We start from the raw sequence: 57671 nt of genomic DNA, 5'->3' as shown, positions 1-57671 counted from the left end.
GCTTATCCGCGATTAGTCACGTTGCGTTTGAATTTAAACGATCCCAACCCCATAATCCAGATTAATCAATGGTTGACTAATTATCCACCGCCAATTGTTGGGGCATCAAAAGATACTCCTGGAAAACCTTTTCCAGTTCCAGCATTTCAAATTGTCGGCGTGGAGCATCTCACCAAGCAACCAGTGGCGACACAGCGGTTATTTTTGCACTATCTCCGCTTAAGCGAACAATATTTCTCTACACAAGAATCTAGCCGATTCCTAGAATCTAACTTGCTATTGTGGATACCGCGTCCTTGGTTATCTGCTATCAAGCAATCAGCACCACAGTTTTGGCGTTGTCGTACTGGCGTATTTGTGTTTGCTGGAGAACCCACACCAGCAACTCAGAATTTGGCCTATCCAGAACGTTTTTCACGTTCAGGAAGCTTGGAAGGGAATATTGAGCAGTCGATTCTAGATGAATCAGCTAACCAAGCAGAACTCAGAACCACAGCCACTGAGTTCAAGTTTGAGAATAATTCTGATTTCCCAGTAGAGATACAAGAGAATCGGGTACACAAAACTGAGGAAGTTTCACCATCAACAGCGGATTTATTGAAGGCTACGCCACAACAACAGGAATCTACAAATCGGTCTGGTAGTGGGAGTAATAATCAATCGCTGTCATCTTTATCTTATATTAGCAGTGAGTTAACGGAGCTAGTAATAGCAACAATTAATACAAATTTTGCTCAAAATACAGAGGATTCCTTACAACCACAGCAGATTTTATTAGAGATTGAAGAATTACACGAAAATCTTGTTTCAGAGGAAATACTGGCAGAGGCTTATCATCGCTTGGGTACTTTATACCGTCTTCGCATTGAGCAAGGAGAGGCGACTTTAGAAAACCTGATGGTGGCAATTATTGCCTATCAGGAGGCAATTAGCTATGACGAAAGCTCACCCCAACTCCCAGATATCTTGAATGATTTGGGTACACTCTACTGGATGCTATACCGCACACCACCCAATTCTGAGGAGGGACAAACTTATATAGAGCAGGCAATAGAATTTTATGAGTTGGCGTTAAAGATAATTTCGCCTCAGACACATTCGGAAACTTACGCTCGTGTACAAAATAATTTGGGGACAGCCTATGGTGATTTAGCTCGTTTCTCTCACCCATCTGAAAATTGGCAGCAAGCAATTTTCGCTTACAGTGAAGCACTCAGCTACCGTACAGCGGATATGGATTCATTAAAGTATGCGGCTTGCCAAAATAATTTGGGTACTGCCTACTGGCATTTAGGGCAATACAACCAACCGATTGTGCATTTAAAGAAAGCGATCGCAGCTTACAATGAAGCACTTGCACACTACAACCCGGAAAAGGAACCGCTGAAGTATGGGATGATTCAAAACAATATCGGTACTGCGTGTTGGAATCTGGCACAATACGAACAACCTGCCCAAAATCTCCAGCTAGCCATAGATGTTTATAGCGAAGCTCTCAAGTATCGCACTCCAGCTAATGTTCCCAGTGCCTGCGCCGCTACACAAAATAATCTGGGTACTGCTTACTGGCATCTAGCAAACCTATCTGAGACTACTAAAGAGGCACGGCAAAAGTATCTGCAACTATGTATCAGCGCTTATGAAGAAGCTATAGCTTTGGCTCATTCCCTTAGTGGTACTTCTTTAAGTTTTGATTTGCTTGCCTCTCACAATAACCTGGGATTAGCACATTATCAGCTAGTAATAGATAAGTCTTTTAATGGCGACAAAGCGATACGCTCTCAACACTTAGAAGTAGCATTAGATAACCATTTGCAAGCATTAAACGGATTAAGTAAACAACCAGAGGCTTATCAAACAACCTTTGCTTATGTGGTGAAAACTATTCGTGCTTTTCATAATGAGTTGGGGATACAGGGGCAAAATCTGGCTTTATCTAAAGTTCCTAGCCAGTTATTACCAGAGATTTTGTCAAAATTATGAATCCCATTGCTCTCCATAATGCAGAGAATGTCAAAAAACTGTAACTTCATATCAGCTTGACAATTTATTGGGAAGTCAAGTAAGGTAGCGATGTTTACGACGGGCTGCGCCTGCGTAATTACTAGACTTCTTGCATAAATCCAAAAAAGAACCCTACTCCGCCTTTGACTTACGTCAAAGTCTTTACTCCTGCTGGGTGCAGTGTGTTAGGGAACTTTTTGCAAGAAGTTTACCGTTTACTAATTACAAACTAGTGAAATATATTTTAACAATCCATAATCTTAACTTAATAAATATAAAGTATTCATTAAATTATTTTGAAATACACATAAATTTTTTATAAAAAATACAATAAGACGTTGGCGGATTTTCCGTAAATTTACTAAGGTAGATTGAAGACCTACTTGAAAGAAGCTCCAGAATGATAATTAAAACCTAGAATTATGAAACTTAGTTTTGTTTTCGCTACTGCTATATCTAGTTTTTTTATGAGTTTGACCACAGGATTTAGTTTCTCTGGTCAAGCACAAGCTCTAACTTTTTCTGGCATCTCTAGTGCGACATGGGGAAATCCTACGCCAGGAAGCACCGATACTAATCCCATATATACAGGTGTGGGAAGTAATACATTTACTTGGGGTCAAGCTGATTTGCCGCCAGGACTTCCAAATAAACTAACCTCTAATGGAACTTCATTTTCTGCGGACATTAACTCTGTATTCAAAATAGCTGATTTAACTTACTTTAATGGAAAGGTACGCACTGATTCAAGCGTTGAATTTGTACCTTTAAATCTCAATGTATCTTTCAGCCCTCCTGTGGGAACCAGCCAAGTTTTTGACTTCAACTTGCGTTTAGTAAATACACTTAACGACCCAAAAGATCCTGAAAAGAGTGCAGACTTAGTATTTTTAGACACAAATTTGAGTAATCGCAGTTTCATCTTTGGAAGTAATAAATATACCCTTGAGTTAATCGGTTTTAATCCAGACAGTCGCCAGATAAGTATTAAAGCTCTTGAAGAAGCTACAACTACAACAGCTATTTATGCCAAAATCAAAACTATACCCGAACCTCCGCCAGTGGTGGGTCTATCCTTGCTAGGGATATACCTGATATCTCGTAAAAATTCTTGGAAAAGAAATACAGGGAATAGGGAATAGATATATACTGAGTTTTGTTCAAAAATTAAATAGGAGTGCTACATAACAATCCCATTTGATTTTTGAACTTATTTGCGTGGACAGGCAAGAAGTAACTGGAAAGAAAGCTCTTTAAGTTGTACGGAGTTTTTTCACGCAATCAAAAATTTTGGCTATAAAAATATAGAGACGCTATTTGTCGCGTCTCTACAAAGGTTTACGGTTTTTTGATTGCGATGAATTGCGTCTTTATGCAGGGTTAGGTTGGGTTCGGTTTTGAAGTAGCTGGATAATTGCAGCTTTTTCTAAGATTCCAATTAGGACGCCATTCTCACGAATCACGGGAAGCACAGATAGCTTTTGTTGTTCGAGTAACTGCATTACTTCCAGTAGAGGTTGATCTGATTGGACTGTGGTAGATTCAGTAATTGGTCGCATCACTTCTTTAACTTGAGTTTCTGACCACAGTGCTATGGGGATGGTTCTTAAATTATCAATTGTGATCGCACCTACTAATTGTCCATCATCATCAGTCACTAAGAACCGATGCCAGTTTTGTCCACTTATGACTCGCTCATCGGCAAACTCTCTCAGAGTAGAATTAGCAGATACAATCGGGCTGTCATAAGTTACAGCATCTTCGGCTGTCAAACCTGTGAGTTTTTCTTGGACTCTGGCAAATTGAGCCGAATTACCAGCATTTTGCAATAAGAAGAAGCCAATTAACAAATTCCAGAAGTTACCAGCGTTGCCAAATAATAGTAAGGGAACTACACCAGAAAGAATTGCTACCCAACCAAAGATTTGCCCAACTCGACTCGCAAAGGTTACACCTTTATAAGGATTACCTGTAATTTTCCAAACAAGAGCTTTCAGTATATTTCCGCCATCTAAGGGCAAGCCAGGAATCAGGTTAAACAGGGCTAATGCCAAGTTAACAGAAGCTAGAACGCCAAGAATTGCAGCTAACGGCCCTGATGCAGATGTAGTAACACCAATCGCTGTAACGATACCGCATAGTAGTAAGCTTACCATTGGGCCTGCGATCGCTACCCAAAAAGCTTCACCTGGGGTTTTCGATTCTTTTTCTAAGCTCGCCAAACCGCCAAATATAAACAGCGTGATGGATTTGACATCAATTCCCTGACCAAGCGCAACAAAACTGTGGCCTAATTCATGGGCGACGACAGAGGCAAATAACATCAGCGCTGTCATCAATCCTAGTAGCAAAGCTAATCCCGCAGACAATTGGGGAAATTGCGCCCCCAGTCCACTGCTATAGCTCCAAGTTACCAAACCTAGAACTAAAAACCATGACGGATGGATATAGAAGGGAATTCCGAAGAGATTACCAACGCGAATTGTGCCATTCATGTCGTTCACCTTTGATTTCAGCTTCAAGAGGTTTGCTTTCGTCCTTCTCGATGCCTCTAGTGTAACGAAAGGTTAAGAGATTTTAATCTTGGGGATGGTAGTGGTGTCCGTCTGTAAAGGTGCGGTTATTGCAAATAGTTGCGAATAATACCTCACTACTTCTCTATAGCTATATCAGGTAGACGGCTCCATTCATTCCAAGAGCCATCGTAATTCCGAACATTCGGATAGCCCAATAAATACTTTAAGACAAACCAGATATATCCAGAACGCCCACCGATAGTACAGTAGGGAAACACTTCCTTATCAGCCGTAATGCCCTTACTCGTATAAAGATTTTTCAATTCGTCGAATGATTTAAAAGTTCCATCCTCATTGAGAGTTAAGATATGCTCCAGATGCACTGCACCGGGAATATGTCCAGTGAGTTGACCTTCTTGTGGTGGCCGATCGAAAAACCACTCACCAGAGTATTCTTGCAGTGTTCGGACATCCAATAACACACGATTGCTTCTACCTATCGATGCCTGAACTTCATTTTGTAATGCTCGCACATCAGCATCAATACCTCTGGCACGGTAATCAGTAGAAGCAAACGTAGATAACTCAGTTGCTAGTGGACGACTTTCTGATTTCCATTTCTGGTAGCCGCCATTGAGAACTCGTACATTCTCATGTCCAAAGACTTTCAACAACCAGAAAATCCAAGCTCCCGTTCCCGGATAACTGCCATAAGCAATCACTGTGGTGTCATTGGTGATGCCTGAACGTGCCATTAGCTTTTCAAAAGCGATCGCATCCAAATTCATCTTCAAATCGGGCAAGAGTAAGTCTGTAAAGATGTTCCAGAAGACAGCACCAGGTATGTGAGCATTTTTGTACGGCTCTGGACTCATATCCACTTCAATAATGCGGATGTTTGGATCGTTAAGATGATTTGCAAGCCACTGGGTATCAACGATAACAGATGGATCGGCGTATTGAGACACTTTTATTTCTCCTGTAAGAACGCGAAAAGAATTGAAATTTGTGTTTTCTCAACGATTTAGTCTTGGTTGTAGTTGGGAAATACGATGTGCGATGTCCGATGCACTAAGGTTGTGGAAATAGAGAATAAGGAAAAGCCGATGAGTGGGTGGAACACTGCTAGAGGAAAATAAGTGTGTAAATGAATTGTGAGAAATTGCAGTCCCAGTAGCACTGGCATACTTGCTGTTAGGTTTCGGATTCTTCGAGGAAACGGAATCAAAAACACCCATATCAACAAAACTAGTGAGAGTCCGCCATATCCTCGCACGAGCCAAATATGTAGGTTCCACCAATCAGAGTTGTAAAAGTAAGCCAGTCCAACACTGAATATTTGGATTATTAAACAGAGATTGAAAAGGACTGCGGCGATCAAAAAACTGATTTGAATCCAGCGCCCGGATATCTGTGTGTCATCAATGCCAGAATTTACAGTCATGTAAAGTAATTCAAAAAACTAAACAAAGGATTTGACTTGGTGTGACTAAAGCTAAGATAAGTCTGGTTGCGATACTGCGCCTAGACCTCGAACGAGTACACTTTGCAAATCATGGTTGCCTTACAAGCTCTATTTCATGGAATTGCTCAAGCTCAAGATGAACAGACTTTGCGATCGCACATATCCGCACAAATGAGTGAGTATTTTTCAGCTACACGATGTGGGCTGTTTTTCTTTGCCCAAATTTCTTTAGTTGACAGCAAGATTCAAAAAGCACTGCAAATTGCATTATCGCCTCAACACAATCCAGTTGCACGCTACTTGCTAGAACGCCATGCCCCTGTTCATGAAGCTTTGGTAGTAGAACCTAAGACATGGAAATTGATTTGTCCTCGTGCCGATCACTGGCACGTCATGGCAGGGCCAATTGTCAGCAATGGTGAGTTAGTAGGTGTGGTAGGTTTGACGCGTCAGCAAGGAATGCCTGCATTTGATTCACAAAATCTTACAGATTTGAGTGCGCTTTGTCTGCATATTTCTACTTGGGTGGCAATGGCGCAATTGCAACAACCACTATTACAGACAAAGCGTTTAACGCCTCGTGAAATGCAAATTGCTTCCTTGGTGGCTCAAGGACAAACCAATGCAGAAATTAGTGCTGAACTTTGGATTACTGAAAACTCTGTCAAGCAAGCCTTAAAAAGGATGTTTCGCAAGCTTGAGGTTTCATCTCGCGCTCACATGGTTGCAAAGCTTTCCACAGTTTCAAAATAAATGACCTTTTATTGCCTGATTAATCCCGAATTTTTCTCCTCATCTCCCCCTGATAAGCATTTCTATGAAAATATAAAATTAAACGCGATCGGGGGGGATCTTCTAGCTTAGACATCCACTTGTGCTGGAATTTTCTCCATCTGCTGATAAGTTTTCTGCAACATCGGGGTAATTTGATCGGCGGGCATAGGACATCTCCAGAAGTAACCCTGACCTTCATCACATCCCAGCATTTTCAGGTAGTCAAGCTGTTCTCGGGTTTCCACACCCTCTGCCGTGATGTTCAACCGCAGGCTTTTTGCCAGGGCAATAATCGCATTCGTGACGGCAGCACTATCAGGATTGGACGTGACATCCTGTACAAATGACCGATCGATCTTGAGCATATTCACGGGAAAGCGCTTCAAGTAGTTAAGGGAAGAATAACCAGTACCGAAGTCATCTAGAGCCAAGCATATACCCAGTTCTCGTAATTGTTTTAAGGTTTTAACCGATCGCTCCATATCAGCCATCAAGAAGCTTTCGGTCACTTCCAATTCCAGGTGAGATACTTGGAGTCCAGTTTCCTCAAGAATTTGGCTGATGACCTCAACCAGATACGGTTGTTCAAACTGTCGAGCTGACAGATTTACAGATATCCGAATTGGGTTAAATCCAGCAAGCTGCCAAGCACGGTTTTGGGTACAAGCAGTTCGCAAGACCCATTCGCCAATTGGTACGATCGCACCATTGGCTTCTGCAATGGGAATAAACTTGTCTGGAGAAAGCAAACCTAATGTCGGATGCTGCCAGCGAACCAACGCTTCCATAGCTGTAATTTGTCCGCTGTGTAAATCAATTAGAGGTTGATAATAAACCAGCATTTCATTACGCTCAAGCGCCCCATGTAATTCATTTTCTAAAGTTATTCGCTCCTGTAACTGAGCATTAATTTCCGGTGAATAGAATTGGTATTGGCTACGCCCTTGTTGCTTTGCTTGGTACAGTGCTATATGAGCCTGTTGCAAAAGCTGATCTACGCTATACTCATTGATTCCATTAATTGTAATGCCGATGCTGGCGGTGAGATGAATCAAATTACCCTCTATGGAAAAGGGTTTGCTCAGGGTATTTAACACCATCTGAGATAGCTTAATTACACTTTCAAAAGAAACAATATCTATGCGGGAAATGGTAAATTCATCTCCACTCAAATGGGCAAGAATATCTGTTTGTGTCATGCAGAGTGATAACCTCTGAGCAACTGCTCTTAACAACAAATTTGTTGTTTCATGCTGCAAACCATGACTCATAGCAGTGAAATCATCAATACCCAGTAAAAAGACGGCTACAAAGCGCTGGTTATTTTCAGGTTGAAATAGAGTCTGATGGAGGCGATCGCGAAATAAATCACGATTGGGTAATCCAGTTAGATCGTCATAATTACTGATGTAATGAATTAACTCATCTAATTTGTGAAGAGTTTGTGAGGTATCTGCCATCAATGTACCGACTTCATCAGTAAATTCTGTGGGCAATTCAGGCAAGGTTTTGGTGTTTAGATAATTTTGCAATGCCGCAGATGTAAAAATAACCGGTTTGAGGAGGTGGTGTATTGCGTAGAGGGTGGCGGCTGTACCCGCTAAAGTAGCCAACAGAGCAATAAGCATAACTCGGATCGTCATCTCTAAGGAATAGGAGTTTGAGATAACGAAACTGAAAAGTAAGCTTAGAAGTGGTATGTGAGTACCCAAAAATGCCACCAACATGATCTTAGTGGTGTAACTTTTTTTGAGTAATGGAAAACTAGCTAGGAACGAGTATAGATTGAGCTTCATAAATTCTGTTCGATAGTTGGTAAATTAGTTCCGAGCTATTCTGGCAAAAGGGTATTTTTGATTTACAATTCAGTGCCATTAGCTCTCATGGAACCCAACCCTGATAAGGTTATATATTATGGTTCCCAATCTAGGTTTCTCTTTGATATGTTTACTATAAAGTTTATGTAAAAATTATCCATAAACAATCTCACAAGAAATACCTACATCAGGTTGATTTTTATTAGTTTGTCTTCAGGTGATGTCAGAGTAAAAAAAAATATATAAATTCGATTTTGTTAGTGAAAAATTATTTTTATAACTAACGACAGAGACGCAGAGAATGCAAAGAGAGTAAAGATATATTTTCACAAATATTTTAGGATTGCTATATTTTGTCAGGGCATAGCAAAACTGTGTCTCTATCGCATGGTTATTTACCTAAAAATTACTGTAAAGACGTAACAGATTATTTATTGCTAGAGCCTGAAAAAAGCAGATTTGTAACTTGCTCTAACACCTTTAATGCGATTAATGAACCTCGAATCAACCTAGTAGCGGCAAAGGGTTGTCGAAGCATGGCGATCGCTAACGGCAAAGGGTTTAGAGAGCCATCAGAGTTAATTGCTGGTGTGAGATCGGGGATATTATGCTGACAATCGTCGCTGACTACTCGCAGCATTGCCACGGACACTCCAGCCGCATTGAAAAATTCTAAAGCGGTAAATCCTTCCATATCAACAACATCAGCCGCCAAAGTCTCACCTAAATGACGTTTTTCGGGCGCAGACCAAATTAGGCGATCGCTTGTCAGTGAATTGACTAAGGATACTTTTTCTGATAGGCAAGAATGCAATTGTGTTGTAAAAGTGCGATCGCATTCTTGAAGTTGCGTCTGATAAACACAATCTTGATACAGCACAATATCACCAACTGTGTAACGATCGCTCAAGCTGCCACATATACCCATAATCAGCACTCTGGATTTTGGAGTCAGAAATTGTCCTTGTTGCAGGTATTTGAGTAAAGGCTTCATCCCAACAGGTATGGGTACTACTTTTGGGATGGAGCCAGTAACGCTGTTTAATCCGCGACACACAGCTTTATATTCTGCTCCTTGAGGTACCAGAATTGTGTTGATGGGCAAAAAATTAGGTTTAGTAGTAACCAAAACTCGCAAACCGAAGGTGATTGCTGTAGCATGACTAAATAATTGTGTCACCCACACGATAATTTTCCAAGATGGTAAAGCTTCATAACTCCAAATCCGCACGAGAACTCTTCAATATTTCCAAATTGGCGATTCAATTTTCGTGGCTGACGGTGAGTTTTTGGATTGCCGTAACGGTAGCTGGTGTTCTGGCTTTCAGTTCCCTAAAGTATGCTTTGTTTCCAGATATTACCTTTCCAGTGGTAGTTGTGAATGCTACAGCTCCCCTGACAACTGCCCTGGATACCGAGGCGAAGCTCACTAAACCCCTAGAAGAACGCCTCCGCTCTCTAGAAGGACTGGAGAATATTCGCTCATCAACCTATCCTAGTCAAACAGCTGTTGCCCTTTCTTTTGCCGTTGGGACAAATTTAGAAACATCGACCAAAAAGGTTGAAACTGCCCTCAAGCAGTTGACTCTACCTCAAGGAGGAACTTCTAAAATTATTCCTCTGAATTTAAACGAGTCAGCCGCCATTAGCTATGCCATAGAGAGTCCAACACGAAATCTCAAAGATTTGACAAAATTGGCGCAAGATGAGATTGTCGGTGCGATCGCTAAATTACCAGGAGTATTAAAAGTCTCACTACTAGGCGCTGCGACTGCAACTCCTCCAGTAAATCCAGCGAATGCGAGTGCAACGGTCCCCCAAGGTGGGGCGACATTAGTCCGGTTTAACGGTGAAGATGCACTCGCATTTCAGGTAATCAAACGCGGTAGTGCTAATACTTTGGAAGTCGTGAGTCATGTTGAGAAAGAAGTTCAAAGGCTACGCTCAACCCTTAAAGATGTCAAACTCACCTTAGCTGCCACCCAAGCAGAATATATCCGTCAAGCCACCCAGTCAACAATTGATGCTTTGCTGGAAGCAGTCTTGTTGTCTATCGTAGTGATTTTTCCTTTTTTGTGGAATTGGCGGGCAACTCTGATCTCTGCCTTGGCGATTCCCACGTCTTTGTTAGCGACGTTTATCGTTATGGCGATTTTTGGCTTCAACCTGGAAACAATCACCCTGCTGGCTTTAGCTTTGGTGATTGGTAGCATTGTTGATGATGCGATCGTGGATGTGGAAAACATCATGCGACACGTTGAAGATGGAGAAACTCCTCGCCAAGCAGCGCTTTTAGCGACAAATGAGATTGGGTTGACAGTTACCGCCGCCACTTTAACAGCAGTAGCAGTTTTTCTACCTATAGGTTTAATGGGTGGAGTAATCGGTCAATTCTTCAAGCCTTTTGGTATCACTGTTTCAGCGGCGATGCTTGCTTCTATGCTAGTTGCTCGGACTTTATCTCCAGTTCTGGCTATCTACTGGCTAAAACCTAAATCCTCGCTTTCCCCGCGTCGAGAAGCAAAAATCTGGGTAGCTTTTACTCAATTTTACAGAAATTTACTGAGTTGGTCTTTAAATCACCGGAAGATAGTTATCGGATTAGCTGCACTCAGTTTCATCGCAGGTATAGTGCTGATTCCACTAATTCCCAAAGGATTTATTCCCAAACTCGATCGCGGCGAATTTAATATTGCTTATACGGCTCCTTTGCCGAGTATTCCTAGTGGAGGAGAGGGGCAGGGGAGCAGGGGAGCAGGGGAGCAGGGGAGAAATTCTATTCCCCAGTCTCAAATTCCCAACCCCTTGAATGATTCTCTAGAGGTTGCGAAGAAATTAGAAAATGTAGTCAGAAAATCACCGGTAGTTGAAACGGTATTTACCACTGTTGGTTCTCGTGAGGGTGAGCCGAATAAAGGGATACTATATGTAAAGTTAAAGGGCGATGCCTACGGCAAGGACTTCGTCCAACGCAGAATCACAACTGCGGAACTACAGGATCAGTTGCGCTCCTCCTTACCTGTTCTTTCTGGGGTAACTACTAGTATTGAAGATATTCAATTTGTCGATTCTGGCGGCCAAAAACCCCTGCAAATAGCATTACAAGGTGATAATCTCCAAGCTTTGAGCAAAGCAGTCAAAGCCATTAAAGAAAGGATTCAAAGGCTACCAGGATTCGCTGATGTTACAGTTACAGGTGCAACGAATCCACAGGGCACGATTTTTCAGATCGAGCGTTTGAATAATCAGCGGGTGGCTTACATCAGTGCTAATCTTGGCAAGGATCTGTCTTTGGGTGATGCCACTGACAAAGTGGTAGCTGAAGCAAAGGCGGTGTTACCCTCTAATGTTTCTTTAAATTTAGGAGGAGACTCTGCCCGTCAAAATGAAGTATTTAGCAGTTTCGGCACTACTCTGGCTCTATCTGCCCTGTGCATTGTCATAGTATTAATTTTGTTATTCAAAACCTGGGTAGACCCTTTGGTGATTGGTGTATCTTTACCTTTAGCACTAGTGGGGGCCATGTTGGCGCTACTGATTACCAAGAGCGACTTTGGCATGATCTCATTGATCGGTTTCGTCTTTTTACTAGGGCTGGCAAATAAAAATGCTATTTTGCTTGTAGATTACATCAATCAGTTACGCAATGCTGGCTTAGACCGTACAGAGGCAATTCTCAACACCGGACTAGTGCGCCTCAGACCAATTATGATGACCACGGCCTCCACTATTTTAGGGATGCTACCGATCGCTTTAGGTTTTGGTGCTGGTTCTGAATTGCGATCGCCTATGGCTGTAGCGATCGCAGGTGGACTAGTAACTTCAACTATCCTCAGTTTGATTGTTGTGCCAGTAGTTTACACCATTTTGGATGATTGGTTTCCCCGGTTTAAAAAGAGGGGGAGCAGGGAAGCAGGGGAGCAGGGGGCAAGTTAATGCAGGTTTTTATCACTGGGGGAACGGGTTTTATTGGCGCTCATTTGGTACGGTTGCTCCTACAAGAAGGATATGCAGTCAAAGCACTGGTACGCTCAACCAGCAATTTGGAGAATCTACGCGGTTTAGAGGTGGAAATTGTCAAAGGTGATTTGAACGATCCAAATCTCTGGCAACAAATGGCAGGTTGTCAATGCCTATTTCATGTCGCAGCCCATTATTCCCTGTGGCAAACAGACCGTGAATTACTTCACCGTCACAATGTCCTGGGTACGCGCAATGTGTTGGCAGCAGCTCGCAAAGCTAACATTGAGCGCACCGTCTACACAAGTTCAGTGGCAGCGATTGGGGTAGGATCGTCAGGGGAAGTTGTCGATGAAACACATCAGAGTCCCTTAGAAAAGTTGGTGGGTGACTACAAAAAGTCTAAGTTTCTGGCTGAACAAGAAGCTATGCAAGCCGTTGCTACAGGTCAGGAAGTAGTTATTGTCAATCCCAGCAGTCCCATTGGCTCGTTGGATATCAAACCTACCCCGACGGGTGATATAATCTTGCGGTTTTTGCGACGGCAAATGCCTTTTTACTTGAATACTGGTCTAAATTTTATCGACGTGCGAGATGTCGCATGGGGGCATTTACTGGCTTTGCAGCGGGGTAAATCTGGCGATCGCTATATCTTAGGTCATCAAAACCTTAGTCTCAAGCAACTACTCGAACAACTCGCCGATATTACAGGTCTTAGCGCACCTCAACAAACAGTACCCGCTTGGTTGCCCCTGAGTGTTGCCTGGGTTGATGAAAAGATTCTCGCACCACTGGGTAAATCGCCCTCAGTACCATTAGATGGTGTTCGGATGGCGAAACAACCTATGTATTACAATGCTTCAAAGGCTGTACGAGAATTGGGTCTACCCCAATCTTCGCTCAACGCCGCACTCAAAGATGCTGTGGATTGGTTTGTTGCTCAAGGATATGTCAACCCCTTTGGGGAATTCAAAATTCAAAATTCAAAATTTAAGACCCCATAGATAAATCTTGGGGTTGAGAAAGTGGTGCATTTATCTTTAAAAGAGGAGCGATCGCAACAATGGCAGTTAATCTACAACAAGCTATGGATATTGGGAAGTATCTTGTTACACAGCGTTTGAAAGGACGCAAACGCTTTCCCTTAGTGTTGATGTTGGAACCTCTTTTTCGGTGTAATCTCGCTTGTACTGGTTGTGGTAAGATCCAACATCCAAAGGAAATATTAAAGCAAAATCTCACCCCAGAACAGTGTTTCGCCGCTGTGGAAGAGTGCGGCGCACCAGTTGTCTCCATTCCTGGGGGAGAACCTTTGCTGCACCCCCAGATTGATGAGATTGTCCAGGGATTAATTGAGCGCAAGAAATATATTTACTTGTGTACCAATGGTTTGTTATTAGAAAAGAGCCTGGATAAGTTTCAACCTTCTCCTTACCTAACTTTCAGCGTGCATTTAGATGGAATGCGGGAATTACACGATCAATGCGTAGATCGTAAAGGCGTTTTTGATATTGCTGTCAAAGCTATTCGCGCCGCTAAAGCTAAAGGCTTTCGTGTCACCACTAACACCACTATCTTTGAAGGTACTGAACCTAAAGATATGCAAGAGTTCTTTAACTTTCTGGAAACACTAAATACTGACGGGATGATGATTTCTCCCGGCTACAGTTACGAGTGGGCACCAGATCAAGATCATTTTCTCCACCGCGAACAAACCCGCGCCCTCTTCCGAGAAATTTTGGCTCCCTACAAAAGTGGTGAAAAAAACTGGAACTTCAATCACAATCCCTTGTTCCTAGATTTTCTCACGGGTGAGAAGGACTACGAATGTACACCTTGGGGTAGTCCTAGTTATAGCGTTCTCGGTTGGCAAAAACCTTGCTATCTGCTAAACGAAGGTTATTACTCTACCTTTAAGGAATTACTCGCACAAACTGATTGGAGTCAATACGGACAGAAGAGTGGTAATCCTAAGTGTGCCGATTGTATGGTTCATTGTGGCTACGAACCAACCGCTGCAATGGATGCAATGCAGCCGCAAAATATGGCGCGTGCCCTTGGCAGTGTGTTTGGTAGGAATTAGTAAGTAGTAAATACTACATATTAAAGGGTGCTATGCCTATGCACCCTTTAAGGATGCTTATTTGGAAATATTGCGATCGCTCCCTCAGCCAAATTCGCCGAAATTCCTCAGGGAAAATACTTATGCCATTTGTATTTTTCGTGGCATGCAAATGTATTATGAGATTCGTGGCACTGGCCAACGCCTACTTATTATCAGTGGTACTGGAGGAGATTTGCAGCGATCGCCCACTATTTTTGACTCACCACTAGCCCCGCAGTTTGAAATCCTAGCCTACGATCAGCGCTCGGCTCGTAAACTAAAATAGAGTCCAAAATATGAAGTTATGTAAATAAATTTCACAAACATAACAATAATTTGTAATAAATTATGATGCGGCAGCATTGTATAAAGAGAACTTGGAAGTAAAAAACAACATCTTAATCAGGTTTTCCAGTCGTTCATAGAAGTTTGAAGTTTTTTAACAAAAGTTTTAATCTGAAAGCCTGGAGATCGTAAACTTATTTCGTTGGATGTCTGTTTTAAACCTTTCGTAACTCGTCAGGCAGTGCTGACATCAAAAATGAACTGAACCATTCAGTTTTGAGTCCAATTATTCTTAACCAAGCAAATTAGGAGATTTAACGCAATGGTTTTAGATGCATTTGCAAAAGTAGTTTCCCAAGCTGATACACGCGGCGAATATCTCTCTGATGCACAATTGGATGCATTGAGCGAACTAGTAAAAGATGGTAACAAGCGTGCAGATGCTGTTAACCGTATTACCAGCAATGCGTCAGCTCTTGTTGCTGCTGCGGCTCGTGATTTGTGGGCAGAACAACCCCAATTGATCACTCCCGGTGGTAATGCTTACACCAGCCGTCGTGCAGCTGCTTGTATCAGAGACTTGGACATCATTCTTCGCTATATCACCTACGCTATCTTTGCTGGCGATTCCAGCGTGCTAGACGATCGTGCCCTCAATGGATTGCGGGAAACCTACTTGGCATTGGGAACTCCAGGAGCTTCAGTTGCTGTTGGTATTCAAAAGCTGAAACAAGCTTCTTTGGCAATTGTCAACGATACAAACAATATCACCAGAGGCGATTGCAGTGCTTTGGCATCTGAAATAGCTAGCTATTTCGATCGTGCTGCTGCTGCTGTAGCTTAAGCAAAGCTTGCATTGCTGATGTTGACTAAATAATTGTCCATAGGACAAAACGAAATTTCAACCATAACGTTTGTAAAAGGGAAATACCAAAATGACAAAAACACCTCTAACTGAAGCAATCGCATCGGCTGATTCTCAAGGACGCTACCTCAGCAGCACCGAAATTCAAGTTGCTTTTGGTCGCTTCCGCCAAGCTCCTGCTAGCTTACAAGCAGCAAAAGCATTGAGCGCTAATGCTCAACGCTTGACCGAAGGTGCTGCTCAAGCAGTGTATAACAAGTTCCCTTACACCACTCAACAACAAGGCCCTAACTTCGCGTCTGATGCGCGCGGTAAAGGCAAGTGTGTACGTGATGTCGGCTACTACTTGCGGATTATCACATACGCTTTAGTTGTTGGTGGCACAGGCCCCTTGGATGATTTCTTGATTTCTGGCTTGGCTGAAATCAACCGGACTTTTGATCTGTCTCCTAGCTGGTACATTGAAGCTCTCAAGTACATCAAAGCTAACCACGGCCTCAGCGGCGACCCAGCTGTTGAAGCAAATTCCTACATCGACTACGTAATCAATACTCTAAGCTAGAGTGTTTCTTTAGCCCGGAGAGGAAATCAGCTCTTATGACAAGTGAGTTCTATGAGTTGTTTACCTCTCCGGGCAGTTTTTTAAGAAAAGCTAGCTGAAAACCCTGGAGAAAGAGGAACGTAGTTCTGTATTTTTTGCTTTAGAACAGGGATGAAAGCTGCCGAGGTAGCACGGTATTTGCTACAACTTTGGGAAAGTTCACAACCCAGTGCCTCTTTTTAGCTACCGTCAATTGGCACAATATTTTTGTCAGTACAAGATTTAAAAACCTACCCTCTGACTAGGGGAAAGTATACGCCCGAAATAACGTAAGGAGATATCACTACGCCCTTGTGGCAAATGTGGTGAGGCAGCGAGCGCAATCTTCTCCCTTCTCTTACGAGACGCTACGTGTTTGCGGAGTGTTGCGTAGGGAAGGAAAAACGCTAGCGCAACGTTAGCAAGTCCGCGTCCCCTATTGAGGAAGCAAGCTATGCGTAGTGTCTGGCAAAGAGAGAACGTCTGGAGGTTTCTTCCCCATGAGGGACTGCCAAACCGATAGGGTGAGCCTGGGAACCTGTGGAAACAGGATATTAAGGCAGCTATGTCTTAAAAATCGCCTTACTTTAGGTAAGGTGAGTGTCAAATTTCAAAAAGACTGTTAAAAGACTAGAAAAAATTTTCTAAAAAGTTTTCAGTTTTGCAGTTAAAACTGAGGAGGTTTTAAAGATGGCAGCTTTGGGACAAGCAGCAAGATTAGGGATTGGAGCGTTTGAAAATTCAGCACCAGTAGAACTACGCCCTGATAGAACAGAAGCCGATGTAGCAGTGGTTATCCGGGCGGCTTACCGTCAGGTTTTGGGTAACGCATATCTACTAGAAGGAGATCGTCTAGAGAGTGCAGAATCACTGTTGCAGCAAGGTGCAATCACCGTTAGGGGATTTGTGCTAGCCATTGCTCAATCAGAACTCTATCGGGATAAGTTTTTCCACTCCAACTCCCAAACTCGGTTTATCGAGTTGAATTATAAGCATTTATTGGGGCGTGCCCCAGAAGATGAGTCAGAGATTTCGTACCATGTTGAGCTTTACAACTCACAAGGTTACGAAGCTGAGATTAATTCCTACATTGACTCATTAGAATATCAAGAGAGTTTTGGCGAAAATATTGTCCCCTACTATAAAGGCTTTAGAAGTCAAGTAGGACAGAAAAACGTTGGCTATAGCCGATTGTTCCAACTGTATCGGGGTTATGCCAATAGCGATCGCGCTCAAGGACAAAAACAAGGACGGCTAACTTGGGAAGTGGCTAAGAATCTAGCTTCACCCATTTATCCAGTCTCTGCCGGAGCTTTAACTGGCCTCTCTACAGGTGGTCGTGGCGAAACATACCGGATCAGAGTGCTACAAGCAGCTTCCCCAAACTCAACTGTAGTAAGGCGCGGTACTGCGGAATTGATCGTACCCTACGAGCAACTTTCTAGTAAATTGCAGCAGTTGAATCGCAAGGGCAGTAAGGTTATTAGCATTACAGCCGTATAAATAGAGACTGGGGATTGGGGACTGGGGACTGGGGACTAGGAATTGGGACTAAGAGGATAAAGGGGATAACCAATACCTAATACCCAGTACCCAATCCCCGATCCCTAATCCCCGGTCCCCAATTATTAATTACAAAGGGAAAATTACCAATGGCTATTACAACAGCAGCTTCCCGTTTGGGAACAGAACCTTTTAGCGATCAGTCTCCTGTGGAATTGCGTCCGAATGCAACCAAAGAAGACATTGAGAGAGTAATTTCTGCCGTCTATCGTCAGGTGTTGGGCAATAACTACATATTGGCATCTGACCGCCTGACAAGTGCTGAATCTATCCTGCGCGATGGCAAAAATACAGTGCAAGAGTTTGTGCGTCAAGTAGCTAAATCAGAACTGTACAAAACCAAATTTTTCTACGACAACTTCCAAACTCGCGTCATTGAACTAAACTACAAACATTTGTTGGGTCGTGCCCCTTATGATGAGTCTGATGTCGTCTATCACTTAGACTTGTATCAAACCAAGGGATATGAAGCCGACATTGATTCTTATATTGATTCGCCAGAGTATCAATCTAGCTTTGGTGAAAATATAGTGCCTTACTATCGTGGCTTTAGTACCCAAACAGGACAGAAAACTGTCGGATTTAGCCGGATATTCCAACTTTATCGCGGCTATGCCAGCAGCGATACCTCCCAACTCAAAGGCAAATCTTCTCGCCTTGCTAGCGAACTAGGTCGCAATAGCGCATCCGTGGTTGTTCCTCCCTCTGGTGCTTCCTCAGGCTTTTCATACGTTGCTTCTGAAAAAGGCGTTACCCCCAACAGTACTTTTGGTGGTGCGGGAACCTTTGGTAAAGAAGGCAGACTTTACCGCATTGAAGTAGCAGGTGTTTTTGGAGCTGGTTATCCTAGCACACGCCGCGTCAATCAAGCCGTGGTTATACCTTATGAAGAACTATCTAGTTACTTCCAGAGAGTGGTAAAACAAGGTGGTAAAATAGCTAGTGTGAAGCCTCTTTAGTGCCATTTGTCAATAGTCATTAGTCATTAGTCATTATTAAAGGCAAAAGACTAATGACAATTTAAAATAGGGAATTAATTTTATGGTTGGATCAACTAGTAGTAGAACGAGTAGTCGCTACTTTCGGTATGAAGTAGTAGGTCTGCGCCAAAGCGAAGAAACTGAAAAAACCAACTATCCCATTCGTTCTAGTGCAACTGTGTTTTTCACAGTACCTGAGAACCGGATGAATCAAGAAATGCAGCGGATTACTCGCTTGGGTGGCAAAATAGTCAGCATTCAGCCATTGAACGCTGAAGCTAAAACAGATAGCGAACAAAGCGATCCTCCTTCTTCATAATGAATTCTAGTCCGCAGAAATTTGAAGATTTATCACCGACAAGTAACTCTGGCGATGGTGAATCTTTAACAGTAGAGCAAGCGATCGCTAATCTTGAGAGTGCAGATTTAGGTCTGCGATTTTATGCTGCTTGGTGGTTGGGTAGGTTTCGGATATGTGAAGCAGCTGCGGTTACACGATTGATTAAAGCGTTAGAGGATGAAGCCGACAGAACACCAGAGGGCGGATATCCTCTGCGACGGAACGCAGCTAGGGCTTTAGGGAAACTAGGCGATCGCCAAGCAGTCTCACCTTTAATTGCGTGTTTAGACTGCTCAGATTTTTATGTCCGGGAAGCAGCGGCACAATCCTTAGAAATGCTGGGCGATCCGGTTTGCATTCCCGCCCTGATTGAGTTATTACAAGTAGGTTTGCAAGGAGAGCAGCTGATATCACAGCCTGATTTATCTCAACCCTACGAAGCCATTTTAGAAGCCTTGGGAGCCTTGAGGGCGACTGAGTGCGTCCCCTTGGTAAAACCATTTTTAGAGCATCCAATAGAATTAGTGCAATATGCTGCCGCACGAGCGATGTATCAATTAACCCAAGAACCAGTTTATGGAGAACGGTTAGTAAAAGCTCTGGCAGGAGAAAAATTGCAATTGCGTCGAGCAGTGTTAGCAGACTTGGGAGCAATTGGCTATCTACCCGCAGCAGATGCGATCGCCGAAACTCTTGCGGAAAATAGTCTAAAGCTAATTTCTCTTAAAGGATTACTAGAACATCAAGTTAAGCACACAGCAACAAGCACTTTGTCAGATGGTGCGATTAAAGTGATAAATTTGATGGACTCGCTATTGTAGTTATAATTTCCCAGGCATTAGTCGTTATTAATACGCTTAAATCAATTGTTTATCACACATAAACCCCTAACATAACTACGAGATAAGGGCTAGGGGGTTTATGTCTGATGTCAACTACGGAGGACTTAAGCTACAATTGGCAGATCCCTAATGACTGATGGCAAATTATTATGAATAACAGTGACCTTGCCCAAATATTAATTCGTGCTGTGGAAGAAGCAGACTCCTCCGATCGCTTATTAGACGCAGTTCAGGAGTTAGCGGCAGCTGGCATAGAGGAATCTGTTCCCACTCTGATTGCAGCTTTGGGCTACAACAATCCAGGGGCAGCAGTGGCGGCAGTAGATGGACTAATTGCGATCGGAGAAGCCGCAGTACCGTCACTATTGGAACTAATTGATGACTACAACTACAGTGCTAGAGCTTGGGCTATCCGTGCCTTAGCGGGAATTGGCGATGTTCGGGCGCTCGATACCTTGTTAGAGGCAGCAAAAACTGATTTTTCCTTAAGTGTGCGGCGAGCAGCTGCCAGAGGATTAGGCACTTTGCGCTTGCATCAACTACCTGCTGAGAAAGTGGAATCTGTTCAGACTCAAGTATTAGAGGCGCTATTACTAATTTCTCAAGATCCAGAGTGGATAGTGCGCTATGCAGCAGTGACGAGTTTAGAAACACTAGCCATCGCCATAGCAGTCACTTTACCCGATCGAGCATCGCGGATTACAAATCAACTTCAGCAAATACTCGATAATGATGCCGATGTAGGAGTTCGCACCCGTGTAAAGTTTGCACAGGAAAAAATTCAACAGCAACAGCATCAAGAAATGTTTGCACCAAAAAGAAAGCTAGAAGATGCTGAAGTGTCTGAAATACCTCATCGTGGTGGTGGCAGACGGTAAATTACCAGACACCAACCGCCCTTGCGGTATGGTGTTAGGTCTCCCAATTCATCGGGGATAGCCTTCAGAACTCCTTGTTTTATTGGTCTTACATTCGCTTCTCCGATGGGGAGTCTTGGTTCCCAAGACCTTAGTTTTTCTAAAACTAACCAGGCGATAAAGACTGAATTTCTGCCTGGATATTGCCACGAGCAGATGGTTCGGCAAACTCTGACATTAAAGGCGTAAAATAAATACGCGATCGCTGTAAAAATCTTTCTAAAATTTTCTGACGACCTGTGATATAGTCTGCCTCTGCCACCCAGCCATATTCCTGACGAATAGCATGGGCGTATTCTTCATAATCAACTGAGTTAGTAGCCAAAATCGCTAAATCTGCATCAAGTAGGACTTGGCTATCATAGTCATTTACCGCAGCTTGGTGGTCTTTAGTGTTCAGAATCAGACGGGTGACGGTAGTTATGGTAGTTTCTGGAATACCTAAATTACTCAGCAACTCAAAAGCATAGTCTGCACTTCGTTCTTCGTTATCTTTGGCTTCAACGTCATACACTACATCGTGAAACCAGGCAGCTAGTTGAACAGCAGCTAGGTTGTTGGTATAGCCCTGCAAAACCTCAATTGTGCTGAGGACGCGATCGATGTGTTTCAGTGTATGGTAGTAGCGACCAGGGGTAGAATAAGCTTCAACCAAGAGATTAAAGGCTTTTTCAGCCGCTACCTGGTCAACGCCAAAGGGTTGGAGTGTGTGTTGCCAGTTATAAAATAAAATATCCATAAAGTTTTCTGTAGGCATAGAGGCAGTATACCCATTCTTAGTATTGGAAAAAACAAGTACATACTGTTAAAACAGCAGTAGAAGACTTCAAGTAGAACCTCACCTTCTAACTCCGCCAGGAGAAAGAGGGAAAAATTTTCCTCCCTTTACTTGCAGCAAAGGGTTAGGAGTGAGTTCACGCGAATATATTTACAAGTTATAAATCTAGTTATAAATCAATGAAACTTTGGACGCCCAATCAACATCTGGACAACGGAAGATTCATTATACAAAAAGTCCTTGGTGGCGGTGGCTTTGGTGTTACCTATAGCGCCATAGAACAGCATACAGGTAAATTAGTTGTTATCAAAACCCTCAACCATATTCAACAAAGTAAAGAAGACTTCCAGCAGCGACAGGTAAAATTTGTCAATGAAGCCTTGCGGTTAGCCCGATGCAGCCATACCCATATTGTCCAAGTCTATGAAGTTATCCAAGAAGATGGACTCTGGGGCATGGTGATGGAATATATTGATGGGGAAGATTTAGGTGTTTATGTTGAACAGCATGGACGATTGTCGGAAGATGAAGCCTTACGTTCCATTGACCAAGTAGGTCAGGCTTTAGAATATATCCACAAACAGGGATTTTTACATCGGGATGTCAAACCCAATAATATTATTTTGCGTTGTGGTAAATCAGAAGCAGTTTTAATTGATTTTGGGTTAGCCAGAGAATATACCATTGGACAAGTGGGAAGCATGACTAACGAGAGAACTAATGGTTATGCACCCATTGAACAGTATGAAAGACAGGGCAATTTTGGTCATTATACTGATGTTTATGCCTTAGCTGCGACCCTGTATAGTTTGCTCACAAACGAAGTACCTTTTCCTGCTAATTTTAGAGATAAGGGTATACCTTTACCACCACCAAAGCAATTATAATCCGCAAATTAGTGACAGGGTAAATGATGCGATTCTCAAGGGGATGGCGTTGCAACCCCAAGAGCGTCTACAGTCGGTGTTAGAGTTTCGAGAATTGCTGGGTATTGCTAGCACCCAACCACGCCCACAGGAAGGGCAACAGTTAATTTCAGATATCAAAAGTTTGGCGTTGGCATCCCCAGAGTTTCCGCAATTGGCGTCAGAGTCTAAAGCATGGCTGGGGATAGATAAAGAAAAATCAGAGGAAGGCATGACTGTAGTGTTGCCAAAGCAATTTAATCCTCAAATTAGCGACAGGGTAAAGGATTGGATTGTTAAACATATAGCATTGCCATCCCCAAAAGGTCTAAAATCGGTGCCGGAGTCTGGAGAAAAATTGCCTGAGATGAAGTTAATCTCTGCTGTGGGCATAGATTACACTCGATTGCGAGATTTACTAGCAGATGGAGAGTGGAAAGAAGCAAATGAAGAGGCGACGCGAGTTATGTTAGCAGTCTCTAAAAGAGAAAAGGAAGGCTGGTTTCGCCCTCAAGATATTGACAACTTTCCCTGTGAGGACATCCGTACCATTGACAAGTTGTGGGTAAAATACAGCGATGGACGCTTTGGTTTTTCGGTGCAAAAGCGCATTCATCAAAGTTTGGGCGGCACTAGAAATTACAACAAAAAAACTTGGGAAGCTTTCGCCGATCGCGTCGGTTGGAAAAAAGATGGAGAATGGATATTATACTCCAGACACCTGTGTACTTGGAATTTAAATGCACCCTATGGACACCTTCCCCTCCCTCATCATGGTTTTATGTGGGGTTGTGGGTGTTTTCTTTCTCATCAAGATTTGTAATCAGTATTTAACCGGATTTAATATCAGAGACTTTGCGGGATATGAGTGGTTCACCACTGTGATATCTGATACAGGTAAGTTATGATCGTGGGCATTAATTTTTTATTGTTAAGATGCCAGCTAAAATCATCCTTACCGTTATTCAAGGACAATTATTAGGACAGCAGTATATTTTTGATTGCCGCAGTAGCTGCATAATCGGTAGAAGTCCAGATTGTAATCCCCAGTTACCAGATGATGAAAATCATCGGGGTATCTCCCGGTATCACTGTCTACTGGATATTAATCCTCCTGATATTCGGGTGCGGGACTTTGGTAGTAAAAATGGCACTTACATTAACGGTAAAAATATCGGACAACGCCAACAAAATCAAACGGCTGAAGAAGCTGTAAAATTACACTTTCCAGAGTATGACTTACGAACAGGCGACGAAATCAACTTAGGTCACACCGTCTTTAAAGTTGGTATAGAAGTACACCAAGAGCAATTCAATCTACCAACCCTCATCCCTGACGATGTTACTGTCAAAAATAACCCAGTACAACAGGCTTATTTCTTAGACATCATCAAATACTTTCTGAATTTGGCTGAGAGTGGCGATCGCAACCTCAAAGCAATTAGCGGTTATAATCTTGTCAAACTTCTCAGCACTAGTGAATTCGGGGAAGTTTATTTAGCACAGCATAATCAGTCTGGCAAGTTCATAGCCTTAAAGGTCATGTTACCAACAGTGGCGGCGAATGACTTCGCTGTGCAGATGTTTCTCCGGGAGACGGAAAACACTAAGGCTTTGCAACATCCTCATGTAGTGCAACTGATGGATTGTGGCTTCTCGGAAATTATCTTCTTTTTTACAATGGAATATTGTGAGGGCGGTACTGTATGGGATTTTATGCAACAACTGGGTGGGCGCTTGTCTGTTGAGATTGCAGTACCGATTATTCTGCAAATTTTAGACGCTTTAGAATATGCCCACAATGTTGAACTGCCTTATGTCAAACTGGCTGATGGTAAGTTTGGCAAAGGTAAAGGTATAGTTCACCGCGACCTCAAACCGAGTAACATCTTCCTGACTAATATTGATGGAAAACTGGTGGCTAAAATCGGTGATTACGGCTTATCTAAAGCCTTTGACTTGGCTGGTTTAAGTGGTCAAACTTTGACTGGTACTCAAGCGGGTACTCCCGTTTTTATGCCGCGACAGCAGGTGCTTAACTTTAAATATGCCCAACCGGAGGTAGATATTTGGGCAGTTGCGGCTTGTCTCTACAATATGCTAACAGGTTGTTTCCCCCGCAACTTCACAGGCGATCCCTTTCTGGCAGTTTTACAGAATAATCCCATACCAATTCGCCAACGAGATGCAACAATTATGCAACCCCTAGCGCAGGTGATTGATTTGGCGTTGGTTGATAAGCCAGAAATTCACTTTAAAAGTGCAGCTGAATTTAAGCGGGCATTGTTAAGTGCATTGTCATGGTAGAGTTTACAGCATTTTATTATCTATTTAATCCACCTCTGTCGTAGGGTCTTGCACCCCTACAATGGAATATTTTTTAATTGCAAGTCCCTAGAATGCACGGCGTAACTATAAGCTGTTCCACATTTAAATTGCATAATTACGGCGGGCAAGATGCCCACCCCACAAGAGTTATATAAATTTTAGATATGCAAACTAGATGTGGTTTAGCTTATCATTCAAAATCAATCAAATCCTTACGGTATAGGAATTACGAATTCCGCATAATGGTGACAGCTAAATGAAAGCGTCAAAATAGAAGACATAGGCTTTGTACAAAAAGCCTTGCCTTGATTAACGGAGTTATTATCAGTGGTATTACAAGTACAAACAAGCACCTACGAAGCTAAAACCCAAGAAATTGCTAAACAACTTCTAGCCGCAACCCAGGAAAACCGTTCGTTTTTTTCTTCCCTGCGGGATCAAATGCGTTGGGATGATAAATTACTAGCTTGGGCGATGAGTAATCCTGGGTTGCGGGTGCAACTATTTCGCTTTATAGATACGCTACCTGCTTTGCACAGTAAATCAGAAATTGCCTCACATTTACAAGAATATTTAGGCGATGAATCTGTAGAATTACCGGCAGCTTTGAAGGGAATGCTAAACTTTGCTAATCCAGACTCCATGCCAGGACAAGTTGCTGCTACAACTGTTGGAACAGCGGTTGAGACTCTTGCCCATAAATATATTTCTGGGGAAAATATTAAACAAGTCATCAAAACAGTTGAACGACTGCGAAAAGAAAAAATGGCTTTCACCATCGATTTACTTGGTGAAGCGGTGATTACCGAAGCGGAAGCGCAGTCTTATCTAGAACGCTATCTAGAATTAATGCAACAATTGGTAGAAGCATCGAAGAATTGGGCAGCTATCCCGGCTATTGATGAGGCTGATGGCGAAGCAATCCCAAAAGTTCAGGTTTCTGTTAAATTAACGGCGTTTTATTCCCAATTTGATCCATTAGATGCTAAAGGTAGTGAGGAGAGAGTTAGCGATCGCATTCGTACTCTCTTACGTCGTGCTAAAGAATTAGGCACAGCTGTGCATTTTGATATGGAACAGTATGCCTATAAAGATATAACTCTCAGCATTCTGAAAAAACTGTTACTAGAAGAGGAGTTTCGGCAACGCACAGATATTGGCATGACAATTCAAGCATATCTGCGTGATAGCGAACAAGATACCGAAGACGTAATTTCCTGGTTGAAAGAACGTGGTTATCCTCTGACAATCCGCTTGGTGAAAGGCGCATATTGGGATCAAGAAACTATCAAAGCAGCCCAAAAGCATTGGAAACAGCCAGTTTATAACGATAAAGCCGCAACTGATGCTAACTTTGAAACTATCACTCAGTTGTTGTTAGAAAATCATCAATATGTCTATTCTGCCATTGGTAGCCATAATGTGCGATCGCACTCTCGCGCCATTGCCATAGCTGAAAGTTTAAATGTCCCTCGCCGTCGCTTTGAATTACAAGTCCTCTACGGCATGGGTGATAAAGTTGCAAAAGCTTTGGTTGACAAGGGTTATCGAGTTAGAGTTTACTGTCCCTACGGTGAATTATTGCCTGGGATGGCGTATTTAATTCGCCGGTTGTTGGAAAATACCGCTAATAGTTCTTTTTTACGGCAAAATCTCGAAAATCGACCGATTGAAGAGTTATTAGCGCCGCCGATTGTCAAAGAGGAGAAGAAATCTTTAATTTCTAACTCTCATTTCTTCGGTGCTGCTGATACTGATTACGCCCAGGAAGAGGTGAGAACCAAGGCGGCGCAAGCTTTTCAAAATGTTCGCCAACAGTTGGGTAAAACTTATTTACCGCTGATTAATGGCGAGTATGTTAATCCACCGGAATTTGTTGATTCTCTCAATCCTTCTAATTTCAGTGAGGTAATTGGTAAAGTTGGGTTGATTAGCGTTGAACAAGCGGAACAGGCAATGCAAGCTGCCAAAGCGGCGTTTCCTGGGTGGAAGAAAACACCAGCCAAACAACGCGCTGATATTTTGCGGAAAGCGGGTGATTTGATGGAACTCCGCCGCGCTGAACTTTCAGTTTGGATAGTTTTGGAAGTTGGGAAACCAGTTAAGGAAGCTGATGGAGAGGTTTCGGAAGCGATAGATTTTTGTCGGTACTACGCTGATGAGATTGAACGGTTAGATAAAGGTGTGAATTACGACATACCCGGCGAAACTAATCATTATATTTACCAGCCACGGGGAATTACTGTCGTGATTTCTCCCTGGAATTTCCCGCTAGCGATCGCTTGTGGAATGACAGTTGCAGCTTTGGTTTCAGGCAATTGCACTCTACTGAAACCTGCGGAAACATCTTCTGTGATTGCAGCGAAATTTACAGAAATCTTGGTAGACGCTGGTTTTCCCAAAGGTGTATTTCAATACGTACCTGGAAAGGGTTCGCAAGTTGGCGCTTATTTAGTAAATCATCCAGATACTCATGTAATTGCTTTTACTGGTTCTCAAGAAGTCGGCTGTAGAATTTACGCAGAAGCGGCAATCTTAAAACCTGGACAAAAGCACATGAAACGGGTGATTGCTGAAATGGGCGGCAAGAATGCGATTATTGTAGATGAAAGTGCTGATTTAGACCAAGCTGTTGTGGGGGTAGTACAGTCGGCATTTGGTTACAGCGGCCAAAAATGTTCTGCTGCTTCCAGGGTGATTGTGCTGGAACCAATTTATGAAGCCTTTGTGCAACGGTTGGTGGAAGCGACAAAATCCTTGAACATTGGAGAAGCAGAGTTACCGAGTACACAAGTTGGGCCAGTAATTGATGCTAATGCCCGCGATCGCATCCGCGAGTATATTGAGAAGGGTAAGGCAGAATCACAATTAGCTTTGGAATTACCAGCACCCGAACAAGGGTATTTTATCGGCCCAGTCATCTTTAGTGAAGTATCGCCAAATGCGGTAATTTCCCAGGAAGAGATTTTTGGCCCTGTGCTGGCGGTAATTCGGGTGAAAGATTTCCAGGAAGCGTTAGCAGTCGCCAACGGTACAAACTTCGCTTTAACTGGCGGACTTTATTCTAGAACGCCTTCTCACATTCAGCAGGCACAGACAGAGTTTGAAGTCGGTAATTTGTATATCAACCGCAATATTACCGGAGCGATCGTTGGACGGCAACCCTTTGGTGGATTCAAACTTTCTGGAGTAGGTTCTAAAGCTGGCGGCCCTGATTACTTACTGCAATTTTTAGAACCACGCGCGGTGACAGAAAATATTCAGCGTCAAGGTTTTGCACCAATTGAAGGAGCAGAGTGAACTACTCAGACTTGCCTACGGCTGAAGTCTGAGCTTCCCAATTCATCGGGAATAGCCATCAATTACTCCGTAGTTTTTTTTGGTCTGACATTCCCTCCAAGGGTAGAAGTCCTGGTTCCCAAGACCCAAATTTTTCTCTTGCAACATATACCTATTAGCTTGGTTTTCGCTTGCGGCATTGATGGTCAAGACAGTGTATATTTTACCAGAAAATTTTAGGGATTCGTTATACATCCAGAATTTGTTTTTACTGCGTAAAAAATCAATTCCAGATGTAATCCTCATCCCCCGTGGTCAGTGAGCTTGTCGAACTGCTCACAATCCCCACCTTATGAGTACATTGAAGGTGGGGACTTCCGCGACACGTTAAACTAAGAACTTGTGTGTACACCGTAGAGGGACAGGCTTGCACTTTCGTTCAAAGCAGCCAGAGGTGCATCAAACTCACATTAAACTACAATAGGTATTAACATCAAAGAGAGTTTAATGAGTAATTTAGTTATCAAAGTTGCTGAATTACCTAAAGATTTTCCAGCAATTAAAGCAATTAGAAAATCAGGTTTTCAAGAAGAAAAAGGGGTAGATCCCGCTTTAGAATTTGATGGCAAAGATGAAATATCCGATCATCTAATTGCTTATTTAAATGTGCAAGTTGTGGGTACTGCTAGAATCAGATATTTAGATGATAAAACTGCCAAAATAGAAAGGTTAGCTGTTTTATCGACAGTTAGAGGGCAAGGTATTGGTAAGAAAATTATGGAAAATGCCCTACAGATGATAGCTAACAAAAATATTCCAGAAGTAGTGATTCATGCTCAAGAAGATGTGAAAAATTTATATAAAAAGCTGGATTTTATAGAAGAAGGAGAAATATTTGAAGAAGCTAGTATTCTCCATGTGAAAATGAGAAAAATATTTTCACATCCAAGTTAAAAATATCTAGTATTTTCTTACTAAATGTTCAGATAAAAATGTATTTTCATAAGCAATTAACTAAAATATTTCATTAGAATTGACTCTAACTGGATTATGCAAATTGGCTTGACAAGGTAATCATTAACACTACCTGGCAGCATGACAATTTCCTCCTCTAAATGTTCGCTAAAGGTCATCATTACAATCGGTAAATGTTCCCGATAAGGCTCTTTTCTAAGGATATTCAACAAAGTCAAAACATGAACATCTTTTACTAACTGCAAATCAAAAAAAACTAAATCTGGTTGGAAGCTTTGTACCTGTTTCAAAAAGTCGTTACTATTATCTATCCACTTGACTTGGTAGCCAATTGTGTGGAGATAATCTTGCAACACTGTTGCTGTATTTTCCTCTTGTTCTACAAGCAAAATAGTTTTATTTGTGGGGATGACTGAAGAAGAAGAGGACGAGGTAAAATTTGCTTCCTCTTCTATCTCATCTATGTCATTTGTCTCATTTTCCCCATTTCCCAGATGCTCTGAATTTGGTAGAAACAGATTGAACTGACTGCCCTTTCCTAAAGTTGATGTCACGGTAACATCTCCACCATGTAAACGCGCTAATTTCCGCGTCAAGGCTAAACCCAAACCAGTGCCTTCATACTGCCGATTTAACCGGCTGTCAAGCTGTTTAAACGGTTCAAAGAGAAATTGAAACTGGCTTGAGTCTATACCAATGCCAGTATCTGAAACTGTAAACGTTATCCCTTGCGGTACTTTTTTGACTACCAGCGATACTTCACCGGCTGGGGTGAATTTAATGGCATTGGTCAGCAAGTTGAGTAGCATTTGCTTGATGCGCCGCTCATCAGCAATACAAATATCCGCTTCTTGGTCAATTTTATGTGTGAGTTGCAATCCCTTTTCTGAGGCGCGATCGCGCACTGTCCAGATGGCATAATTACATATATCTGCCACTGACAACGATGATAGTAACAGTTCTTCTTTACCTGCTTCTACCTTAGATAAGTCAAGGATATCGTTAATCACTGCCAGCAGGTGTTCACCACTACTATATATACAACTTACATATTCGTTCTGCTTTTCATTCAGAGAGCCAACTATTTCTTGTTGCAATAACTGTGACAAACCCATAATCGCATTGAGAGGCGTCCGCAACTCATGGCTCATGGTTGCTAAAAATTCAGTTTTTGCTCGACTGGCAGCTTCTGCTGCTTCTTGAGAAGCGCGTAGTTTCAACTCTGTTTGCTTACGTTCAGTAATATCCTCAATCATCGCTAGAAAAAACTCAGGTTCACCATTGCTGCCTGGTATAACAGAAACAGAGATATGAGTCCAAACTAAGCTACCATTTTGATGCTGGCAGCGTCTTTCTATCTCAATACGATGTCTTTCGACAAGCTGTTTCTGATGGTTGGAGAGTTGTAAACCGTCCCTCGAAGTTCTCTTTAAGTCTGTGCGAATTCCTGACATCAGTCGTTTGTAAAGTTTTAAATCCTCCCTTTCTATGGAAATGTAATCTGTAAAGCGCTTGCCGTATAAATCTTCTCGGCTGCATCCTAAAATCTCGCACAGTGCCAGATTAGTATCGACTATCTGCCCTTTCATATCTATCAGGCCAATGCCGACAGAGGAACGCTCAAAAATCGCCCGAAATTGTGCCTCACTCTGTCGCAGTGCTTCCTCTACGACGTTTCGCTCACTCGCTTCTATAGCCAGCGTCACAAAATCTGCAATTGAGCCAGCAAAACTCTCTTCTTCTAAAGTCCATTGGCGACCTTCACCTATGTGTTCGTGGCATACTACGCCCACCAAATGACCCTCTAGCCAAATTGGTGCATCTAGTATAGATGTGATGCCCAAAACTGAAAGATAAGACTCGGATAATTCTTGAGTTCTGGGATCGTTTCTGGCATCATCTACGGCAATAGTACGCTCCTCTTCTAAAACCTGGAAATAACCAGGAAAATTTGTTTTTAAAAGCGAGTTACCAAAGGTATGCTCCTTAGTCCTGACATCATATAAATTAATACATTCAATTTTTGAACGTTCTTCATTATATAACCATACCCCAACTCGCTCTACTAACAGCGTCTGAGCAGCAGTTTCTGTGATTTCCCTCAACACGGCATTGAGATTACCTTGCTGAAAGGTTTTGCTTCTTGCCAGTTGCACCAGTGTTTGGCTTTGTTTTCGCCGACTATTTTCTCTGATTCGTAAAGCCTCTTGGGCCTGGTTCTGCTCTGTAATATCTCTAGCTGACACCACTTGCATTAGTTGCCCTCAAGAAGAAATAATTTGGACTTGCAGTTCTACGGAAAAAGTAGAACTGTCTTTGTATAACTACAATTACTTGAGATGGTTTTTCATAACCGGAAAGTATAATTTTTCTAATTAAATTTTATGATTCTAGCTGATTAGTTATAAGCTAGATTTTGCGGATTACTTCTGTTACTTCATACGATTAATTTTTACCAGGGGATAATTAGCATTTGAAGTAATTTCACTATTAAGTAATTCTACTATCAAGTAGTATAAGTAGTATAGTATTTTTAATTTGGAACTGAGGAGTGGTAAAGATTCTTCTCATACCCAATCCCCAGTACAATTTATTGCTTAGTACTGACTAGCAAAATACCCTTGATTCTCCTAGAGAAAGATACCTAATGGCTCAAATTCTGCCAAACTTAAGGTAACGGCAAGCTTTTGCGGAGGTGGAGCGATGAAAGATAGCGATGTAAGAATTGTTTCCCTGATTCCCGGTGGAACGGAGATTTTAACGACACTAGGATTGTTTGATGCTATTGTGGGGCGATCGCACGAATGCGATTACCCTCCAGAAATCCTCAATCTCCCCATTTGTACCCAAGCACGCTTAAAGAGTGATGCCTCCAGCAGCCAGATTAACGATGAAGTGAACAAATTATTGCAATCTGCTCTTAGTATCTATGAAATCAAAATAGATGTTTTAGAGCAGTTGCAGCCTACCCACATTCTCACTCAAGACCAGTGCGATGTTTGTGCTGTTAGCTTACACGATGTTGAAAAGGCTGTTGCTACACTCATTGACAGTAAACCTCAGATTATTTCTTTACAAGCCAATATTCTCCAGGATGTTTGGGCTGACATTGAACGAGTCGGCAATACCTTTGGCGTAGACTCGGTAAAAGTCTTAGAAAATTTAGAAGCTCGCGTCAAAATCTGTCAGCAAAAAATTCAAGGACTTTCTTTAGATGAACTACCTACTGTCGCCTGTATCGAGTGGACTGATCCTTTGATGGTCGCTGCGAATTGGATTCCTGAATTAGTTAATTTAGCAGGAGGACAGTCTCTATTTTGCGCTACAGGTCAGCCTTCTCCGATCCTGCCGTGGGAAACACTAGTAACAACTAATCCGGATATAATTGTTTTTATGCCTTGTGGCTTTGATTTAAACCGCACTCGCAAAGAAGCCAATTTATTAACTCAACGTCCAGAGTGGGAAAAACTACACGCTACCGCATCCGGTAGAGTCTACATTACTGATGGCAATTCTTACTTCAATCGTCCAGGGCCACGACTGGTAGATTCTCTAGAAATTTTGGCAGAAATTTTGCATCCAGAAATTTTTCAATACGGCTACAAAGGAACTGCTTGGGAACTTTTGTAAATTAAGAATTCAGAACTCAGGAGCGGAGCCGGAGACGCTCCGCCTCCGGTCATAATTCAGTATTAATTCGAGTCATTAGATAATTCTAATCCTCCACGAAGAGTAATTCTGATTCCTAGATTCTGAATTCTGAATTCTTTTCTAAGGTGTTTGTTCAGAATCTGCTGATGGTTCATTGTTAAATAACAGCAGGCGTGCAGCAAGAATGGCAAATCCTACAGCCGCGATCGCTTTTAGGACGCGTGTAGGTAATAATTCGGCTACTGCACCCCCTGCTAACGATCCCAATAGGCTTGTCAACAGCAATGCGCCTGCTGCACCGAAAAATACTGCACGTGGAGAATTAGAACGTCCTGAAAGTGCGATCGCCGCTAGCTGACTTTTGTCACCCAATTCTGATAAGAAAACTGTAATAAAGCTAAGTCCTAATAAATGCCAATCCATATATTTAAGGGGAATGGGAATGGGGAGATGAGGGAGAATAACTACTAACTTTTAATTCCTAATTCTTAACTAGTAACTTCTAACTCCTAACTTTTAACTAACCTTGGAATACATCCCAAAACAGCATTATAGAAATTACTAACAACATCACGCCGGCTGATTTTTCTACAGTTTTCGGGCTGAGTCGATTGGCTATCCAACTACCTAAAAGTACGCCTAATAGGCTGGTAGTTATTAGCGCCGCCGCCGAGCCGATAAATACCACCCACGGCGAATGAGATTGTGCGCTCATTAACAGAGTGGATAGCTGAGTTTTATCTCCAATTTCTGCTAGGAAAATGGTTACAAAAGTCGTACCAAAAACTACCAACACTGATTGCTGCTTTTGAGGACTATCGGCAATTACAGGCTGAACTGACAGAGCGATCGCAGGAGTTAAGTTAAAATCATTGCTGTCTTTTAGTTCTAGCTCAACCTCAGTCTGAGATATGCCAGAAATCTCCAAAGGTACAGAGTCAAGTTTCATTAGGCAGTAGTTTTGGTTGCTAAGGTCTTTTCATATTTCTATCATTTTCTCATATTTTTGTCATAAATTGCAACTACATACAAAAAAGGAGGGTGGAAGTGTCAAAGGCCAACAGCTTTGTCAAAGCGTAGTATTTCTAAACTGCGATCGCCGTATACTCCCTCTATTTGCTGGCGACAGCAGTCAATGGCAAAATCGTTAACTTCTTCTGGTTCAACTCCATACATATCTTGAAACACTTCTGTTTCCACGCGACAGAAGCGAGGACGATTGGCGTAGATGCGACATTCTCGCGTGGTGTGGTCGAAATTAACGCACCATCCCCCTTCGCCTACCATGCTGAGGTAGAGTTCTAGTTCTGGTGGTGAGAGATAGTCTTCCAAATCTGGACGCTCTGCTGGCTCAAGATTACAGCAGGCTCCACATTGCTTTATACATTGCCAAGTTGACATTTTGGATTGGGATTGGGGACTGGGGATTAGGGATTAGGGATTAGGGATTAGGGATTAGGTAGGGATTAGGGACAAGGAGAGAATAACTTATACCTAATTCCCAATGCCCGATGCCCCATTCCCAATCCCCCTATTTTACGTTTTTATATCTTTTCTTATAATTTTGTTAAGTAAATTAAATCTGACAACCCATAGCCAGATATGATCGATTGCGGGTTTTGTAATTAAGTTATTGAATTTTTTAAGGCAATTGAAAGGAGAAAACGAAAAATGTTTGATGCTGTGTCTGACTTGTTTAACGCTTTTACCAGTATCAATTGGGAAGTTATTTTCCAATTGCTATCTGTGGCGCTAATTGTGATTGCTGGCCCAGCAGTAATCTTTGTGCTGGCATTTCGCAACGGCAACCTATAAGAGTGCTGAGTAGTGAGTGCTGAGTGCTGAGTAGAAGAAAATTTTGGAATTTAAAACTGATAACTCATGAATCAGCACTCAATACTGATAACGCCTGAAGGGCAGCTTGGATAATATTGTCATACTGTGGTTGAGAAATATCAACTTCTTTGGCGTTTTGCCGATTAATTCCTAGCAAACCAATTATATGTCCTGGCTGCATAGCTAAAACTTTCCCTTCAGAATTTTTAATTCTTAATTCTGCTTCAATACCGTTTTTATAGAAACCACAAGTATACCGTCGCTGATTGTACTCAAAGTTGGTGCTTGATGTGGTAGGTGGCGAAACAAAAAATTGTTGAATCTGAATTGGCAGTCTGACACCGATTAACTCTAGCTCAATGGTGGTGTTACCGTTAAAGTAATTTTCTCGCAGTTTGTAAGCGATATCCACTCGCGATGGTAAGCGGAAATAGTCGCCCCACCTCCAGGCGATCGCTTTAATTTTGTATTCCTGATTATCGATAGTTTGGGCAATTGTCAATTTGATGTGACCCTTACCAACAATTTTTTGCTCAATCACTTGAACATTAGGTGTCCAGAAAACTGGATCGGGGTTGTCCATACCGCAGGGATGCAGAGCATTAAGCTGTTGATAAAGCTGCTGATTGAGATGATTGAGGTTGACTTCGGCATCAATTTTCAGCAGAGGCTTGAGATGCTGGGGTTCAAGACACTGGTTAGCAAACTCAATCAAACGCGATCGCACCATCTGTAAATTCTCTGCTGGTAGAGAGAATCCCCCCGCTGCTTTGTGTCCGCCAAATTTCCCTAGTAAATCATGACAATATTCCAAAGCTTCAAATACATGAAACTCTGGAATTGAGCGTGCTGAACCGCGTATATGTCCCTCATCTTCATAAGTCCCGATAAATACGGGAACACCGTAGCGTTCCACCAAGCGGGAGGCGACGATGCCAATAACGCCGTGATGCCAATTAGGTTGAACAACAATTAATACACGGTCTTGCTGTAGAGATGCAACAAATTCTGTCTCTACATAAGCGATCGCTTCTTGTTCAATTTGCTGACACATTTCCTGGCGAGAAGCATTTATTTGTTCGCACTGCATTGCTCTTTCCAGCGCCACCCCCATATCATCTGTAGTCAGCAATTCAATCACAGTTTGAGGATTACCAATCCGACCAATAGCATTAATCCGTGGCCCCAGGCGAAAACCAATATCTTCAGGCTTTAGCGATTTTGGATTTTGGATTTTGGATTTTGGATTGGAGATTTTCTCCTCTGCTCCCCCTCCTCCCTCATCCCTCGCCTGTACGCCGCCTACCTGAATCAACGCCTGTATCCCAGCTAAGTTGGATTTGGGTAAATGTTGTAAACCGCGTTTCACCCAACGGCGATTTACGCCAGTTAAGGGGGCTAAATCTGCGATCGTTCCCAGTGTAAACAGCGCTAGCATCGGCTGAATTAAGCCCTTAGTCTGCCCTAGCTGTTGCGCTAGAGAGACTGCCAAAATGTAAGCTACACCAACACCAGCAACACCACGATACGGTGACGATTCGGCTATTAGCTTGGGATTGAGAATAGCGTTAGCTGGCGGTAATTTTTGGGGTACATCGTGGTGATCGGTGATGATTACTGCAACACCAAGTTCTCTAGCCCTAGCAACTGGTTCAAACGCAGAGATACCATTATCTACAGTGAGAATTAGCTCCACACCTTCGCTGTGGAATTCTTCAACTATGCGTTTATTGATACCGTAGCCTTCATGCATCCGACTGGGAATCGCATAATCTACTTGTGCGCCTAAAGTGCGGAAACTACGTAAAAGTAGAGCAGTGCTAGTCATCCCATCAGCATCGTAATCACCACAAATCGCAATTTTTGTTTGAGAAGCGATCGCATTTTTCAACAACTCCAAACTAATCGCCAAATCTGGGAAATCTTCTAACGGCGAAGGCAAAACTAAAGATTCTGGATCTAAAAATGCTTGTACCTGTTCTGGTGTTTCCATACCCCGATTAATCAACAACTGGCTGACAATGGGTGAAAGATTTGTCAAAGCTGCCAGATTTTGGGCAATTTCTGGTTTTTGCGGATAAATCTGCCAGCGCTGATCGGGTAAGCGTCGGCGAGGCTTTGAAAGTTCAGATACAGGTCGGTCTAGCACAATAAAAGTTAGGAGTTTTTCAGTTATGAATGTTGAATTGAAAGTTGTTTCTTAACTCATAACTAATAACATTATTTGCTACCTATAACACGTTTATCCTACCATCATCCATAATATATAACGAGCGATCGCCTGGAGAGCGCAAAGTCGGACGGAGTTCCAGTCGCAATGTGCCAAAGTTAAGTTTAGAGACAATTGCTTGTAGTGACAAACCTTTTTCACTCCAAAATATCAGAGATGTATTTGGTTCTGTACCCTCTATTTGTTCTAAGTTTAATTTCTGCCCTGGACTCAAGGATATTGCATCAGTCCCAGAGGGTTTTTGGATTTTAATCAGGTTAGGTGTGCTATTTACGACTTCAACTCGGATGTGTTGCCCAGGTGTAAACTGAATTGGATGCGACCCACACTTAGAGGCACAAGTTCGAGCTAAGGTAACATTGGGATTATTGATTGATGCAACTAGAATAGTAGCTGCAAGTAAAGCAAATGACAGAGGCTTAAACATAATACACAGTATAAGTATTAAACATAAATACTACCTTTATTTGGTACTATCAAGCCTCAGTATATTTTCCAGAATTACTTTGGTAATTCCCAGTTATTAAATTACTAATTACGAATTATTTATTATAAACATCTCCTCTCGCACCAATAGCGTAAATTTCGATGTCTCTGGAATCAATATCGACTGTAAAAATAATTCTGTTTTTACCTATACGTAGTCTATAAAATCCCTCCCAATCACCTTTCATCTTTTTAATATCTAGTTCTGTAAACGGGATAATACCTTGGTCTTCGACAGCAATAACAATTCGCTTTATTTGCTCCCGAATATTTTCGACATCTTCGGGATTTGCTTTTTCTAAAAATTTAATCGCTTTTTTGCGAAATTTTATTGCCATACCTTACCCAATCGGTCATATCAATTACTTCATCCTCAGCATGATCTGAAGGTACACCAAATTCAACTTCAAGTTCGCGTTGCTCATCATCACTGATGTAAGGAATAAGAATTTGGCAAAGGCGAAGTCTTTCTTCTTGCAGAACTTCACGCATAGTTTCTTTAATCAATGCTTTTAATTCTTGAATTTCCACTGTATGCCTTTTATTTATGGTTAGATGTATATATATTATCTAGTCTCAGCTTGCACGTGGGGGGAATTGATGTGGAAATATCAAGCTGTAAAAGTTCGGGGAGTTTTTTCCCAAGAATAGCTCCTTTGCAAGTTATTGATATACAGTTGTATAAGTTCCAGTAGACAGAAGTATTTTGTAAGGGGACATTGAGTTGACTAGATTTAGATGAAAGGGAAAGGTTTTGATAATAGTCGCTGACAACTGAACTTAGTTTTTACCTTTCCCTTATGCTGTGATGCCTCTTTAACCGAAGCGTCCACTGATATAATCTTCAGCTTCTTTAGTTTGAGGAGAACTGAACATCTGGGCTGTCGGATTAAACTCAACTAATTTACCACGACGTTTACCATGTTCGTCAATTTCTGTATTGAAGAAAGCCGTGAAATCTGCCACTCTCGAAGCTTGCTGCATATTGTGTGTCACCATAATAATGGTGTATTGCTCCTTGAGTTGTAAGCACAGTTCTTCTACTTGACGGCTAGAAATTGGGTCGAGAGCAGAACATGGTTCATCCATTAATAATACATCTGGCTTCATTGCGATCGCACGAGCAATGCAAAGTCGTTGCTGTTGTCCGCCAGATAATGCAGTTCCCTTCTCTTTGAGTTTATCCTTGACTTCATCCCAAATAGCAGCGCGTCTGAGGGAATCTTCCACCAATTCATCGATGTTACCTTTGTAACCGTTAGAACGCGGGCCAAAGGAAATATTTTCGTAGATTGACTTGGGGAAAGGATTTGGTCTTTGAAAAACCATTCCGACTTGGCGGCGTAACTTTACAGAGTTTACCTTAGGATCGTAAATATTGCGATCGCGATAATTCAGTCTACCCTCTACCTTAGCTCCAGGGATTAAATCATTCATCCGGTTGAAGCAACGCAATAACGTACTTTTACCACATCCTGAAGGCCCAATAAAAGCAACAATTTGTTTATCAGGAACCTTTAGATAAACATCTAAAAGTGCTAGAAATCCTCCATAGAAGACCTTTACACCTTCAACATTGAAAACGCTATTACCTTGTTCAATTGTGGCACTATCTGATTGACTTCTACTATTGCTATAAGTCATGTGGCTATTCTCCAAATAATCTGTGAATGTATCTAACTAGATATTTAATTACCTAACGGATTGAGAAGCGTTGCCGGATATAAATTGCAACACCATTTAAAGCTAAAATCAAAAGCAACAATGCAATAATTGTCGCTGCTGCTGCACCAGCAAAACCCGGTTCAGGACGAGTGATGTAACTGTAAATTTGAATGGGTAATGCCATAAATCTCTGGAACAAACCAGGGTCAAAAGTGAGAAAACCTACAGCACCGACAACAATTAGAGAGGCTGCATCACCAATGGCACGGGATACAGAAATAATCACCCCTGTCAAAATGCCAGGAATAGCATAAGGTATGACATGACTGCTGATAGTTCGCCATTTGGTAACACCTAACCCATAAGAAGCATTTCTCAAAGAATCTGGGACGGCGCGAATTGCTTCTCTAGAAGTAACAATAATTACTGGCAAAGACAACAAAGATAAAGTCAATGCACCAGAAATCAAAGCAGGGCCAAACCCAAGTAAATAATTGAAAACTCCTAAACCCAGCAATCCATAAACAATAGAAGGTACGCCTGCCAGATTACTGATATTAATCTCAATAATCGCTGTCCACCAAGCTTTAGGTGCATACTCTTCTAGATATAAAGCTGCTCCGACACCAATAGGAACAGTAACTAAAATCACAACAGTTCCCAAAAGAACGCTGCTGATAATTGCAGGACGAATACCACCTTGGTCAGCAAAACGAGAAGGAGTTTCGGTCAGAAAGCCAGGTGACAAAAATCTACCTAATCCGTCTTTAAAAATATCAAAAAGTAGCAATGCTAGGATAAATAAACCAATCAGTAATCCTAACAAAAAAATTACTTCAAAGACTTTCCCTAATGTCTCTCTACTTTCAACATTATCGGTAAATTCTGTCGTAGAATCTAGAGAACTATTTGGTTGATAACTTTTAGCCATACTTATTAATCGTATTTTTCTTTAAAGCGATTTGCAATCAAGTAACTAACAATATTTAAAACTAAGGTGATTATAAACAGAACAGCACCTACAGCATATAAGGTTTTGAAATTGAGACTACCACGCGGACTATCTCCCCCAGAAATTTGTGCCATGTAAGCTGTCATTGTTTCTATTGATTCCGCAAAATTAACAGTCAGCTTTGGCTGTAGTCCGGCGGCGATGAGAACAGTCATTGTTTCACCCACAGCACGAGAAATACCCAATATAATTGAGGCAATGATTCCAGAAAGCGCGGCGGGTAGAACTACTTTAACAATGGTTTCCAGTTTCGTGATACCTAAAGCATAAGAGCCTTCTCGTAAAGAGCGTGGAACTGCTTTAATAGCATCTAAGCTGATAGAACCAACAGTAGGAGTAATCATTACCCCCATCATTAATCCTGCACTTAAAGCGTTGAATATTTCCACAGGGATAAAATTTCGTAGCAATGGTGTGACAAACAATAGCGCAAAGTAACCATATACTACTGTTGGTATTCCCGCTAAAAGTTCCACTGCTGGACGTAAAACTGCTGCTACTTTTGGTTGAGCATACTCACTTAAATAAATGGCAGAAGATAACCCCAAAGGAATAGCAACTCCCATCGCAATAGCTGTCGTTAAGAAAGTGCCATTAATCAAGGGCCAAACGCCAAAATGTCTGTCTGCAAATAAAGGCGTCCATTTAGTATCAAGAAAGAATTGAGCAAAGGAAACTTCTTGGAAAAAACCGAATGTTTCCTGAAAGATAATTACGACAATTCCAAAGGTAGTTAAAACCGAAACTAAAGCACAAGCAAATAAAATTACTGCAACAATCTTTTCAGAAATATCTTCAGATGCATTTTTATCCAATGATTGTCTGGATAGTAGATAAGGATCGTCTTGAGAATTGAGATTTTGCATAAACAATTAATTTTTTAACTACATTCAGACTACAATGACTCGAACTTTGTTTAAATAAAGTTTGTGATTGGTTCACCTGGTTTTGCTTTTTTAAATTTTGTCCCTGTTTCACCAGTAGCAAATTTTCGTTTTACCTTGACATAAGCTTCATCAGGTAGCGCCACATAACCAACACTATCTACCCACTTCCAAGAATTTTCTAGATAAAAATCTACAAATTCTTTAACTGCTGGCTTGGTATCTAAGGATTTTTTACTGACATAGAGAAACAGAGGACGAGACAAAGGTGTGTAGATATTTTTGATGACATTATCTACAGGAACTGGCTTTTCACACTTTCCTGTAGGACTTTCTACAGCAACTAAATTGAGTTTATCCTGGTTTTGAATGTAGTAAGATATCCCGACATAACCCAAGGCTGAGACATCACCTGAAACACCTTGTACTAGGAGATTTTGATTGTGACTAGGGGTATAATCTGTACGGCCATTCTTGGCTTTCCCAGTCACAGCTTGAGTCATATAATCAAAGGTTCCAGTATCAGAAGCTGGAGCATACAGCTTCAGTTTTTCGTTAGGGAATTTGGGATTAACTTGATTCCAAGTCAAGATTTTACCGTCTGATTTTGCGCCCCAAATTTTGCCCAGTTCCTTAATAGTTAGACATTTGGCAAAGTTGTTTTTGCGATTAGCAATTACAGCGATACCATCTAAAGCTACAGGTAACTCGACAAATTCAATATTCTTACTTTTACATTTTTTGATTTCTTCATCCCGAATGGTACGAGAAGCACCAGCTATATCAATATCGCCATTACAAAATTTACTGAAACCACCACCAGTACCACTTGAGGCAACACTAACTTTAGCTTCAGGTTTTCCTTTGCCGTATTCTTCTGCAACTGCTAAAGAAACAGGAAAACCGACAGCAGCACCATCAATACTTACTTGAGTTTTCAATTCCTGTCCGCTGTTACAAGCAGTGATACTGCTGGTAAGAAGTATTAAAGATGTTAATAAAAAGCTATTTTGAAATCGGTTACAAAAGCTCATAAATTATCAATTGAGATAAATTGACTGAGAATTACTTATGCTTGGCTAGCGGCAAAATGTAGAGAATGCAGCATGATAAAAGAGATATTATGCTTTGTTTGCAGCTTGGATTTTATCAAAAATTGCCCCATCTCCAAAAAACTTGCTCTGAATAATCTCCCAACCACCTAAATCTTGAGATGTGAATAAAGTTTTAATTGGCGGATGTTGTGATGCTACTTCTTGGGTAACGCTGGGGTTAACAGGACGATATTGTAATTTAGCAAATTCCCGTTGAGCTTCTGTGGAGTAAAGAAAATCAACAAATGCTTGTGCAACTTCTCTTGTAGCGTGCTTATCGACGTTTTTATCAACTATCGCTACAGGATTATCAATGGAAATATTGACTTGGGGGACAACATAAGGTAACTTAGTCCCATTTTTGACCGCCAAAATCACCTCATTTTCGTAGTTGATTAAGACATCTCCCTCACCTTTTTGGAAGAATAAATCGCTAGCCTCACGGGCATCTTTCGTTAGAGTCGGGGTATTCTTATAAACTTTGGTGACATAATCTAGCGCTGTTGCTTCATCACCACCTGTTAGAGTTACCGAACCCCAGAAAGCCAAGAATTCCCAGATAGCAATACCAGAAGTTTTTGGGTTAGCGGCAATCACTTTTACGCCATCTTTTGCCAAGTCTGCCCAAGTCTGGATGCCTTTCGGGTTGCCTTCGCGAGTAACGATCGCAGCAACCGATCTACTCACAATACCACTTCTCGGTGCTTTGGTTTCCCAACCTGATTTAATCAAACCTGCAAGAGCAATTTTGCTGACATCAAGGGGAAGTGCCAAGTGTACTATATCTGCTTCTTGCGAACCGTCAATCACAGCAGCCGCTTGAGCGCCAGAACCACCATAACTTTGCTCAAATGTGACATTTTGGTTGTGTTCTTGCTTCCACTTTTCGATAAATTTGGGAATTATTTGGTCATGTGCGGCTTTGGTGACAGAGAATGAAACGAGTTTTAACTTAACATCATTTTTGCTAGCTGAACTGCTTCCAGAACAGGAGGCAACTGCTATACTCAAAAAAATACTTATTAAAAACAGACTCACAAAGCTTTGGATACTGCGGCCATTCAACCAACTTCTAATTGCGTTTTGATACGATAGTTGTATAGTCCGCAAGGCTTTCATGGCGTAAGCCTGCATCTCCTCACTCAGGAATTTACTTAATTGTGTCAGTTGTTGCGACTTGCCCATCAGAATCACCCCTAAATCTACGGTATTTCTACATGGATACCGTGATTATGAGAATTATAGGGTATATAGAATAATATTTATCATCTGGATTAAATTTTTTTGACTAAGTGAGCAATGTATCATCAAAAGTAGCAAATAAATCTGATTTACCAAGGCATTTCAGAAGACGGGTTTTTCTGCTGGCAAGGAAAACAATCCAAGTGCATACATAATATTTGGTAAAAAATATGTGATTTGTAATACAAAACTCGACTTTTTTGAGTCGTCAAGCTGTTTGTAAAACAAAGTAGTCGCATTAAAGCATTTTGAAAATCATATCTAGCGATCGCACTCATTACTAAATCAAGGTATGCTTTGATTTTGCTACTCTAACCAGTTATCTAATTGTAAATAAGGATTGAAAGACAGAGAATATAATTCTGGAAATCTTCCTCAAGGTTGGCCTACCCAAATTAATCTTAATTCTCTGATTGGCAAACTCAAAAATCAATGCTCATAACCATAAATAAATTTTATGACTAACGAGATTACGGAAAAATTTAAACAAGCCTCCGATGGATTGTTAATGATAAGTGAATCAGAATATCCTTTTGAAGCTTTTTTGTGGTCTAATCAAGCACAAGAACCAATGACCGCTCAAAAACTTCTCCAGTTAACAGGACATCCTCAAGAAACATCAGTTGAAGAAGTAGAACTAGATTATTTTTTTCGGAACTGTGCCCAAGAAAAAGAATGGCACGATGAAATACAACAACAAAATGTGCTAAAGTTTAAATCACTTCTCAAAACACTAAGAGATCGCCTCATTAATATCAAGGTTTATCGCATAGGTACGATAAGTATTGATGTCTATATTGTTGGTAAGACTCCAGATAAAAACTTAGGCGGAATTTCGACAAAAGTTGTAGAAACCTAACTAATCAAACACCAGCCTGTCTACAATTTACAGACAGGCTTTAAGTTTTAAGTGAAGTAAGTATCTTTACAAATTGTCAACTCTAGACTCAATTACACTTTGAACAGACGAAGAAACATTAGAAAGCAAATTGTAACCAGTGTTTGTTTCAATGGAATCAACACTAACTCTGTAGTTTGTCCAGTTATTATTTCTAATCCCCTGCGAATTAGGCATATTCACTGCAATTACTCTTGTGTTATTAGTGACGCTGCTAGCATCAGAATTTGATGAATTTAATACTACAATAACTTTCCATGTTCTGGTCGGAACTGTAACGTTACTATTAGCAATTGTGTTTTTTATTCCATTCGACCCAGTTCCACCAGTGCCATAGGAACCCGAAATAATATAGAGTTCTTTCCCCTGGTTTACTAAGTCTCTAGAATAGTTTTCTAGTGCAGCCCAAGAACCCTGATTATTATCAGGTGACTGAGGAATTATATTCGTCATTAAAAAAGTAGCAGAGTTATTAGTAACTGTATTTGTCCTATCTGCTGAAGCAGTCATGTGTCCCCTATCAAAACCGCTCCCAGTGTAATCGGAAGAAGTGACTCGGTAGCAGCTTGAAGGTAATGTAGTATCTGCACGAAAATCATCTTGGCGAGGTGCGCTTCCTAGCCATGATGTGTTTAGCTGCCAACTTACCCAATTTGGTGTCCCTCTATAGCAATTGTAAGAAACTGCGTATTGAGATTTGCTCAACAAAAGATTACTGTAACTACTGCCAGCATTACTAGGATTGCCCATTCTTAGATGAACGCTTGAGGTTTGGGCTGTTAGTGGCTTTTGTAGATAATTAAGCAGAGTGAAAGATATTGCTGTTGGTACAGCAATAGTTAGAATAGCCCTGAGAAAATCAGACTTCTTCATTTGTTACTATTTATTTGTTTAAACAACCTACAATTGTTTCTGTTGAAGTTACAGAAATTCAGTAAAACTTACCAATCGCAATATAGCTATGGTTGTATAAAGAGAGGTTAAAAAGCTGTAAATATTGCGTTAACATCTAGTAATTATTTAGGTAATTATCTAAAATTAGATCATCACCTAAATCAGATGAAAAACTTATATATTATTTGCTTTAATAATTGAGTGATGGCGCGGAGTGCCCGCGCCCAAGCGATCGCTATTTTCGCTCTACTGAGTGAGGCATAGAGAGTATTTTGGCTGATTGACAAAATACGCTTTATCCTAACCTCTCACGAGAGCTTAGAAAGAGGAAGGAATATTAAAAAATAGTCCTTGGTCGAATTGATTTTTCAAAAAGTCTTCCAGTTCAATTTCGTCGTCATTCGGAACTTGAAACCAAGTCTCGAAGTTGTGCTTCAAGAAGTATCTAAAAGATTTCCAGCCAAAAAGTTGCTGCCCAATGCTTGTGATTGCGACGTTCATTGTATTTCCCTCAGGTTGTTTCAAGTATGTGATTAAGAATTGGTTAAACAAATTGGCGTTCCACAACAAGTGGATGAATTGTAGCAAGCTGTTCTTAGGCAGTTATTGTACAGGGGAAGCAGACGGAGAGATTTTATAATTTGCTAAATCATTCCGCTTTCTCTGCAACGCCAACAAATTAATCATTGTTCAGCGCTCTCTGCACTAGCAAATGTATTGAGGAATAGAATTATTCTGATTACAAGGATCTAACCTCAACTGATTCAATACCTGCTGTAATTCCACTTCTGATATATACTTCTCCTTAAGCGAGCCGAAGTACAACAGTGCAGTTTCATAGCAGGCGACAGTTATGTTAGTGCGCTCCTCTGAACTTAGTGCTGCCACTATTTTAACTGTCTCATCCACATGCTTTACGTCACTACCTAAACAACTGTGCATTCGCAGGCAGCGAGTAGCATAGGTATTAGGTGGTAGTATCGCTTCCACCTGTTGGATATGCTCTGCTTTGATATTCATTGCTAGACGTTCCATTGTATAGCAATACCCAACGCAACCAATTGGATCTGCTGCTTGTACGCTCTGAGTGAAGAAACTCAGCAAAGCCATAGCAGTCGGAGGGAGGAATGCTTTGACTACAGCTTCCGCCTCATATCCCATCGACTGAATATCAAGCAAGGCGAGGCGATCGTGACCTTGTTCTTCACGAGCTTTCTGTGCTGCCCACTGTGCTAAACTCCAGCGTCCCAATCCAGCAAAGCGCCCAGCTGCTTCTTCCATTAATAGCGCAGTATGGTGAGTTAAATGGTAGGAAGCGGCAAGTTGCCAGATCCAGTGGGAGGGAGTTAAGGCAGGTGGCTTGCAGTTTGGTAATGTATCTTTGGCAGCAGATACTATAGCTCTATCTAGAGGCTTGCGAGTCTCAGATATAGTGTCCCTGTTAAATATCAGTTGGATAAAGGGATTACCACTCTTTAGACTTAATTGGTTACTTTTGTCAGGTTTGTCGATGTTAGTTGAACGGAATAATAGATTCATGGCAAGTTTTTTTCATGGGTTGTTTCTACCCATTCACGAATAAGGTTGTGGAGGATAAAGCGTTGCATAACCTCTCTCTGAGCACAAAGAACTTTAAATTGTATCTTCAGGGAGGAGGGAATGTATGCCTTGATATGCGTGATATTGTCTCGGTCTTCATCTAAGGTGTTAGCCATGAAAGAAGAAGTTGGGCCATCAGCCTTTACCCATTCGCTGATTAATACTTCCAAGACTTCACTCATCTTTAATCCATATTGTGCACAGAGTGCTTTAAACCGAAACTTAAGCGCTTTCGGCATACTACCTTTAATCACCGTATATGCTTCTTGCTCCTCCTTATACATCCAGGTTACAAAAACTAAAGTTCAAAAGTCCTTTGTGATCTAGGGTAAGTTTTCTAAAAAATTTCACCAGTAAAGACTAGTGAAGTTAAGAAAAAAGTTATTTAGTAGTGACAACACTGCACGCATTTTAAGAAAACTCCATAAAATAAAATATACATTTATTATAATGATAATCATTATGTAAGGTGGGAGAGATTGCCGTTGATAGCCTCTCCCTCCCCTTTTTGTAGTAAATTTAATGATGATTGGATTTTTGGGTAGATAGAGGTGTCAATACAATTAACGGATTCACTGAAAAAATTGTTGAAGGAAACCGCACAGCAATTAAAAGGTGCCAAAAAACGGAAATTTATAGCACAAACAGTTGTGGCATTAGGACACGGGGGACAGTCTCTAGCGGAGCGAGAGTTAGGATGGAATCGTGTAACTATTAGTAAAGGAATTAAAGAACTAACTACTAATATCACTTGCGTGGATAATTATCGAAGTAGAGGACGTTATAAAGCAGAAGCAAAACTGCCAAATCTTTTAGAAGATATCAAAACAATTGTCGATTCACAAAGCCAAATAGACCCAAGTTGTAAAAGCCAAAGACTGTATACACGTCTTTCTGCTGCTGAAGTGAGACATCAATTAATTGATAAATTTGGTTATAATGATGAAGAATTACCAACTTCGGAAACAATTCGTGTCAAGTTAAATAATTTAGGGTATTGCCTCAAGCGCCTTGCCAAGATTCAACCTCAAAAAAATACCCGAAAGTGAGTTTTAGATAATCATTGGAATAGAAGTATTTTTGATGGAGTTTAAACAGCATTATATTTTGCTAAAACTATGACTGGGAATGGTAAGCATCTAGTTGTTAAGTTAGTCAGTCAAACTTACTTTATGGATACATTTAACTAAAAAAGCCATGTCCTACTGCACTTTCAATGAATATGGGGAGTAGGGAAAGAAAGTTTTTATTTCATTCGTAGTAGGTGGGTGTCGCCTATGCGGCTGCTCCTAAGTTGCTCTTGAGTGCAGATATTTATCTTGCATATTTTTTCGCTTGTTAAAATGATTATCATTTTAACAAATTGTATGTTTTATTTTCTGGAAGTCTCGAATCTTGAAAAAGCTAAAAAAATAGTACAAACACCAATAATTTACAATAATAGTCTGTCTTCTATCTCAAGACTGAGATATTGATTATGCTTAAGTTAAATATTAACTAAAAATAAATTATTTTTTAGTTAAGTCAAAATAATATCAAACACTGATTTAAAGTGTGACTGGTTATAGTTATTGCAGTTATCCTATTTTTCTTCTCTAAACTAGGCAGTTACGTTTTTAATATTTTCTTTATAATTTTCCTAAAATTCTATATCTTCACTAGTAAAAACCTGACAAAAGTAAAAAGATAGATAGCGAAAGGACTGAGGTAATGCGAAAACCAAAAGTAATTAACGTGAAATGCTAGCTCTTTCCTTCCCAGACTTTTGCTACAAAGCAAGCCCAACTTAATCAATGAAACCTCAAGATGAAAGGTTGAGAAGCAACTTCCAATTTTTCTAGATTCCAAAATTACTTTTTTGCAAATAATTATTTAGTCACAACGAGGTCAGTTGTCATGGTTCAAATTCTTGAAAACCCAGCAGTCAAGCAACCACCAATTAGTAATAGAGTTGAAAGTTTTTTGCTAGATATGTTCGATAATGTCTGCAAAGCTATTGAGGAAATAGATGGAACTAAACTTGACGAACAACGCTGGACAAGAGATGAAAGAGGCCAATGGGTACAAGGTGAAAATAGTAACGGTGCTATATATATCGACAAATCGCTGCGGAACGGGAATGTATTTGAAAAAGTAGGTATTAACTACGTATCTATGAAGGGTGAATTACCTCCTGGTGTCACCTTCCGAGGATCGGATGTTGTGATGGCTGACCCAACAACTATAATGCCAGATCAAAAAGGTACTTCTTTCTTCGCTACGAGTACCAGTGTTGTCATTAATGGATCTAATCCAATGATACCGACAGCACACGTTAACTATCGCTACTTCCAATTGGGTGATGGCACTGAACCTGGTTCTTGGTGGTTTGGCGGTGGAGGTGATTTAACACCAATTTACTTATTTGAAGAAGACGCAGTTCATTTTCATCAAGTACATAAAGCAGCTTGCGATCGGCACGATCCAGAACTCTATCCACGCTTGAAAAAGTGGTGTGATGAATACTTTTATCTTCCTCATCGCAGTGAGTGTAGAGGTGTAGGTGGAATTTTCTTTGACAATTTACAACATTCCGATGTCGAAACTTTACTTTCCTTCGTAAAAACTTGTTCTGAAGCTTTCATCCCTGCTTATTTTCCGATTGTCAAACAACGTAAGGATATGGAGTTTACGGAACAGGATAAATATTGGCAGCGTATCAGACGCGGACGTTATGCCGAATTTATTCTACTGCATGACAGAGGTGTTCGATTCGGATTGGAAAGCGGCATTGTGAGTACACAAAGTGTTCTTAATTGTATGCCTGGAGAAGCTTTTTGGAACTATAATGACCAACCCACGGCTGAGAGCCAAGAAGCAAAGCTTCTAGAGGTACTGAGAAATCCCCAGGAATGGGTGTAAAGACGGTCAAGAGCAGATTTGAAAACAGCATCTGATAAAAAATGTTGGCTACCCAAGTCCTAACCCTGTTTTGTTACTCTCGGAAAACAATAATCGAAGCAAGATTCCGAAACTTTGATCGAGTCAAGCTTTGAGTGTTTATTTTCTAACAGGAACTAAAATTTGTAACCAAAACCTGGAGATTAAAGCTCTGAAAGGCTTTCAGTGAGTGGGTTCTCCCAAAGTGATAAAAAGAGGGCTAATACCGTTTCACCTGAAGATTGATACAGATGACAGCCTGTTTTTGAGCCAGGGAAAGTAAGAAAAGTAATTTGTATCAATAATTGAGTGAAATGGTATAATAATTGCCCTAATTTTTACTCTTTACATTTCTTTAGAGATAGCCTCTAAATAGGAAGTAACAAGGTGTTTATGGAAAAATTGCCGACAAGTATTTTGCTAAAAATTAACAAATTATTTCGCTGGTCTAACTCAACTGAATTCGCCAACTTCAAAACTGAAATTAGCAAGTTTTTCCAAGTTAAATGGTTGAGTCATCTCTCCATCAAGCAGCTGCAAGAAGTTGACATTGTATTCCTGTGTATGTTTGCTAGCAGATACCTAACGCTGACGATCATTTTACTATACTTATGGAGTTCAATTCATACTAGTCCTGAATCACCAAGGACATGCTATCCCTGAAGTCAATCGTAGGATTATAGGAGCAAAAGAGTTTATGGCGATCGCTATCTAAAATGTAGCAGCAATCTGCCGTTGATTACCTCGTTTTTTTAGGTCATTTAAATGAGTAATAAACACGGAGAACTCGCAATGGATAACGTTATAGGTATTGGCGACATTACCATGAACGATGTGATGCAAATGGATTCCTCCAAAGCAGTAAGTATGTTTAGGAATCGATTTGCAGCATATAAAAAGCTGTCAGATCAAATTGGAGAAGATGCAGCGTTTGAACAAATGATGTTAGCTTACCCTGGTCATCAAAAGGCGTTCATGGGTGCTTTCATTGACAACACCACCATAGCCAAAGGCTTTAACGATGCAATTCCGATCTTTCGGATCATGGGCTTCAAAATGCAAGTCGTAGATATTTCCCAAGAAGGAAAAGATGCTGCACTAGAAATTCAACGAGTTTGCCCGGTGCTTTCAATTGCCAAAGAATATGGACTTGAAAGCCCTTGCCGAGTTATTTGCGAGATGGAACAAGAAGCAACTAGGAGAGCATTTCCTGGGATGAAAGCTGCAATTATTAGCAAGCAGGCAGATGGTGACTGTGTTTGTATGTTCAAGTATGAAAGACCTGCCAAAGGGTTAGAAGTAAAGCCACAAAAAACACCAAGCTTGTTCTCTCATATTCTTGATTTGATTCGCTTGACTCCTAAAATCTTGCAGATTGGGATGAATCTTTTAAAAACGTCTCTTTTTAAAGGATCGTAACTTTTATGAATGGCATTGTTCAAGACCTCAAGCATTTGATTGCAGGTGAAGTCAGCAACGCTTCAGAAATTTTGACAGAAGTTTCCCAAGATTTTGGTGGTATACTCCAAAAGTCTCCCCAAGTTGTTGTTACTCCTCAAAACGCTAACGATATTGCCCAAACTGTTAAATATGCCGCTCAAAAAGGATTAGTAGTTTCTTCACGCGCTGCGGGACATTCGTTAGGCGGTCAGTCTTTAAACCAAGATGGAATCGTTTTAAATATGAGGAATCTCGATAAAATTCGAGATATCCAAAAAGACCAACTCTGGTTTAAAGCTGATGCGGGGACTTCTTGGAATCAAGTAATCGATACTTGTATTCCTGATGGTTTAGTTCCTCCCGTATTAACCAATTATTTTGGTGTTTCTGTAGGAGGAACTCATTCTGCGGGTGGTATAGGTGCAGCCTCTTTTCGTTACGGAAATCAAGCTGATAATTGTCTTGGTGTAGAAGTCGTAACCGCAGAAGGTGATATTCTCTGGTGTACGCCTGAAGAAAACAGCGAACTTTTTAATCACGTACTTTGCGGTTACGGTCAATTTGGAATTATTACTCAAGTTCAGCACAAACTCAGAGTTTTCCCCTCGCAAACCCGCACCTATTTACTGTTCTATGACAACCTAGATGCTCTTTTGCATGACAAACGGGTTTTAGTAACCGAACAAAGGGTCGATCATCTAGTATCTTTCCCAGTTCCCTGTTTGCAAGGAGTATCCAGAGTAACAGGAATAATGCAACCTTTGATTCAATGGTTTTACACGTTGCGAATTACCGTTGAAGCAAATTCTCTTGATGTTATTGATGACAAAGAAATCTTTGCAGGCTTAAATTTTTATCGTCATATCCATACTGAAGACTTGGGATTTGCACAATTCATCGAACCCATGATTCAAGTAGATAGTAAGGATATCGCTCACCCTTGGATGGATGTTTTTCTCCCGGCCTCATCGGCTAAGAATTACATGGAAACGGCTCTCAAACAGTTGCCTTCTTTTCTCGATATTAGTAAGGCACAAATGGGCTGTTTTTGCTTGGTAAACCGCAATAATACTATGCCCATGTTTCGTTTACCGCAAGAGGAAGAACTGATCATTGGTTTTGGAATTTATCCCAGCATTCCTAAATCGCAAGTTCAACCCATCTTGGCTGAATTGAAAAAGCTCAGTAATCTGAGTTTAGAGATGGGTGGAAAAAGATATTTAACTTGCTGGATAGATTTTACTATTCAACAGTGGCAAAGCCAATTTGGCGATTACTGGCCAAAAGTTAATCAAATCAAAAGGAAGTACGATCCCAAAGGAATATTTAACTCTGGCTTTTTTGAGTACGAACAGATTGCCCATCCAGCGATCGCACCACAGAAAAACCAGCTCGTTGAGGATGTTGCTACTAAGTCTGCGATCGCAGTATAAGTCAGCTCTCAATCATTTTGTTTAGAACCAACTATCCCTCTTTTAAGAAACCATTCTGTTTTCTTTCATCCATAGTGGGCGATCGCTCATGAACAGCTTCTGTCACTCTGGGAAAAGAAAAATGTCAATCCATATTACTTGACCGAGGCTCTAGAAGAAGACAAACTTCAGAGGAGGAAACATGAATATCGCACTTGTAGGTCTTAGTCACAAAACAGCTCCGGTTGAAATTCGGGAAAAACTGAGTATTCCAGAAGAACGAATTGAAAACGCGATCGCCCAGCTGTGTAAATACTCTCACATTGAAGAAGCTGCCATTCTTAGCACTTGTAATCGTTTAGAAATTTACGTAGTTGTAAACAAAATAGATCGGGCAGCTGGTGAGGTGACAGAGTTTCTTTGTGAGTACAGTAAACTGCCTTTTGCAGACTTGCATCAATACTTGTTTACTCTGCTACAGCAAGATGCTGTTAAACATTTGATGCAAGTTGCTTCCGGTTTGGATAGCTTGGTGTTGGGAGAAGGACAAATTCTCGCTCAAGTCAAACACGCCTTCCAACTGGTTCAGCAATACAATCAGGGCGAACGCATCCTCAATCAGTTGTTCAAGCAAGCCGTTACCACTGCAAAGCGGGTTAGAACGCAGACATCAATCGGTACGGGTGCGGTTTCGGTTAGCTCTGCGGCAGTAGAATTAGCCCAAATCAAAGTAGAGAAGTTATCGGCTTGCCGAGTGACAATTGTCGGCGCTGGCAACATGGCTCGGCGACTGGTGCAACATCTAATCTCTAAAGGCGCAACTCAAATTTCGATTGTAAATCGTTCCATCGAACGAGCTGAAGAATTGGCGAATCAATTTAGTGATGCTGGAGTGCAATATTATCCGCTCGCTGAATTGATGTCATTGGTGGCAGCTGCGGATTTGGTCTTTACCAGCACTGCTTCAGTTGAACCCTTACTCGATAGAGCCAAACTCAAAGCTGCATTGAAACCCGAACAGCCTTTGATGCTGTTTGATATTTCAGTCCCTCGCAACGTTGATGCGGACGTTAATGAGCTACCTCACGTGCGGGTGTTTAACATTGATGATTTAAAAACCGTCGTTGCCCAGAATCAAGAAAGTCGTCGGCAAATGGCAATAGAGGCGCAAGTATTAATTCAAGAGGATTTAGAAGCATTTCAAACTTGGTTGCGATCGCGAGAAACCGTTTCTATTATTAGCTGTTTACGGGACAAAATGGAAAAAATTCGCGAACAAGAGTTAGAAAAAGCTTTGTCCCGTATGGGGTCTGATTTTGCTAAAAAACATCAAGAAGCCGTCGAAGCCCTAACTCAAAGGATTATCAACAAAATTCTCCACGAACCGATGGTGCAACTGCGGACACAGAGGGATGTAGAAGCTCAACGCCTTGTCCTTCAAGTTCTGCAAGAGTTGTTTAATCTAGATACAGGAGAGGTGCAATCTAATTTTGTTGCCCAAACATCCTCTTTATCAATAAGCACCATAGAAATAGCTGCAAAAAATATCAATCTTGCTCAAATCAGACTTGAAAGTATTGAAGTCCATGCAAAAGTTGAGGAAGTTATTGCTCAAAGCGTAACTTAAGAAAATTCATTATTCTCCATAGCAATAACAGGAAGCAAGTATGTTAAAAAACTTCTGGTACGCTTGTGAGTTCAGCGCCGCCGTTACTAAAAAGCCCAAGCAAGTTCGGATATTCAATCAGAAATTTGTCTTCTACCGTAACAGTCAAGGACGATTGATAGCTCTGCAAGATCGGTGTCCCCATCGTGGTGCTGCCTTATCTCTCGGTTGGGTAAAAGATGACTGTATCCAATGCCCCTATCATGCTTGGAAGTTTCAAGCAGATGGAAGATGTATTGACATTCCTGCTAATCAACCCGGGATTCCTATTCCCAAGAATGCTCGCGTAGATAGCTATCCAATACGGGAAAAATACGGTTTTATCTGGCTATTTTATGGGGACTTACCAGAAGAAGAGCGTCCGCCAATCCCACCCTTGCCAGAATTTGAAGACCCAAGCCTACAGAAAATTTTCTTTGAATACGAACTGAACGCTCACTACACCCGCACGCTGGAGAATGATATGGATATGTCTCACGTATCTATTATTCATTCCAAGTCTTTCGGCAATGGGTTTGCATTAGAGCAAAAAATGGAAGATTACGAGTTGAATGTAGGAGAGTGGGAGGGTCACGCCAAAGTTAACGTCAGAGATTACACCCAAGCAAAAGACATTTTCGCCTTTGTCTTTCGCCCATTGAAAGCCAATGTGAAGGTGACTTTAGGCTTTTATATGCCCAATATCACTCGGTTAGTGGTTGACTTCGGTCGTGGCAAGCTGGTTAATTTTACTGTTCACGTTCCTGTTGACGATCGCACCACGATTACCAAGCGAATTCAGTTTCGCAGTTTTTTAACTTTCCCTTGGGCTGATGGCATATTTCAGCGAGCAGCTTACAAAGTTGTGATGGAAGATAAGGGAGTGGTTGAGTCCGAATACCCGATGGCAGTTCCCGATCAGTTGTCAGACGAAGTTCACGTTCCTTGCGATAACTTATCTCTTGCTTATCGCAAACTTCGGCAAAAATGTTTGGCTATGGGGTGGGGTATGAAACCTTATCAGAACCAATCAAACAACTCGAACGGAAATTTAATCCAACCTTCCTCTGTTTTATTGAAGAACTAAATTTAGAGTTCGTTGTATGACTAAGGCGGGCAAGATGCCTACCCTACAAGATTGGATTATTTGTTGCCAATCACAAATTATTGAAGGCAATTCTGCATACTTGGTCTTGAAATCACAATTATTAAATCTAGGGAGAAATGTATGGGGAATTATACGTTACTGCAAGCTGCGCGAGGTGAAGTACTCGATCGCCCTCCGGTATGGGTGATGCGCCAAGCAGGTCGCTACATGAAAGTTTATCGAGACTTGCGCCAGAAGTATCCTTCGTTCCGCGATCGCTCTGAGAACCCTGACTTAGCCGTGGAAATCTCGCTGCAACCTTTCCGTGCCTTCCAACCCGATGGGGTGATTATGTTTTCAGATATCCTCACGCCATTGCCCGGTATGGGTATCTCCTTTGATATTATCGAAAGTAAAGGGCCAATATTCGAGCAGCCAATCCGCACGCAAGCACAAATTGAGGCGCTGACTGTCCTCGATCCCGAAGCTTCTTTACCCTTCGTGCGGCAAATCCTGACGACGCTACGCCAAGAAGTTAACGGTCAAGCTACTGTCTTGGGCTTTGTTGGCGCTCCTTGGACGCTAGCTGCCTATGCAATTGAAGGTAAAAGCTCAAAAGACTACGCCATTATCAAAAGGATGGCTTTTTGCCAACCTGCGATGCTACATCAATTTTTAGGGAAACTGGCAGATGCGATCGCAGTTTACGCCCGCTACCAAATTGATGCCGGTGCCCAAATCGTGCAACTGTTTGACTCTTGGGCGGGACAACTCAGCCCTGAAGATTTCCAAACGTTTTCTCTACCTTACCTGCAACGAGTCGTGCAACAGGTTAAAGCAACGCACCCGGACACGCCCCTAATTTTGTATATCAACAACAGTGCTGGAATCCTAGAGTTAATGGCGCAATCGGGTGTCGATATCATCAGCGTAGACTGGACTGTGGATATGGCAGTAGCGCGGCAGCGACTTGGTGCAAATATTGGAGTCCAAGGAAATATCGATCCGTGCGTGTTGTTCGGTACTAAAGAGCTAATCCGCGATCGCATTCTGGACACGATTCGCAAAGCGGGGAATCAGAAGCACATCCTCAATCTCGGTCACGGGATTTTACCGAACACTCCAGAAGAGAATGTTGCTTTCTTTTTTGAGACAGTCAAGCAGCTCAACTACTCGTCAAACAATCTCAACTAAAAGTTATGACTTCAGTTCAACCCGCTTCATCTAACATTTCCAGTCCCCTTCGCACCATCCGCATCGGTTCTCGTAAAAGCCAACTCGCACTCGTGCAAACTTACTGGGTTCGAGAACAACTCCAAAAGCATTTTCCCGATATTTCCTTTGAAGTCCACACCATGTCCACCCAAGGCGACAACATCTTGGATGTGGCATTAGCCAAGATTGGCGATAAGGGATTATTCACCAAAGAACTTGAATTGGGAATGCTCAATCAGGAGATTGACTTTGCAGTTCACTCTCTCAAGGATCTGCCGACTTGCTTGCCAGAGGGGTTAGCGTTAGCAGCCGTAACAGAACGGGAAAACCCAGCAGATGCTTTAGTTGTGCATCAAAAGCACAAAGATAAGCAAATCGATACGCTACCAGAAGGCACAGTCATCGGTACTTCTTCCCTGCGCCGCCTCGCACAATTGCGTTATCACTTCCCCCATTTTACTTTTAAGGACGTGCGCGGCAACTTAAATACGCGCTTGGCAAAGCTGGATGATGGAGAGTACGATGTGCTGATTTTGGCAGCAGCAGGGTTGCAGCGATTGGGAATGAGCGATCGCATTCATCAAATTCTGCCCACCGAACTTTCTCTTTATGCTGTCGGACAGGGAGCTTTAGGGATTGAATGCCGCGCTGACGATTTGCAAGTGCTGTCATTACTCAAAGCAATCGAACACATCCCTACCCGCGATCGCGTTTTAGCCGAACGTGCCTTCTTGCGAGAACTAGAAGGTGGCTGCCAAGTACCAATCGGTGTTGATACGCACCTAGACGGAAATACACTGACATTAACAGGATTAGTCGCCAGCGTCGATGGCAAACGTCTAGTCAAAGATTCTGTTACGGGCACTGTTAGCGAAGCAGAAAATTTAGGTATTCAATTAGCTCATAAATTGCGGCAACAGGGAGCTACAGAGATTTTGGCTGAAATTTTCCAGACAGTCCAGCGTAGTTAGGGACTTGCAACTCCTGTCGCTGTGTAGGCCTACGGTGTACACACATCTCTGTACAAACCCAAAATTGTTGGAGATCCCCCTAAATCCCCCTTAAAAAGGGGGACTTTAAGAGACTTTTGCCCCCCTTTTTAAGCAGGGCTGATTCATTCCCTAAAACAGGTAAAATTGCAAGTGTTGAGGGGAGGAAAATTATGGGTAGTTCTCTGATTGAACA

Annotated in this window: 52 protein-coding genes and 2 pseudogenes (1 of these 54 running past the window's edge); 30 read left to right on the top strand and 24 right to left on the bottom strand. The window is 41.6% G+C overall.

Features of this window, described 5'->3' with window-relative positions; all coding sequences use genetic code 11:
• Together V7K44_RS32185 and V7K44_RS32180 are read left to right on the top strand one after the other, a co-directional pair.
• A protein-coding gene (locus tag V7K44_RS32185; RefSeq protein WP_334937997.1) for a tetratricopeptide repeat protein crosses the window boundary here: on the top strand, positions 1 to 1983 show its 3' portion. The gene continues 228 nt to the left of window position 1, outside the view; the window shows 1983 of its 2211 coding nt (coding positions 229–2211); the start codon falls outside the window, past its left edge; the stop codon is at positions 1981 to 1983.
• A gap of 443 nt (positions 1984 to 2426) precedes the next feature.
• Positions 2427 to 3146 carry a choice-of-anchor K domain-containing protein gene (locus V7K44_RS32180; RefSeq protein ID WP_334937995.1) on the top strand — a complete coding sequence of 240 codons (720 nt, stop codon included), beginning with the start codon at positions 2427 to 2429 and terminating at the stop codon, positions 3144 to 3146.
• A gap of 228 nt (positions 3147 to 3374) precedes the next feature.
• On the opposite strand, the gene V7K44_RS32175 is transcribed toward V7K44_RS32180, so the two are convergent.
• The 3 genes from V7K44_RS32175 to V7K44_RS32165 all read right to left on the bottom strand — a co-directional run bounded on the left by V7K44_RS32175 (position 3375) and on the right by V7K44_RS32165 (position 5964).
• A complete protein-coding gene (locus tag V7K44_RS32175) occupies positions 3375 to 4499 on the bottom strand; it encodes a site-2 protease family protein (protein WP_334937993.1) in 1125 nt (374 codons plus the stop codon).
• Positions 4500 to 4654: 155 nt separating this feature from the next.
• Complete coding sequence (locus V7K44_RS32170) at positions 4655 to 5488, bottom strand: sulfurtransferase (protein WP_334937991.1); 834 nt, start codon at positions 5486 to 5488, stop codon at positions 4655 to 4657.
• Between the two features lie 56 nt (positions 5489 to 5544).
• Positions 5545 to 5964 (bottom strand): DUF6220 domain-containing protein, encoded by a 420-nt coding sequence (locus V7K44_RS32165; RefSeq protein ID WP_334937989.1) that lies wholly within the window; start codon positions 5962 to 5964, stop codon positions 5545 to 5547.
• Positions 5965 to 6075: 111 nt separating this feature from the next.
• On the opposite strand from V7K44_RS32165, the gene V7K44_RS32160 reads away from it, so the two are divergent.
• Positions 6076 to 6738 (top strand): LuxR C-terminal-related transcriptional regulator, encoded by a 663-nt coding sequence (locus V7K44_RS32160; RefSeq protein WP_334904681.1) that lies wholly within the window; start codon positions 6076 to 6078, stop codon positions 6736 to 6738.
• A 107-nt stretch (positions 6739 to 6845) separates the two neighbouring features.
• On the opposite strand, the gene V7K44_RS32155 is transcribed toward V7K44_RS32160, so the two are convergent.
• Together V7K44_RS32155 and V7K44_RS32150 are read right to left on the bottom strand one after the other, a co-directional pair.
• Positions 6846 to 8555, bottom strand: coding sequence for a putative bifunctional diguanylate cyclase/phosphodiesterase (locus V7K44_RS32155; RefSeq protein ID WP_334937987.1), 1710 nt, complete (start codon positions 8553 to 8555; stop codon positions 6846 to 6848).
• A gap of 448 nt (positions 8556 to 9003) precedes the next feature.
• A complete protein-coding gene (locus V7K44_RS32150; RefSeq protein WP_334938022.1) occupies positions 9004 to 9681 on the bottom strand; it encodes a 5'-methylthioadenosine/S-adenosylhomocysteine nucleosidase family protein in 678 nt (225 codons plus the stop codon).
• Between the two features lie 95 nt (positions 9682 to 9776).
• Here V7K44_RS32150 and V7K44_RS32145 point away from each other — a divergent pair, with 95 nt between their 5' ends.
• From V7K44_RS32145 to V7K44_RS32095, 11 genes are all read left to right on the top strand, one after another.
• Positions 9777 to 12512 (top strand): efflux RND transporter permease subunit, encoded by a 2736-nt coding sequence (locus V7K44_RS32145; protein ID WP_334937985.1) that lies wholly within the window; start codon positions 9777 to 9779, stop codon positions 12510 to 12512.
• Positions 12512 to 13540, top strand: a complete 1029-nt coding sequence (gene hpnA / locus V7K44_RS32140) for a hopanoid-associated sugar epimerase (RefSeq protein WP_334937983.1) — start codon at positions 12512 to 12514, stop codon at positions 13538 to 13540. The genes V7K44_RS32145 and hpnA overlap by 1 nt, the downstream gene beginning before the upstream one ends.
• 59 nt (positions 13541 to 13599) lie before the next feature.
• Positions 13600 to 14619, top strand: a complete 1020-nt coding sequence (gene hpnH, locus V7K44_RS32135; RefSeq protein WP_094349680.1) for an adenosyl-hopene transferase HpnH — start codon at positions 13600 to 13602, stop codon at positions 14617 to 14619.
• 151 nt (positions 14620 to 14770) lie between these two features.
• A complete protein-coding gene (locus tag V7K44_RS32130) occupies positions 14771 to 14926 on the top strand; it encodes a hypothetical protein (protein ID WP_334937981.1) in 156 nt (51 codons plus the stop codon).
• A gap of 321 nt (positions 14927 to 15247) precedes the next feature.
• Positions 15248 to 15769, top strand: coding sequence for a phycocyanin subunit beta (locus V7K44_RS32125; RefSeq protein WP_289795183.1), 522 nt, complete (start codon positions 15248 to 15250; stop codon positions 15767 to 15769).
• A gap of 91 nt (positions 15770 to 15860) precedes the next feature.
• Complete coding sequence (gene cpcA, locus V7K44_RS32120; RefSeq protein WP_012411562.1) at positions 15861 to 16352, top strand: phycocyanin subunit alpha; 492 nt, start codon at positions 15861 to 15863, stop codon at positions 16350 to 16352.
• Between the two features lie 708 nt (positions 16353 to 17060).
• Positions 17061 to 17873, top strand: a complete 813-nt coding sequence (locus V7K44_RS32115; protein ID WP_334937979.1) for a phycobilisome linker polypeptide — start codon at positions 17061 to 17063, stop codon at positions 17871 to 17873.
• A gap of 149 nt (positions 17874 to 18022) precedes the next feature.
• A complete protein-coding gene (locus V7K44_RS32110) occupies positions 18023 to 18892 on the top strand; it encodes a phycobilisome linker polypeptide (protein ID WP_334937977.1) in 870 nt (289 codons plus the stop codon).
• 82 nt (positions 18893 to 18974) lie between these two features.
• Positions 18975 to 19232 carry a phycobilisome linker polypeptide gene (locus V7K44_RS32105; RefSeq protein ID WP_334937975.1) on the top strand — a complete coding sequence of 86 codons (258 nt, stop codon included), beginning with the start codon at positions 18975 to 18977 and terminating at the stop codon, positions 19230 to 19232.
• Entirely contained in the window at positions 19232 to 20074 is an 843-nt protein-coding gene (locus V7K44_RS32100; RefSeq protein ID WP_334937973.1) for a HEAT repeat domain-containing protein, read from the top strand. The genes V7K44_RS32105 and V7K44_RS32100 overlap by 1 nt, the downstream gene beginning before the upstream one ends.
• Positions 20075 to 20244: 170 nt before the next feature.
• Complete coding sequence (locus V7K44_RS32095) at positions 20245 to 20973, top strand: HEAT repeat domain-containing protein (RefSeq protein WP_334937971.1); 729 nt, start codon at positions 20245 to 20247, stop codon at positions 20971 to 20973.
• 145 nt (positions 20974 to 21118) lie between these two features.
• On the opposite strand, the gene V7K44_RS32090 is transcribed toward V7K44_RS32095, so the two are convergent.
• Positions 21119 to 21769: an HD domain-containing protein gene (locus V7K44_RS32090; RefSeq protein WP_334937968.1), complete on the bottom strand. Its 651-nt coding sequence runs from the start codon at positions 21767 to 21769 to the stop codon at positions 21119 to 21121.
• A 200-nt stretch (positions 21770 to 21969) separates the two neighbouring features.
• On the opposite strand from V7K44_RS32090, the pseudogene V7K44_RS32085 reads away from it, so the two are divergent.
• The 5 genes and pseudogenes from V7K44_RS32085 to V7K44_RS32065 all read left to right on the top strand — a co-directional run.
• A pseudogene (locus tag V7K44_RS32085) lies at positions 21970 to 22798 on the top strand (serine/threonine protein kinase); the annotation flags it as partial.
• Between the two features lie 129 nt (positions 22799 to 22927).
• Positions 22928 to 23518, top strand: a complete 591-nt coding sequence (locus V7K44_RS32080) for a GUN4 domain-containing protein (protein ID WP_334938020.1) — start codon at positions 22928 to 22930, stop codon at positions 23516 to 23518.
• Positions 23519 to 23631: 113 nt separating this feature from the next.
• On the top strand, positions 23632 to 25002 hold the full coding sequence (locus tag V7K44_RS32075) for a protein kinase domain-containing protein (protein ID WP_334937966.1): 1371 nt from the start codon (positions 23632 to 23634) through the stop codon (positions 25000 to 25002).
• A gap of 348 nt (positions 25003 to 25350) precedes the next feature.
• Positions 25351 to 28323, top strand: a complete 2973-nt coding sequence (gene pruA, locus V7K44_RS32070; RefSeq protein ID WP_334937964.1) for an L-glutamate gamma-semialdehyde dehydrogenase — start codon at positions 25351 to 25353, stop codon at positions 28321 to 28323.
• Positions 28324 to 28809: 486 nt separating this feature from the next.
• The gene (locus V7K44_RS32065; protein WP_334937962.1) at positions 28810 to 29256 is read left to right on the top strand and encodes a GNAT family N-acetyltransferase; all 447 of its coding nucleotides are present in this window, start codon (positions 28810 to 28812) and stop codon (positions 29254 to 29256) included.
• Between the two features lie 56 nt (positions 29257 to 29312).
• Here the strand turns inward: V7K44_RS32065 and V7K44_RS32060 are convergent, their stop codons facing one another.
• A complete protein-coding gene (locus tag V7K44_RS32060) occupies positions 29313 to 31532 on the bottom strand; it encodes a hybrid sensor histidine kinase/response regulator (RefSeq protein WP_334937960.1) in 2220 nt (739 codons plus the stop codon).
• Positions 31533 to 31980: 448 nt separating this feature from the next.
• On the opposite strand from V7K44_RS32060, the gene V7K44_RS32055 reads away from it, so the two are divergent.
• Positions 31981 to 32907, top strand: coding sequence for a cobalamin-binding protein (locus V7K44_RS32055; RefSeq protein WP_334937958.1), 927 nt, complete (start codon positions 31981 to 31983; stop codon positions 32905 to 32907).
• A 141-nt stretch (positions 32908 to 33048) separates the two neighbouring features.
• Here the strand turns inward: V7K44_RS32055 and V7K44_RS32050 are convergent, their stop codons facing one another.
• The 3 genes from V7K44_RS32050 to V7K44_RS32040 all read right to left on the bottom strand — a co-directional run bounded on the left by V7K44_RS32050 (position 33049) and on the right by V7K44_RS32040 (position 34329).
• Complete coding sequence (locus V7K44_RS32050) at positions 33049 to 33351, bottom strand: TMEM165/GDT1 family protein (protein ID WP_099100177.1); 303 nt, start codon at positions 33349 to 33351, stop codon at positions 33049 to 33051.
• 97 nt (positions 33352 to 33448) lie between these two features.
• Positions 33449 to 33877, bottom strand: coding sequence for a TMEM165/GDT1 family protein (locus tag V7K44_RS32045; RefSeq protein ID WP_334937956.1), 429 nt, complete (start codon positions 33875 to 33877; stop codon positions 33449 to 33451).
• Positions 33878 to 33978: 101 nt separating this feature from the next.
• Positions 33979 to 34329, bottom strand: coding sequence for a YkgJ family cysteine cluster protein (locus V7K44_RS32040; RefSeq protein WP_334937954.1), 351 nt, complete (start codon positions 34327 to 34329; stop codon positions 33979 to 33981).
• A gap of 270 nt (positions 34330 to 34599) precedes the next feature.
• Here V7K44_RS32040 and psb30 point away from each other — a divergent pair, with 270 nt between their 5' ends.
• The gene (gene psb30 / locus V7K44_RS32035; protein WP_069068686.1) at positions 34600 to 34743 is read left to right on the top strand and encodes a photosystem II reaction center protein Ycf12/Psb30; all 144 of its coding nucleotides are present in this window, start codon (positions 34600 to 34602) and stop codon (positions 34741 to 34743) included.
• 64 nt (positions 34744 to 34807) lie between these two features.
• Here psb30 and V7K44_RS32030 read toward each other — a convergent pair whose 3' ends face one another.
• The 9 genes from V7K44_RS32030 to V7K44_RS31990 all read right to left on the bottom strand — a co-directional run bounded on the left by V7K44_RS32030 (position 34808) and on the right by V7K44_RS31990 (position 43320).
• A complete protein-coding gene (locus V7K44_RS32030; protein ID WP_334937952.1) occupies positions 34808 to 36913 on the bottom strand; it encodes a single-stranded-DNA-specific exonuclease RecJ in 2106 nt (701 codons plus the stop codon).
• An 82-nt stretch (positions 36914 to 36995) separates the two neighbouring features.
• Positions 36996 to 37421, bottom strand: a complete 426-nt coding sequence (locus V7K44_RS32025; protein WP_334937950.1) for a hypothetical protein — start codon at positions 37419 to 37421, stop codon at positions 36996 to 36998.
• A 115-nt stretch (positions 37422 to 37536) separates the two neighbouring features.
• Complete coding sequence (locus V7K44_RS32020; RefSeq protein WP_334861501.1) at positions 37537 to 37818, bottom strand: type II toxin-antitoxin system RelE family toxin; 282 nt, start codon at positions 37816 to 37818, stop codon at positions 37537 to 37539.
• Positions 37787 to 38011 carry a hypothetical protein gene (locus V7K44_RS32015; protein ID WP_334937948.1) on the bottom strand — a complete coding sequence of 75 codons (225 nt, stop codon included), beginning with the start codon at positions 38009 to 38011 and terminating at the stop codon, positions 37787 to 37789. The genes V7K44_RS32020 and V7K44_RS32015 overlap by 32 nt, the downstream gene beginning before the upstream one ends.
• A 285-nt stretch (positions 38012 to 38296) precedes the next feature.
• Positions 38297 to 39124, bottom strand: a complete 828-nt coding sequence (gene pstB / locus V7K44_RS32010; RefSeq protein WP_334937946.1) for a phosphate ABC transporter ATP-binding protein PstB — start codon at positions 39122 to 39124, stop codon at positions 38297 to 38299.
• A gap of 52 nt (positions 39125 to 39176) precedes the next feature.
• On the bottom strand, positions 39177 to 40076 hold the full coding sequence (pstA, locus tag V7K44_RS32005; protein ID WP_334937944.1) for a phosphate ABC transporter permease PstA: 900 nt from the start codon (positions 40074 to 40076) through the stop codon (positions 39177 to 39179).
• A 5-nt stretch (positions 40077 to 40081) separates the two neighbouring features.
• Positions 40082 to 41023: a phosphate ABC transporter permease subunit PstC gene (gene pstC / locus V7K44_RS32000; protein ID WP_334937942.1), complete on the bottom strand. Its 942-nt coding sequence runs from the start codon at positions 41021 to 41023 to the stop codon at positions 40082 to 40084.
• Positions 41024 to 41073: 50 nt separating this feature from the next.
• The gene (locus V7K44_RS31995) at positions 41074 to 42075 is read right to left on the bottom strand and encodes a PstS family phosphate ABC transporter substrate-binding protein (protein WP_334937940.1); all 1002 of its coding nucleotides are present in this window, start codon (positions 42073 to 42075) and stop codon (positions 41074 to 41076) included.
• A gap of 87 nt (positions 42076 to 42162) precedes the next feature.
• Positions 42163 to 43320, bottom strand: coding sequence for a sulfate ABC transporter substrate-binding protein (locus V7K44_RS31990; protein ID WP_334937938.1), 1158 nt, complete (start codon positions 43318 to 43320; stop codon positions 42163 to 42165).
• A 514-nt stretch (positions 43321 to 43834) separates the two neighbouring features.
• Between V7K44_RS31990 and V7K44_RS31985 the strand changes: the two genes are divergently transcribed.
• Positions 43835 to 44236: a nuclease A inhibitor family protein gene (locus V7K44_RS31985; RefSeq protein WP_334937936.1), complete on the top strand. Its 402-nt coding sequence runs from the start codon at positions 43835 to 43837 to the stop codon at positions 44234 to 44236.
• A 66-nt stretch (positions 44237 to 44302) separates the two neighbouring features.
• On the opposite strand, the gene V7K44_RS31980 is transcribed toward V7K44_RS31985, so the two are convergent.
• The 5 genes from V7K44_RS31980 to V7K44_RS31960 form a co-directional block, all read right to left on the bottom strand.
• Positions 44303 to 45148: a DNA/RNA non-specific endonuclease gene (locus tag V7K44_RS31980; RefSeq protein ID WP_334937934.1), complete on the bottom strand. Its 846-nt coding sequence runs from the start codon at positions 45146 to 45148 to the stop codon at positions 44303 to 44305.
• A 182-nt stretch (positions 45149 to 45330) separates the two neighbouring features.
• Positions 45331 to 45456 carry a hypothetical protein gene (locus V7K44_RS31975; RefSeq protein ID WP_334937932.1) on the bottom strand — a complete coding sequence of 42 codons (126 nt, stop codon included), beginning with the start codon at positions 45454 to 45456 and terminating at the stop codon, positions 45331 to 45333.
• A gap of 31 nt (positions 45457 to 45487) precedes the next feature.
• Positions 45488 to 45670: a hypothetical protein gene (locus V7K44_RS31970; protein WP_334937930.1), complete on the bottom strand. Its 183-nt coding sequence runs from the start codon at positions 45668 to 45670 to the stop codon at positions 45488 to 45490.
• Between the two features lie 204 nt (positions 45671 to 45874).
• A complete protein-coding gene (locus V7K44_RS31965; protein WP_334937928.1) occupies positions 45875 to 46708 on the bottom strand; it encodes a hypothetical protein in 834 nt (277 codons plus the stop codon).
• Positions 46705 to 46950 (bottom strand): hypothetical protein, encoded by a 246-nt coding sequence (locus tag V7K44_RS31960; RefSeq protein ID WP_334937926.1) that lies wholly within the window; start codon positions 46948 to 46950, stop codon positions 46705 to 46707. Before V7K44_RS31960 ends, V7K44_RS31965 begins: the two co-directional genes overlap by 4 nt.
• Positions 46951 to 47325: 375 nt before the next feature.
• On the opposite strand from V7K44_RS31960, the pseudogene V7K44_RS31955 reads away from it, so the two are divergent.
• The 8 genes and pseudogenes from V7K44_RS31955 to hemC form a co-directional block, all read left to right on the top strand.
• A pseudogene (locus tag V7K44_RS31955) lies at positions 47326 to 47802 on the top strand (ISAzo13-like element transposase-related protein); the annotation flags it as partial.
• Positions 47803 to 48664: 862 nt separating this feature from the next.
• Positions 48665 to 49669, top strand: a complete 1005-nt coding sequence (gene hemF / locus V7K44_RS31950) for an oxygen-dependent coproporphyrinogen oxidase (RefSeq protein ID WP_334937924.1) — start codon at positions 48665 to 48667, stop codon at positions 49667 to 49669.
• Between the two features lie 810 nt (positions 49670 to 50479).
• On the top strand, positions 50480 to 51106 hold the full coding sequence (locus V7K44_RS31945; RefSeq protein WP_334937922.1) for an L-2-amino-thiazoline-4-carboxylic acid hydrolase: 627 nt from the start codon (positions 50480 to 50482) through the stop codon (positions 51104 to 51106).
• Between the two features lie 5 nt (positions 51107 to 51111).
• Positions 51112 to 52560 (top strand): FAD-binding protein, encoded by a 1449-nt coding sequence (locus V7K44_RS31940; protein ID WP_334937920.1) that lies wholly within the window; start codon positions 51112 to 51114, stop codon positions 52558 to 52560.
• Positions 52561 to 52741: 181 nt separating this feature from the next.
• Positions 52742 to 54166 (top strand): glutamyl-tRNA reductase, encoded by a 1425-nt coding sequence (locus V7K44_RS31935; RefSeq protein ID WP_334937918.1) that lies wholly within the window; start codon positions 52742 to 52744, stop codon positions 54164 to 54166.
• A 40-nt stretch (positions 54167 to 54206) separates the two neighbouring features.
• Positions 54207 to 55271, top strand: coding sequence for an aromatic ring-hydroxylating dioxygenase subunit alpha (locus tag V7K44_RS31930; RefSeq protein WP_334937916.1), 1065 nt, complete (start codon positions 54207 to 54209; stop codon positions 55269 to 55271).
• A 141-nt stretch (positions 55272 to 55412) separates the two neighbouring features.
• Positions 55413 to 56465 (top strand): uroporphyrinogen decarboxylase, encoded by a 1053-nt coding sequence (gene hemE, locus V7K44_RS31925; RefSeq protein WP_334937914.1) that lies wholly within the window; start codon positions 55413 to 55415, stop codon positions 56463 to 56465.
• A 5-nt stretch (positions 56466 to 56470) separates the two neighbouring features.
• Positions 56471 to 57457, top strand: a complete 987-nt coding sequence (gene hemC / locus V7K44_RS31920) for a hydroxymethylbilane synthase (RefSeq protein ID WP_334937912.1) — start codon at positions 56471 to 56473, stop codon at positions 57455 to 57457.
• Positions 57458 to 57671 lie beyond the last annotated feature (214 nt).

The organism is Nostoc sp. (genome assembly GCF_036917235.1).
In the GTDB taxonomy this organism is placed as follows: Bacteria; Cyanobacteriota; Cyanobacteriia; order Cyanobacteriales; family Nostocaceae; genus Nostoc.
Note: the sequence above shows the minus strand (reverse complement) of the source record. Positions and strands in the feature narration are given on the sequence as shown.

Excerpts from the sequence above, each read along its gene's own strand:
- V7K44_RS32180 (WP_334937995.1), top strand. The coding sequence starts at position 2,427 with ATGAAACTTAGTTTTGTTTTCGCTACTGCTATATCTAGTTTTTTTATG.
- V7K44_RS32175 (WP_334937993.1), bottom strand. The coding sequence starts at position 4,499 with ATGAATGGCACAATTCGCGTTGGTAATCTCTTCGGAATTCCCTTCTAT.
- V7K44_RS32165 (WP_334937989.1), bottom strand. The coding sequence starts at position 5,964 with ATGACTGTAAATTCTGGCATTGATGACACACAGATATCCGGGCGCTGG.
- V7K44_RS32160 (WP_334904681.1), top strand. The coding sequence starts at position 6,076 with ATGGTTGCCTTACAAGCTCTATTTCATGGAATTGCTCAAGCTCAAGAT.
- V7K44_RS32155 (WP_334937987.1), bottom strand. The coding sequence starts at position 8,555 with ATGAAGCTCAATCTATACTCGTTCCTAGCTAGTTTTCCATTACTCAAA.
- V7K44_RS32145 (WP_334937985.1), top strand. The coding sequence starts at position 9,777 with ATGGTAAAGCTTCATAACTCCAAATCCGCACGAGAACTCTTCAATATT.
- hpnA (WP_334937983.1), top strand. The coding sequence starts at position 12,512 with ATGCAGGTTTTTATCACTGGGGGAACGGGTTTTATTGGCGCTCATTTG.
- hpnH (WP_094349680.1), top strand. The coding sequence starts at position 13,600 with ATGGCAGTTAATCTACAACAAGCTATGGATATTGGGAAGTATCTTGTT.
- V7K44_RS32130 (WP_334937981.1), top strand. The coding sequence starts at position 14,771 with ATGTATTATGAGATTCGTGGCACTGGCCAACGCCTACTTATTATCAGT.
- V7K44_RS32125 (WP_289795183.1), top strand. The coding sequence starts at position 15,248 with ATGGTTTTAGATGCATTTGCAAAAGTAGTTTCCCAAGCTGATACACGC.
- cpcA (WP_012411562.1), top strand. The coding sequence starts at position 15,861 with ATGACAAAAACACCTCTAACTGAAGCAATCGCATCGGCTGATTCTCAA.
- V7K44_RS32115 (WP_334937979.1), top strand. The coding sequence starts at position 17,061 with ATGGCAGCTTTGGGACAAGCAGCAAGATTAGGGATTGGAGCGTTTGAA.
- V7K44_RS32110 (WP_334937977.1), top strand. The coding sequence starts at position 18,023 with ATGGCTATTACAACAGCAGCTTCCCGTTTGGGAACAGAACCTTTTAGC.
- V7K44_RS32105 (WP_334937975.1), top strand. The coding sequence starts at position 18,975 with ATGGTTGGATCAACTAGTAGTAGAACGAGTAGTCGCTACTTTCGGTAT.
- V7K44_RS32100 (WP_334937973.1), top strand. The coding sequence starts at position 19,232 with ATGAATTCTAGTCCGCAGAAATTTGAAGATTTATCACCGACAAGTAAC.
- V7K44_RS32095 (WP_334937971.1), top strand. The coding sequence starts at position 20,245 with ATGAATAACAGTGACCTTGCCCAAATATTAATTCGTGCTGTGGAAGAA.
- V7K44_RS32090 (WP_334937968.1), bottom strand. The coding sequence starts at position 21,769 with ATGCCTACAGAAAACTTTATGGATATTTTATTTTATAACTGGCAACAC.
- V7K44_RS32080 (WP_334938020.1), top strand. The coding sequence starts at position 22,928 with ATGACTGTAGTGTTGCCAAAGCAATTTAATCCTCAAATTAGCGACAGG.
- V7K44_RS32075 (WP_334937966.1), top strand. The coding sequence starts at position 23,632 with ATGCCAGCTAAAATCATCCTTACCGTTATTCAAGGACAATTATTAGGA.
- V7K44_RS32065 (WP_334937962.1), top strand. The coding sequence starts at position 28,810 with ATGAGTAATTTAGTTATCAAAGTTGCTGAATTACCTAAAGATTTTCCA.
- V7K44_RS32060 (WP_334937960.1), bottom strand. The coding sequence starts at position 31,532 with ATGCAAGTGGTGTCAGCTAGAGATATTACAGAGCAGAACCAGGCCCAA.
- V7K44_RS32055 (WP_334937958.1), top strand. The coding sequence starts at position 31,981 with ATGAAAGATAGCGATGTAAGAATTGTTTCCCTGATTCCCGGTGGAACG.
- V7K44_RS32050 (WP_099100177.1), bottom strand. The coding sequence starts at position 33,351 with ATGGATTGGCATTTATTAGGACTTAGCTTTATTACAGTTTTCTTATCA.
- V7K44_RS32045 (WP_334937956.1), bottom strand. The coding sequence starts at position 33,877 with ATGAAACTTGACTCTGTACCTTTGGAGATTTCTGGCATATCTCAGACT.
- V7K44_RS32040 (WP_334937954.1), bottom strand. The coding sequence starts at position 34,329 with ATGTCAACTTGGCAATGTATAAAGCAATGTGGAGCCTGCTGTAATCTT.
- psb30 (WP_069068686.1), top strand. The coding sequence starts at position 34,600 with ATGTTTGATGCTGTGTCTGACTTGTTTAACGCTTTTACCAGTATCAAT.
- V7K44_RS32025 (WP_334937950.1), bottom strand. The coding sequence starts at position 37,421 with ATGTTTAAGCCTCTGTCATTTGCTTTACTTGCAGCTACTATTCTAGTT.
- V7K44_RS32020 (WP_334861501.1), bottom strand. The coding sequence starts at position 37,818 with ATGGCAATAAAATTTCGCAAAAAAGCGATTAAATTTTTAGAAAAAGCA.
- pstB (WP_334937946.1), bottom strand. The coding sequence starts at position 39,124 with ATGACTTATAGCAATAGTAGAAGTCAATCAGATAGTGCCACAATTGAA.
- pstA (WP_334937944.1), bottom strand. The coding sequence starts at position 40,076 with ATGGCTAAAAGTTATCAACCAAATAGTTCTCTAGATTCTACGACAGAA.
- pstC (WP_334937942.1), bottom strand. The coding sequence starts at position 41,023 with ATGCAAAATCTCAATTCTCAAGACGATCCTTATCTACTATCCAGACAA.
- V7K44_RS31995 (WP_334937940.1), bottom strand. The coding sequence starts at position 42,075 with ATGAGCTTTTGTAACCGATTTCAAAATAGCTTTTTATTAACATCTTTA.
- V7K44_RS31990 (WP_334937938.1), bottom strand. The coding sequence starts at position 43,320 with ATGGGCAAGTCGCAACAACTGACACAATTAAGTAAATTCCTGAGTGAG.
- V7K44_RS31985 (WP_334937936.1), top strand. The coding sequence starts at position 43,835 with ATGACTAACGAGATTACGGAAAAATTTAAACAAGCCTCCGATGGATTG.
- V7K44_RS31980 (WP_334937934.1), bottom strand. The coding sequence starts at position 45,148 with ATGAAGAAGTCTGATTTTCTCAGGGCTATTCTAACTATTGCTGTACCA.
- V7K44_RS31970 (WP_334937930.1), bottom strand. The coding sequence starts at position 45,670 with ATGAACGTCGCAATCACAAGCATTGGGCAGCAACTTTTTGGCTGGAAA.
- V7K44_RS31965 (WP_334937928.1), bottom strand. The coding sequence starts at position 46,708 with ATGAATCTATTATTCCGTTCAACTAACATCGACAAACCTGACAAAAGT.
- V7K44_RS31960 (WP_334937926.1), bottom strand. The coding sequence starts at position 46,950 with ATGAGTGAAGTCTTGGAAGTATTAATCAGCGAATGGGTAAAGGCTGAT.
- hemF (WP_334937924.1), top strand. The coding sequence starts at position 48,665 with ATGGTTCAAATTCTTGAAAACCCAGCAGTCAAGCAACCACCAATTAGT.
- V7K44_RS31945 (WP_334937922.1), top strand. The coding sequence starts at position 50,480 with ATGGATAACGTTATAGGTATTGGCGACATTACCATGAACGATGTGATG.
- V7K44_RS31940 (WP_334937920.1), top strand. The coding sequence starts at position 51,112 with ATGAATGGCATTGTTCAAGACCTCAAGCATTTGATTGCAGGTGAAGTC.
- V7K44_RS31935 (WP_334937918.1), top strand. The coding sequence starts at position 52,742 with ATGAATATCGCACTTGTAGGTCTTAGTCACAAAACAGCTCCGGTTGAA.
- V7K44_RS31930 (WP_334937916.1), top strand. The coding sequence starts at position 54,207 with ATGTTAAAAAACTTCTGGTACGCTTGTGAGTTCAGCGCCGCCGTTACT.
- hemE (WP_334937914.1), top strand. The coding sequence starts at position 55,413 with ATGGGGAATTATACGTTACTGCAAGCTGCGCGAGGTGAAGTACTCGAT.
- hemC (WP_334937912.1), top strand. The coding sequence starts at position 56,471 with ATGACTTCAGTTCAACCCGCTTCATCTAACATTTCCAGTCCCCTTCGC.